The organism is Shouchella oshimensis, from assembly GCF_002019765.1.
Taxonomy (GTDB): domain Bacteria; phylum Bacillota; class Bacilli; order Bacillales; family Bacillaceae_D; genus Shouchella; species Shouchella oshimensis.
This window is the reverse complement of sequence record NZ_KV917380.1, coordinates 3,934,193-3,991,863: the sequence shown is the minus strand read 5'-3', so window position 1 is coordinate 3,991,863 and position 57,671 is coordinate 3,934,193. Positions and strand designations below refer to the sequence as shown.

Below are 57,671 nucleotides of genomic sequence, written 5' to 3'. Positions count from 1 at the left end.
TTATTATCCCGACGGCTCTTTTTCTTTATGCAGTTATCATTGCAACAATTAAAGCAAGAGAAACGAATAAAGGAGCGTTTGTACCTGCGCTATTCTTTATGTTTGTCATTACAACGATTGAATGGATACCGGCTATCGTTGCAGATGATCCCAATTGGCTTATTTTATACCTTACACCTCTATTGGTAGGGAACACGTATCAACTGCTTCTCTTGCATCGGCTACATAAAAAAACCTGATCTTTTTACAGATCAGGTTTTATAATTTCTATTCTACTTCGGTGTTATCAGCATCTGTGTTCGACATTAACTCTTCGATGCTTGAAAATTTGAAGCCTTCCCGTTTTAACTCTTTCAACACGTTTGGCAAAGCGGCAGCTGTTTGTTTTACCGTATCAGACGCATGGAACAATAACACATCTCCTGAACCGGTTTGATCGGTACTGTTTTTAATAATCGCTTCTGTACCTGGATTTTCATAGTCGTAAGAATTAATGCTCCAATGAATAATATCAAGATTTTGTTCTTCTGCAAGTTGCAACGTTTGTTTTGAAAATGCCCCATTCGGTGGTCGTAATAAGGTTGGAACTTCTCCTGTTATTTCTTCCAGTACTTGTTTACTTCTTCTCATATCTTGAACCACTTGATCCTCGTTTAACGACGTATAATTCTTATATTGATAGCCATGGCTACCGATGGTGTAACCTGCATCGGCAATTTCTTTCACTAAATTTGGATACGTCTCTGCCCAAGACGCTAACAGAAAGAAGGTTGCATGCTCAACATTCTCCTGCTCAAGAATGTCTACGATTGGTGAAACATTATGCTCCCCCCAACTGATATTGAAAGTAAGAGCGACCTTTTGGTCACTATCCTCCGCTTTATAAAATGCTTGAGGGCCATCTGGTGTTGAAAACACAGGAACATAATCCCGCTGTATAACTAGCCAACTTGCTACAAATAAAGCCGCTACGCAAATAAACAAAACCGGCTTCCACTTCGTTAAGTTAATGACCCAAATACCTTTCACTGCATTCGCTCCTTTAAACTCGTCCTCTTATAGAAAAGATATGTCTGTCAAAAAAAAATTATGAATAAAATTGCTACGGTTTGAAAAGACTATTTTATTAGGTATTAGAGTGATAGGAGGAACGCCATGAGAGGATTACTGATTTCAGAGAAAGAAACAAAGGAACTTGAGTACATATTAAAAAGAGAACTAGAAGAATTGCTTCTTGATTTAACGGATGATCGAATTGATCGGGTTGTTAAACAGTTAATGGTTGAGAAATATGAAATTGTCCTGAATTTATATAAACGCGTTGCTTTACCGTGTGATCAAAAAGAATACGTTATTCAGTTGAATCATGTCATGAAAAAAAATAACCAAATGTAGTTGATTTTGTAGATTATTGATGATATAGTAGTCAATACCGCGTTAGAGAAACCAATATCTTCTAGAAAAAACAAAAAAACTTTTTCAAAAAAAGATTTGACTTTTCGCTTGCGGTCGTGTAAAGTACTAAGAGTCGCCAAGAGAGATTGAGGCGCAAACGAGTTCTTTGAAAACTGAACAAAAGCCAAGCGTAAAAAGAGATACAAGGTATCTCGTCAATGAAGTTAGACACAGCTTTAAATTGTGCAAATGAGCAAGTCAAACACTTTTAACGGAGAGTTTGATCCTGGCTCAGGACGAACGCTGGCGGCGTGCCTAATACATGCAAGTCGAGCGGACAGAAGGGAGCTTGCTCCCGGACGTTAGCGGCGGACGGGTGAGTAACACGTAGGTAACCTGCCCCTTAGACTGGGATAACTCCGGGAAACCGGAGCTAATACGGGATAATAAAGAGAATCACCTGATTCTCTTTTGAAAGACGGCGTCTAGCTGTCACTAAGGGATGGGCCTGCGGCGCATTAGCTAGTTGGTAAGGTAACGGCTTACCAAGGCGACGATGCGTAGCCGACCTGAGAGGGTGATCGGCCACACTGGGACTGAGACACGGCCCAGACTCCTACGGGAGGCAGCAGTAGGGAATCTTCCGCAATGGACGAAAGTCTGACGGAGCAACGCCGCGTGAGTGAGGAAGGCCTTCGGGTCGTAAAGCTCTGTTGTGAGGGAAGAACAAGTACCGGGGTAACTACCGGTACCTTGACGGTACCTCACCAGAAAGCCACGGCTAACTACGTGCCAGCAGCCGCGGTAATACGTAGGTGGCAAGCGTTGTCCGGAATTATTGGGCGTAAAGCGCGCGCAGGCGGCTTCTTAAGTCTGATGTGAAATCTCGGGGCTCAACCCCGAGCGGCCATTGGAAACTGGGAAGCTTGAGTGCAGAAGAGGAGAGTGGAATTCCACGTGTAGCGGTGAAATGCGTAGATATGTGGAGGAACACCAGTGGCGAAGGCGACTCTCTGGTCTGTAACTGACGCTGAGGCGCGAAAGCGTGGGGAGCAAACAGGATTAGATACCCTGGTAGTCCACGCCGTAAACGATGAGTGCTAGGTGTTAGGGGTTTCGATGCCCGTAGTGCCGAAGTAAACACATTAAGCACTCCGCCTGGGGAGTACGGCCGCAAGGCTGAAACTCAAAGGAATTGACGGGGACCCGCACAAGCAGTGGAGCATGTGGTTTAATTCGAAGCAACGCGAAGAACCTTACCAGGTCTTGACATCCTTTGACCACTCTGGAGACAGAGCTTCCCCTTCGGGGGCAAAGTGACAGGTGGTGCATGGTTGTCGTCAGCTCGTGTCGTGAGATGTTGGGTTAAGTCCCGCAACGAGCGCAACCCTTGATCTTAGTTGCCAGCATTTAGTTGGGCACTCTAAGGTGACTGCCGGTGACAAACCGGAGGAAGGTGGGGACGACGTCAAATCATCATGCCCCTTATGACCTGGGCTACACACGTGCTACAATGGATGGTACAAAGGGCAGCGAAACCGCGAGGTGGAGCCAATCCCATAAAGCCATTCTCAGTTCGGATTGTAGGCTGCAACTCGCCTACATGAAGCCGGAATTGCTAGTAATCGCGGATCAGCATGCCGCGGTGAATACGTTCCCGGGTCTTGTACACACCGCCCGTCACACCACGAGAGTTTGTAACACCCGAAGTCGGTGAGGTAACCTTTTGGAGCCAGCCGCCTAAGGTGGGACAAATGATTGGGGTGAAGTCGTAACAAGGTAGCCGTATCGGAAGGTGCGGCTGGATCACCTCCTTTCTATGGAGTTTTTACTCTAGTCGATGTATGACCTCGGGTCATATAGCGCTTTGGATCTTTTGTTCAGTTTTGGAAGAATTCTTCTTCCAATTGAAAATGCGAAGGTAATGGATACCACGCTAAGAACGCCACGTCCTGTGGCAACGCCTGGTACCTACATCCTGTAGGCATGGTTCTTTGAAAACTAAATCATAATCAATCAACTCAAATTAGTTTTGTTCATCGGTGTTACAACTGTTTGAACGAGACGTCAAGAATTCATAACCTTTTAGGTTAACCAATTGCTTCGTTGAAGCAACAATGGATAAGTTAGAAAGGGCGCACGGTGAATGCCTTGGCACTAGGAGCCGATGAAGGACGCGACGAACAGCGATATGCTTCGGGGAGCTGTAAGTAAGCTTTGATCCGGAGATTTCCGAATGGGGGAACCCACCATCCGTAATGGGATGGTACTCCTGCCTGAACACATAGGGCAGGGTGAGGCAGACCCGGGGAACTGAAACATCTAAGTACCCGGAGGAAGAGAAAGCAAATGCGATTTCCTGAGTAGCGGCGAGCGAAACGGAATCAGCCCAAACCAAGAGGCTTGCCTCTTGGGGTTGTAGGACACTCTATACGGAGTTACAAAGAAACGGAGTAGGTGAATTGTCTGGAAAGACAAGCCGAAGAAGGTAACAGCCCTGTAGCTGAAACTTCGTTTCCTCCAGAGTGGATCCTGAGTACGGCGGGACACGTGAAACCCCGTCGGAATCCGGGAGGACCATCTCCCAAGGCTAAATACTCCCTAGTGACCGATAGTGAACCAGTACCGTGAGGGAAAGGTGAAAAGCACCCCGGAAGGGGAGTGAAAGAGATCCTGAAACCGTGTGCCTACAACTAGTCAGAGCCCGTTAACGGGTGATGGCGTGCCTTTTGTAGAATGAACCGGCGAGTTACGATAACGTGCAAGGTTAAGCTGATGAGGCGGAGCCGTAGCGAAAGCGAGTCTGAATAGGGCGAGTAAGTACGTTGTCGTAGACCCGAAACCGGGTGATCTACCCATGTCCAGGGTGAAGGTCGGGTAACACCGACTGGAGGCCCGAACCCACGCATGTTGAAAAATGCGGGGATGAGGTGTGGGTAGGGGTGAAATGCCAATCGAACTCGGAAATAGCTGGTTCTCCCCGAAATAGCTTTAGGGCTAGCCTCGAGTGATGAGTTTTGGAGGTAGAGCACTGATTGGACGAGGGGTCCCCACAGGATTACCGAATTCAGTCAAACTCCGAATGCCAAAAACTTTAACTCGGGAGTCAGACTGCGAGTGCTAAGATCCGTAGTCAAGAGGGAAACAGCCCAGACCATCAGCTAAGGTCCCCAAGTATACGTTAAGTGGAAAAGGATGTGGAGTTGCTTAGACAACCAGGATGTTGGCTTAGAAGCAGCCATCATTGAAAGAGTGCGTAATAGCTCACTGGTCGAGTGACTCTGCGCCGAAAATGTACCGGGGCTAAACGTATCACCGAAGCTATGGCAATCCCAGTAGGGATTGGGTAGGGGAGCGTTCCAAGGACTGTGAAGCTAGATCGTGAGGACTAGTGGAGTGCTTGGAAGTGAGAATGCCGGTATGAGTAGCGAAAAGAGGGGTGAGAATCCCCTCCGTCGAAAGCCCAAGGTTTCCTGAGGAAGGCTCGTCCGCTCAGGGTTAGTCGGGACCTAAGCCGAGGCCGAAAGGCGTAGGCGATGGACAACAGGTTGATATTCCTGTACCACCTCGTATTTGTTTGAACGATGGGGGGACGCAGAAAGGTAGGGTGAGCGCGCCGCTGGCTGTGCGCGTCGAAGCATGCAAGGCTGGAACATAGGCAAATCCGTGTTCCGTGAAGGCTGAGCTGTGACCGTGAAGGACCCAAGGGTCCGAAATCCCTGATCCTCCGCTGCCGAGAAAAGCCTCTAGTTAGAATACAGGTGCCCGTACCGCAAACCGACACAGGTAGGCGAGAAGAGAATTCTAAGACGCTCGGGAGAACTCTCGTTAAGGAACTCGGCAAAATGACCCCGTAACTTCGGGAGAAGGGGTGCTCTATTAGGGTGTTAAAGCCCGAGAGAGCCGCAGTGAATAGATCCAAGCGACTGTTTAGCAAAAACACAGGTCTCTGCGAAGCCGTAAGGCGAAGTATAGGGGCTGACACCTGCCCGGTGCTGGAAGGTTAAGAGGAGGGGTTATCCCGTAAGGGAGAAGCTCTGAATTGAAGCCCCAGTAAACGGCGGCCGTAACTATAACGGTCCTAAGGTAGCGAAATTCCTTGTCGGGTAAGTTCCGACCCGCACGAATGGTGCAACGACTTGGATACTGTCTCAACGAGAGACCCGGTGAAATTATAGTACCTGTGAAGATGCAGGTTACCCGCGACAGGACGGAAAGACCCCATGGAGCTTTACTGTAGCTTGATAGTGAGTGTTGGTACCATTTGTACAGGATAGGTAGGAGCCTTGGAAGCCGGAGCGCTAGCTTCGGTGGAGGCGTCGGTGGGATACTACCCTGATGGTGCTGACATTCTAACCTCGACCCGTGATCCGGGTCAGGGACATTGTCAGGTGGGCAGTTTGACTGGGGCGGTCGCCTCCTAAACAGTAACGGAGGCGCCCAAAGGTTCCCTCAGAATGGTTGGAAATCATTCGTAGAGTGCAAAGGCATAAGGGAGCTTGACTGCGAGACCTACAAGTCGAGCAGGGACGAAAGTCGGGCTTAGTGATCCGGCGGTGCCGTATGGAAGGGCCGTCGCTCAACGGATAAAAGCTACCCTGGGGATAACAGGCTTATCTCCCCCAAGAGTCCACATCGACGGGGAGGTTTGGCACCTCGATGTCGGCTCGTCGCATCCTGGGGCTGAAGTAGGTCCCAAGGGTTGGGCTGTTCGCCCATTAAAGCGGCACGCGAGCTGGGTTCAGAACGTCGTGAGACAGTTCGGTCCCTATCCGTCGCGGGCGTAGGAAATTTGAGAGGAGCTGTCCTTAGTACGAGAGGACCGGGATGGACATACCGCTGGTGTACCAGTTGTTCCGCCAGGAGCATCGCTGGGTAGCTACGTATGGACGGGATAAGTGCTGAAAGCATCTAAGCATGAAGCCCCCCTCAAGATGAGATTTCCCATGGCGTAAGCCAGTAAGACCCCTTAGAGATGATGAGGTTGATAGGTCAGAAGTGGAAGTGTGGCGACACATGGAGCGGACTGATACTAATCGGTCGAGGGCTTATCCTAAATTTCTTGAGTTTGAGTATGATGATATGATTTAGTTTTGAAAGAATCACCGATTCTTTTTAACAAGAAGGATTTCATTCCTTTGACAAAGAGCAACAAGAAGATCGAGGACTAGAAGTGCTTGAAGGAAGGAGCGTACTTGCGTACGTGACTGACAGAAAGACACAAATAGGACGAAGAGATTCACCGTTGATCTGACGTCAAAATAAGTCTGGTGGCAATAGCAAAGAGGTCACACCCGTTCCCATGCCGAACACGGTCGTTAAGCTCTTTTGCGCCGATGGTAGTTGGGGGCTTCCCCCTGTGAGAGTAGGACGTTGCCAGGCTTACATATTTTTTTGCGTTCCACAGTAGCTCAGTGGTAGAGCTATCGGCTGTTAACCGATCGGTCGCAGGTTCGAATCCTGCCTGTGGAGCCATTTTTTTGCTTCCATAGCTCAGCCGGTAGAGCACCACCATGGTAAGGTGGGGGTCAGCGGTTCAAGTCCGCTTGGAAGCTTTCGTATAAGTACTGGTACATTAAGGTTTCTCCGATGATGGAGAGGCTTATTTTTTTGTTTAAAAAGAGGTTTGCAAACAAATCGCAAACCTTTATCTTGTTAAAGCGTTAAAAGGGAAATGTAGTCTACTTTACTATTGGTAATTTATTTCTTCTTTTAGTTCATTAATTATTCGTCTTATTAATCGAATATTGCCACTATAAAACTGTTTATGGGATTTATATTAATACTATTTTGCATACATTGAGATCTCTCGGTGAGGAGAAGCCCTTGGTTATTTCTTCTCGGGTTAGGTTTTTTGTTTTTCTATTTGTTCAATTATCTTAATTTTATAGTGATGAGGTAAATAACGTTGACAATTCTATTTATAAAAGATAATATATCCTATATACCATTCATCCTACAAATTAAAAGGGGATTTAATTATGATTAAGAAAACAAACCGAATAAATCTTGTAGAACAGGTTGCTAACCAGATTGAACAATTAATTAAATCTGAGCATTGGAAAGTAGGAGACAGACTTCCACCGGAAATGGAACTTATGGAACAATTTGGTGTGAGTCGTAATACTCTACGAGAAGCCATTCGTGCTCTAGTTCACGCGGGTTTACTTGAAACAAAACAAGGGAGTGGAACAGTTGTACATTCTACTAATGCTCTTGAAGCTGCTTTAAAACGCTATGTGAAAAAATCTGAATTAATGGAGATACTTGATGTTCGTTTAGCTTTAGAAAAACAGGCTGCTCAATTGGCTTCAGACAATAGAACAGAAGCAGATTTATTAAAATTAGAAGGTTATATTCAAGAATCTCAACAAGCTGTTAAAAATAACGATTATGAATCGCTTATTGAATTAGATATTCGCTTTCACCAAGCTGTTGTATCATCTTCTAATAACCAACTTTTAATAGACTTATATGAGCCACTAGTAGAAATAATTTATAGTTTTGTTCAAGATTTAATGAAAATGAATGTCCCATACAAATACGAGGAAGAACTGCACATTGAATTATTTAAAGCGATACGTAATCAGGATAAAGTGGCTGCTGCCGCATATGTAGAAAATTATATGGAAATATTAAGACAAGAGATCGTTGAAATGATAGAGGAGAAACAACAACATGAGTGATGGAACACTTTCAGCAACTATAAATAATAATAAAAAATACGGTCTATTATTGCTGGTCGGCATAGTCTTAGTAGGGTCTAACTTAAGAGTACCATTAACTTCTGCTGGTGCTTTAATTCCCTTAATACGTGATGATTTAGGTATTAGTAATGCTTTGATAGGTACGATTACAACATTGCCATTACTTGCATTTGCTTTACTCTCACCATTTGCTCCTAAAATAGCCAATTGGATCGGTATGGAATTAACAATTGCATTATCCTTAATATTACTTATTATTGGGATTGTGATTCGCTCATTTTCAGGCAGTCTTTTTTTATTTGCTGGTACAATTTTAATTGGATTGGCAATTGCTTTCGGTAATGTCCTGATTCCTGGAATTGTAAAAATGAACTTCCCCTTAAAAATTGGTTTAATGACTGGTATATATGCGATATTCATGAATTTATTCGGTGCTCTCGGATCAGGAATTAGTGTTCATATTTCATCTATTGGTAATTTTGGATGGCAAGGTGCATTAGGTATATGGGGAATACTAACCTTCGTTTCTTTAATTATTTGGCTACCACAACTTCGTAAGAATAATAAAAATGAAAAAATAAATGTGAAAATAGAGAAGAAAAACAGTTTATGGCGTTCTCCACTCGCATGGAAGATTACAATATTTATGGGAGGACAATCATTAATGTTTTATACATTAATAACATGGTTACCAGATATTTTAAACTCGAATGGTTATAATTCAAATACTGCTGGATGGATAGTATTTTTAATGCAGTTTGCAGTCATTCCAGTTACTTTTATTGTACCGGTTATTGCAGGAAAAATGAAAAACCAAGTCGTTTTAAGTATTGTAACAGCTTCTCTATTCTTAATTGGATTTGCAGGGTTATTACAAGGAAGCTCCACATTGTTTCCATTTTGGGCAATCCTTTTGGGTATTGCCAGCGGAAGTGCGTTCAGTCTTTCTATGATGTTTTTTACACTGAGATCAAAAAATGGAAAGGAAGCAGCAGAGTTATCTGGCATGGCTCAATCTTTCGGTTATTTATTAGCAGCAGTCGGTCCAGTACTAGTTGGAGCTTTACATGACATGACTGATGGTTGGACGGCTCCGCTCCTTTTACTTATTCTTATATCTATTGTTTTGTTTATTGTTGGGATTGGTTCAGGCAAAGAAGGTTATGTTACAGAATCCCATGCTGCTGAAGTAACAAGTTAACCCATAACTTGTTAAGTGAGTGAATATCAAAATTCTAACCCCTTGCGTGATAAGGATAACAAGAGTTAAACAAGAAGTCCCCTCCCAAAAAATCTTATATAGTGATAATTGACGAAAAACCATAAAATACTGGAGGGGTACTCCCTTTTTTATAGACCTGTTGCTCCGTAACCTTATTGGCTATAAAGGAGAGTACATCTTATGGCAAGCTCCTTATTAGATCATGAATACTAATGGCATGAAATTGAAGAGAAACAAATTGATATAAATAATCTTGCGGTGAAATGGTAAGGTATAAAGTGAAATATAGAAAAGGAGCATGTAAACCATGCTCACCTAAATAATAAATTGCTTTATTATTACTAAGACATTCCACCAAAAAAAATATTTATCTCTTCAGGCACTAAGGAAAAAAAGTTAAGCCAATATTGGTTTAACCACTACCAAGCCTTTCATTTTTATCAACGTCACGTTAGTCATTTAAAAAACCAATATATTTTTTTGTGTCTCAATTAAGAGATGGATATAAAGAGAATCTAAAGACCAGTTCTCACTTATAAAAGATTTAAAAAGATCAGTGTTTGCAAAAGCTATATTGACTGCATTCCCAAATGCAATAGTATATTTCTAATTACTCTCCCCAATTAATAATTTAGTATAATTCCTTGTATAAATTCTTACTAAACATCGCAATTGCTTCCCTCTGAATTGAAGGTAACAAATGATTGTAAGTATCTAAAGTCGTCGTAATACTTGAATGTCCTAATCTCTCAGCTACTACTTTAACTGGTATTCCTTGCAAGAGCATTAGGGTAGCATGCGTGTGCCTTAGATCGTGAAAGCGAATAGAGGGTACATTCGCATCTTCTTTCAATTGATACCATTTACGGTTCAAATTACGAGGCGTTACATGTGTGCCTAGGCTAGTGCAAACAACTAAATCATTATTTTTATATCCTCTTCCAGCTCGTTTTTTCTCATAATCTACCCGTTCTTTCCGCTTTTTTAATTCATTAATAGTTACTTCATCTAAATCAATTGTACGATTAAAACTAGCTTTTGTTTTTCCATCTGAAGCCCCATAAGGTGTATGTGTGACAACTGTGCGTAATAGACTATTTTCAAAGTCGACGTCCTTCCAACGAAGTCCAAGAACCTCACTACGACGCATACCTGTCATAGCTGCTAAATGAAAAGCAATATAAAGAGGATCGTTTTTACTAGAATTGAGAAACTGTAAAAGCTGTTTTTCATCCCATACATGAATTTCTTTTCGTTCGATACGTGCAGTTTTTAAACCAGCTGCTACGTTCTTCCCAACAATTCCATCTTCTACAGCCTCTGACAAAGCAGAGCTAATAACGGTATGAACTTTTTTAATAGTAGCGGGAGCTAATCCAAGATCATTCTCTAAATAAGAAAAGAATGTTTTAAGATGGAGTCTATTAAGCTTTTCTAACTTGTAATTCCCAAGCTTAGGTATGATATGGATACGAAGGTGGGTTTTATAAACTTGGAAGGTAGAAGCTTTCAATCTACTTCGTTTATTTAGAATCCACTTTTCTAAATAAGCAGCAAAAGACTCTTTAGAGGGTTCAATGAAATTTCCCGTGTTGATTTCATTAAGTATGCGGGGCATGTCTTTTTGTGCTGCTTTCTTCGTATCATAGCCTGAGAACCATTTTTGACGTCTTTCGTTGTTATGATCTCTTTCTAAATCTACAACGATAACATATTTATTTCCTCGTTTACGTATGTGTCCTTTCATCTTAAGACCTCCGTTATGTGTTATTTACAGAGTGAATTGCAGCATATCTTCTAAATCTGCAACTTGAATGACGAAATTATCAACCTCTGTTCGATCAACGCCGTGTAAATTCAAGCGATGTTCAACGTTAGTTAAGTTAATTCCAAACACATTCTCAGAGGTTGTTAAAAGTAAATCATCTATTAATATAGTTACATTCATGGCGTCTTGATCAAATTCTTCTGCTGGATGCATATCAAAAGGAGCTTGTACAGCTATTGTAAGTGTTTTATGATCCCAGTCGATTATTTGATTACGTACATTTAAAACGATCCATATAGGCGCTTTAGTGCCCTCGTGATAGTCATAATATACTTTGTAAGAAATCATAGTCCAGTCATCTCCTTTTTCTGTTTTTGAAGAAGTGCTTTTTCTACTAGAGACTGTGCGTGAATCGGAATATCTTTTTTGGGAACAGATTTATAAGAATTAGGTGTCGGCTGTTCTCTTATAACATCATTAAATCTTTGTAATGACTCAGCACTACGTATTCTTGCTTCAATTTGCTGTAATCGACTTTCAGCTAATTCCTTAGAGACATGAAATTCACTAGCTAAAGTAGACGATAGGTGGTCGCAGTAATTACAGCATTTCTCGACCATAAAGAATGGCATTGAAGCATATAGCTGAAATTGGTCTGCTTGTACTTCCTGCATCATGGTGAATTCTTTACTATACATATTTTCTTGAGAGCCACAGTGACGAAGAGGGTGACAAAGCTCATGAAAGAAAATTTCTCTTTTTTCAATAGCTGAATGATCTTTATGTAAAAAATAATGGCAACGTTATGTTCATCATCCCATATAGCTCTGTCAGGTCCCGGACTTTCCTTAATACAAATATTAAGGGTGTCGGCTATCTTATTAATATTAAGATCCTCTGGAGAAAGAATATGATGTTCTTTATAAAATAGTTCTAACCACTGTTCTATAGGAGTTCTTGAATATAAGCGTAGCAAAGAATCACCTCTATAAGAATATATGTTCGGTGTTATGGTAAATAAAAACGTCCAGCAAAAATGTTGGACGTTATTTTTTGTTTTCTCTATTAATCTTATTCTGCCGTATTCTTCTAAATACTTCAAGTTGTTCATTTAAGAATTCTACTTCTTCATTATCAAGGTCTTTGTAATTATAGAATGCAGAGTTTGTATTTGTGTTAGAGGATGTGTTGCTATTTTTATCATTCGTTTCTCCTGTAAGGTAGCTCATGGAGACGTTGTATTTTTTTGCTAACAATTTAAGTCTTTGAACAGATGGTTCATTTCTACCTTGTTCATAAAAACCATATGCACTTTCAGTAATATCGAGAAACTTGGCAACTTCTTGTTGGGTAAAATTGTTCTCTTTTCTTAGTTCGCGCAAACGATCCTTAAGTTCTGCCATATCAAGATCCTTTCAGTACTCTATATTTATTAATTGTACAACTTTTAGTTGGGTAAATAAAGTTTTCAATAAAAAACCCATCAAAAAATCTGGTAAAAGTGTTGACACCCAATTAAATGTTGGGTAAGATAACACTACAAAACGTTGGGTGGTGAAAAATGATTCGAAAAAGAGATGAACTTATTCTTTTACGTAATAACAAAAATTGGTCTCAAAGGGATGTGATTGAGCTCTTAAATATTAGATACAGTGTTAGTATCAGTGAAAGTTATTATGGAATGATTGAACAGGGTTCGAGATTTCCGAGCTTGAACGTGGCAATAGCAATAGCTAAGTTGTTTAAAGTTAGTCCAGAGTCAATATTTAAAAAGAGAACTGAAATGAAAATCTAAGTAAGGAGTGACTAAGAATGTCCTTTGAAGAGACTATAAGGCAAATTGTTCGAGAAGAAAACGAAGAATTCCTGCAAAAGGTTAAAGACGCATTAAATTATTCTCAGTCTGATTCAATGCCAGATGTTTTAACAGTGCAAGAGGCAGCTGAATATTTAAGAATGGGAAAATCTAAAATGTACGAATTATCTCAGCATCATGATTTTCCATCCTGGCGAGAAGGGCGCAGAGTTCTTATATCTAAAAAAGGCTTAGATCAATACCAACGTGAAAAGCTAAGTGAAAAAGAAGTGGTCATGTAATGGGGAATCAATCATGACTTTCCAAATAATGAGCGATTTGATGAAAGAAGCTGTACCACTAGCTAAGAAGATGGAAGGTGATTGGCAAGCAAGAATGAAGCTGGCAATGAGGTCTGTAAAGATCAATTACTTTATGAGCCAACCAATTTCAAAAGGAACTATCAATGAATTGCTTAAACACGGAGTATCGTATCGTCGCATTTCTCGAAATTATAAAGTTGGACGAAGCGATATTACTGCAATAGAGAGGCAATAAATAGTGTGAGTATAGACCACTATTAACGATCTTATAAGCGAATGAAATGAGTGAGTACATTGATAATTACATATAGAAAGAAAGCGCACCTGACAGAAGTCAGATACGCCAGTAAAACCTAGGAAATTTTATTGTAGCGTACTTTCTTCGTTATGTCACTAGGCGTGAGTATTAAGTGGACACAGCTAACACTTGTTTAAATGCTGTAGCAGGTAAGAAGATACGTGCGCCATAGCTGTATACAGCTTGATGGTTATACAATAACCTACTAACGTTGCCAAGAAAGACAGAAAGTTCTGGAGCGACTGACAAGCGCCATGATGGATACAGAACCTGAGCGGTTTCTATAAATTGTTGCGATGAAAATTGATGAGAAGTCTTTGGAAAATAAAACTACTAAAACGAAAAGAGGAATTTATAATGAATTTAAAAAATGGAATTAAGCCAGAACCACAAGAGACATTTGGAAACATGATTTTTATGGGATTAAACAGAGAGAAAATGTACTTTGACCGTGAAAAGGGAGAGCGTACAGATAAGTTGGAAGCACGCATTTATAACGTAGCATCAAGTGTTCAGCAAGGACAAATAGAAGTAACATTGCCTGATTATGTCGACTTAAAAGAAATTGATTTTAATAAACCAGTTGAGCTAGTGAATCCAAGAATTACAGCAAGAGCCCAAGCGAATGGGAACTTTGCCAATATCATTTATACGTTACTCGCAGAAGATATCGTGGAAACTGGACATAAATCTAATTCTAACTTTGAACCGAAAGCCAAAGAGCAAAAAGAACCTGTAACAGCTGGTTCAGATAAAAAATAAGTATTTTTATGCGTGCTAGTTAAGACTGGTGCGCTCTAATTTTTTCTCAAAGGAGTGTTAAAGATTATAGAAGCAATTAAACGCCGCCTTTGGAAATACCGCGGTCATCGAATCACCCCTCACATGAGAAATGCAGTTTGGACAGCAGGATTGGGCGTATTTGTACCCGTTTTCCTAGCTGTCCTTTTTTATAGCTTTAAAGATTCGTTTCCAATTTTCCAATGGAATGATTGGGAACAATACAAGGTATTTATTGAGTATGAGAGCTGGAATTGGTCGTTCTTGTTATCAAGATTCGCTGTATCTTTTCTTATCGCAGCAGCAGTTGTAGGTATTGTCTATCTTGTTGCATTTGATCAGTTCAAACAGTTGCTTCACAAGCAAAAAATTGCACGCATGTTTTTTTCAAATCGCTTTTACGAACAAGAAAACTTCCAAACAGAGTCGGGATGGACAAATAAGACCGTTACAAAAAGAAAGATTACCTATTTTCCTCGTGCCTATTATCAAGTGAAGAATGGTCATATCTATGTCCGTGTTGCTCTTGATTTAAGCAGATTTCAAGCGCGTTATTTAGAACTAGGTACAGACTTAGAGAATGGCTTATTTTGTGATTTAGTTGATCGTGAAGTCGAAGAAGGATTTGTGGTTTTTAAGCTTCTGTACGATGTAAAAAAGAATCGTATTCCGATTCAAGAAGTACAAGTAAAAAACGGTTCGATGAGCTTAATGAAGAACGTGTATTGGGAATTTGATAAGCTGCCACATATGTTAATTGCTGGTGGAACAGGTGGAGGAAAAACATACTTCATCTTAACGATTATTCAAGCCGTGCTTAAATCGAATGCCGAAATTAGTATACTTGATCCAAAAAACGCGGACTTGGCAGATTTAGAAGCGGTTCTTCCAAAAGGAGTGGTGTATTCAAAGAAAAACGGCATTATGATGTGTTTGCGTAAATCGGTGGAGGGCATGATGAATCGTTCAGATGAAATGAAACAGATGCCAAATTACAAGACAGGTGAGAACTACGCCTACCTTGGATTGCCTCCCATGTTTATCTTTTTTGATGAGTATGTAGCGTTTATGGATTTGTTGGAACCACAAGAACGAATGGAAGCGTTAGGCTATATGAAACAGCTCGTCATGCTCGGAAGGCAGATGGGTTATTTTTTGGTTCTCGGAGCGCAACGACCAGATGCCAAGTACTTAGCTGATGGTATCCGTGACCAATTTAATTTTCGAGTGGCGCTAGGGAAGATGTCGGAATCTGGTTACGGCATGATGTTTGGTGATGTCGATAAAACTTTTTTAAATAAAAGCATAAAGGGTCGTGGCTATGCCGACACAGGCACATCAACCATATCAGAATTTTATAGCCCACTCGTCACGAAAGGATATGACTTTATGGAAGAAATCAAGCGAGCACAAGTGGGAGTGAATGGAGCGTCGGCGACGGCAGTCGCCAGCGGCAGCGTAGCGACAGAAACGGGAACGAGCGGGAGGAGTGAGCGAAGCGAATGACGACCACAAAACACCAACCCCCCCTAGCTAACAGGGGGGTAGTAATCGTAGAAAAAGAACCGGAAGCAGTCCAAAACCCTTTAACAGCAATGGTTGACTACTTGCGAGTATCTTTTAAAACACATGATGTTAATTTCATCCTAGAACATATCGTCCATTTGAAGAAAGCATACATGCAGGAAAAGGAGTCAGGCTTTTATGGTTACATCGGTACCTATCAGCTTGATCATATTAAAGTCTTTTATTCGAAAGAAGGTGACAATCGAGGCGTATTGGTGGAGATGTCTGGTCAAGGATGCCGACAGTTTGAAAGCTTCTTGGATGCTCGCAAGAAAACGTGGTTTGATTTCTTCAAAGACTGCATTAACCATGGTGGCAAGTTCAGTCGCTTTGACTTAGCGATTGATGATCAAGAAACATACTTTGAAATCCCCATGCTGTTAGAAAAAGTGAAGAAGGGCGAAGCCATTTCACGGTTTCGTAAGTCAGATTTTAATGGCTCGCTTGATATTGCAGACGGATCGAATGGGGGAACGACACTATACTTTGGGTCGAAAAAATCAGAAGCTTATCTTTGCTTCTATGAGAAGAACCACGAACAAGCTGACAAATATAATATTCCTCTTGAAGATCTTGGCGACTGGAATCGCTACGAGCTAAGGCTTAAAAATGATCGAGCGCAAGGAGCTGTTCAATCATTAATTCAGTCACAAGATTTACTTGATATCGCTATGCAGATTATTAACAACTACATTCGATTTGTTGATGCCGATGAAGATGCTTCAAGAGAAAAATGGAAAACAAGTGGATTTTGGAAAGTGTTCATAGGTGATGTCGGCAAGCTAAGCCTGTTTATGCAGCCAGAAGATGAGTTTTACGAGAAATCGAGGAGGTGGTTGCAGAATTCATGTGCACCAACGATGAAAATGGTGCTTGAAGCGGATCAGGTCTTAGGGCGACAAGATTTATCGGATATGGTCGTCAACGCCGAGCTATCAGATAAACAGGAAAAAATGCTTGATGTGCTACTAGCAAGTCCACAAGATATGGTCTGTTAAACAAGGAATGGCTCTTATAGTAGAAGATAAGCTCACTATGGCATCTGTCAACGGTAAATGGCTGACTGGAATGGAATGAAAGGAATTTAAGGAGTTGATAGATTCTCATAACCAAGACCCTCTTGGCATTGAAGAAAAACCTATTTTTCTTCTTGCCTACCGGCGAGGGAGCCCCCGAATGAAACCGGGGGTTGGGGGATTAAATAATCACGGTCAAGCTAGTTTAGCTTGCTGGTTTGGACAGCGTCCAAGGTTTATTAAAACAAGGAGGTGATTACTTGGAAGTTGTGCCTGAGGGCGTTCGGTCTTGTTTGCACACTGGTATAGGAAACAATATCGATTTCTTAATTGCACGAGCAACAGCGATCATTGAGTCACAGCAACGTTTCATGAAAAGTTACGACTTAAAAATGTATGAAGAAGTAAAGGAGGCTTTAGACTGGTACTCAAAACATTGTCTTGAATCTGACTTAGAAAAAGATCTTCAGGAGTTTGAACGGCTACATCAAAAAATAAAGGAGGAAGAATCATTATGAAACATGTTGAATTACTAAACCGAGGACAACTAGAAACAGAGCTAGAGAATCAAGGTATTTTAGATCTTGCTGATCAATTAATCGAACGCATGAAAGAACATGTTCGTTATATGAGCAAACATGTATTTGAACAAGTGGTTATCGATGCAAAGATGGTTGTAAACAATGCTGTGAAAACGATTATTGCTCGATTTGCTGTATACGACTATGAAGACGCATCAGAAGATGGTGGGACTGATCCAATTAAATATGTTGAATTCGAATCACTAAGCCCACTAAAAGAGGTTTAGTGATTTTTTATGTTAGCTCACTACAAGACGTTGGATGAACGATTTAAGTTGTTAGGGTTTACGGTAGGCATTGGTTCGCAAGTGTATGTAATGGATTTAAGTAAACGTTCTATGCTTGTTGTCGAAGGCGTTAGAAAAAAGGGCTATTCCACCTATCGATATACGTTCTATAAAATGACGTGCTTGCCCGGAGGTGGTCAAAGGCGTTTAAAAGTATACGAGAAAGATGTTTCAGCGAAAAAGGTGTTACGACGAGTAGCATCTTTTTTAGCTTATATCGAACTAGATCAAGGAGGGTTAAAGGATGGCTAAATCCGGTGGGCACTCGATAATCGAGCGCCTTAAACACCGCTTTAAACGAATCAAGAAACCAGCCAAGCAAAGAAGCATGATTCGTAAAGATCATTCAAAGAGAACAGCAACGGCTGTGTGGTCATTATTAGGGAGCATTGTTGTCCTCTCACTATTAACTATTTTGCTTTCAGTAAATACAAGGTCTGCTTTAAATGAAACCAATGCGCATCTCTCGAGTGAAGCAAATGAGGAAGAGTCGCCCTCTATTTCATTACCTGCTGCTGAACAGTATCTTTCAGGATTTATTGATGTGTTCATCAATGTTGAAAACACCCATGAAACACTAGAAGAAAGAAAACAAACGCTGAAAAATTACATGGCTCAATCAGCTACTTTACAGGATGACAAACATCCGCTTTATCAACTGTCAGATTTACAAGGTAATAGAATTTTAGAAAACCATTCCTTGTTTAACATGAGAGAGAAAGAAGAAGAAACCTTATTTCAATATAAAGTCACGTTCACAAATCAAGTTCCAAAAGAAAAAGAGGTAGAGATCGAGCCGGAAGATGATGACGATGAACCAGATACTGAAATTGTCATTGAAAATGAAGAGGCGAAACAAACGTTACTATTAAACATTCCAGTGATTGCAGAAGAAAGTACTTTCGCCATTGCAGGTACTCCGTATTTTTCAGAAGTGTATTCCTTAAATGGAACTATAAGAATAGAGGAAGAGAAATCACACATTGATCCTTATGTCGGGGAGGAACAATCAGCGGTTCAAGAGTTTTTACATTCTTTCTTTGAACGATATGCTGCTGAGCCAAAAGAAGAATTGGCTTACATGATGAAGGAGCCGGAAAGTTTAAACGGTGCTCTTTCATTTGAAGAGATTCAAGATGTAAAACTCATTGAAGTGGACAATGGATTTAAAGCAGAGGTAGCCGTGATGTTCAGAGGGAAAGGGACGAACATTCCACAGCCTGCTTTTATGGAATTAGAGATTAATCGACATGAAGGAAATTACTACATTGAATCAATGGACTATCAATAGAAGGAGGAAAAGAATATGAATCTATTAAATAAATTAACGGTAGGGTCAGTTCCTAGTGGATTACCGACACTAGATGGCGTAGAGAATTGGGGGCTTGTTGTTGTAGCTCAAGTAATAGGGTTGTTTGTTTTCTTCTTGATCGCAAAACACTTAGCTCGATTTAAGATAGGTGGAATTATTATGACATGCATTGTCGGTGGAATCGCCACATTTGTTGTGCAAAATTGGTCTCAAGTGAGCGGGTGGATTGAAGCATTCATTGATACATTCTAAGGAGGTGAGAGGTTGCGAACCGTTTTTAACTACCGAAAAGCATTAAGAGAACCTAAAAAAGTACAGCAGCTGACGGCTTCATATAGTCTACCAATCCCGTTTGAGTTGATCCCAGTTATCAACTTTTTTATTTTTATGACGATGACATTTCTGATAGGACAGATTATTCGTATGGGGTTTCCTCATACGTTTGAACGAACCTTTGTGATGTGGTTAATTGGTTTACCCCTAGCGTTAACCATACTCGTAACGAAAATTAAACCTGAAGGTAAGAACATTTATTTATATTTTTTGGATGTAGCCAAATACTACGTTCAAATAAAACTTCCAAAAAAGCGTTTCTGTAATGATCGAGAGGTCGAATGGATGAGTGCTTCAACAATCCAGTTTAAACGCTGTGTAAAGGTGGTGGCGAAAAAACGTGAGTACATTGAAAACACCAATGAAAACGATGAGGAACAATCTACTGTTAACGAGAACGGGCGACGTGTGGGCGTATTACCGAATCAAGAGTCAGTCCATTCCCATGCAAAATAAAAAAGTAGTAAACAGCTACAAACGGAACTGGAAAGCCTTCTTTGAAGAGCTAACCACGCATAAGGATTTTCATCTAATGATGTACCCACAAGAATATCGGCTAGAAGAACGATTTGCTGACTTGGAACAAGATCTCGCAGAAGACGCAAAGCAAATGGCAGAGTACTATACAGAAGAAACAGTACGATTGCTTAATCAACGCTTAGGAAAAGTCACAAAGAATGATTTTATATTAGGGGTGAAATTAAAGCAGAACTTAGTCAATAGTGATGCTGAACTTAAGGAAAACATGATGTCGATGTTTTCAACGGCAACAGATACAATTGTAAATCTATTAGGGTGGGAACAAAGCGTTTCCACCTCTTTCTTTCAACAGTACGAAGAGGCAGAGGAAACAACCGCCAGTCTATGTGCAATGGTGAATGGAATTCGTTTAAGAGAAGACGAATTAATCTATGTAAATCGCTATAACTTCTTACGAGGCTTAGACCATCAAGTAGGGGAAGAGATTGAAAATGCCTCTGTAGATGCGATAACAAACACGTTAATTGATCCAACCTCTTCTGGAGTGTTGAAACTAACGAGCGATGAATCGGAAGGCTATATGTCATTTGTGGTGATCGACGAGTTTCGACATAATATGGCGGAGAGTGAGCTGTTCTACGAGGCGCAAACGCTTCCTTTTTCAGTAGAGATTGAGATGAAAGTGCAAGTCGAAAGCAAATCAAAAACGAAGATGGATTTGAATTTAAAGAAGCAGCAGCTAAAAGAATCAACGCTGGAACAAAACCGTGTTGGCGATCAAGAAGATTCATCGGTAAGTGCGAGTGCTTATTTAGTGAGACACTTACAAAACGAAATAAAAAAAGATGATGTAGACATGTTGAACTGGTTAGCGGTCATTGTCGTACAAGGGGAGACCAAGAAGGAATGTAAAAATCGGGCAAAGCTTGTGACAAGACATATGAAGTCAGCAGGCATAACGTGTCGTATTCCAGTCGCGGATCAATTGCCTTTGTTCTATAAGTTTCTTCCCGGGGAACGATTAGATGTAACAAACCGAAATTGGCTGCAAAAGACTACTCAAGATGGTTTGGCAGAAGGGTTATTTGGCGTATCAGCTGATGTTGGTTCAAAGATTGGCTTTTTTATTGGTTGGATTGATCCGTTTGTGAAGCATGCTGATTTACAAGGCGCGATTTCAGCAAGTCGATTTCCTGTTTTGTACCATATGTTCTTAGCTAACCAACAGCTCAAAGGGTCAAAGACACGTTCGCCCCATGTTCTAATTACGGGGGATACAGGCACGGGTAAATCCTTTTTAGCAAAGCTGTTGTTTATCTATGTCAGTATGCTAAACGTGAAATCTTTGTACATTGATCCCAAGAAAGAATTACGGAAATGGATTGATAAGGTAAAGCAAAACCCAAGAGTGCAACAAGAGTATCCGCTATTCACACAGCATCTTGAGAAGTTCCATTTTACAACGCTCGATGCAGCGGATGAAGACAATTGGGGAGCACTTGATCCAGTTGTATTTCTTCCACCAATGCAAGCAAAGGAAATGGTGCAAGTCATCTTTGCTCAAGTTTACGATTTTAAGGGCAAAGACGATGTGCATACGGCTTTTCTACGTGCCATTACCAACGTATTGGAGCAAAAGCAAAACGGGGAGCAAGTTGGCTCTCTGACAATTATTGAACAGATGAGAAACCACGATGATTCCGCAGTCCAAAAGGCTGGGGATTTTTTATATGAAGTCGTAGCCGATTCGATTATGAAACTATGTGTTCATGATGGTTCAAATCAAGCACTTTCGTTAAACAAGCGTATTAGTATCGTTGAAATCGAAAACCTTGATCTACCAGAAGCGACCGATCCAATCGAAAGCTACACAAACTCACAACTAAAATCAAGTGCCGTTATGTTTGCGCTTGGAAAGTTTTGCGAGCTATTTGGTATGAACAAGGAAGAACGGACAATGGAATTTATGGACGAAGCATGGGTTATTACATCCAGCCAACAAGGAAGAAAAGTAGAAAAACAAATGCGTCGTGTAGGACGGAGTTATAATAATGCCCTCGTCTTTATTTCACAAAGCACGAAAGACGCATTGCGTGAAGAAGAATCGGGAAACTTCGGTGTAGCATTTGCGTTCGATGAACCAACAGAGCGAAAAGAAGTGCTTAAGTGGATGAATATGGAGCCGAGTGAAGAGAACGAAGACATGATGGAAAACATGTTCCAAGGACAATGCCTTTTTAAAGACTATTATGGTCGAACAGCAAAAATGAGCATTGAGTGCTTATTCGACGAATGGTATGGAGCGCTAGAAACCGTTGAGACGTCTTCAGTGGCAACGGCAGAAGAAAAGTATTTATAGAAGGGAGGTAGAGGATGAAGTTAGCGATATTAAATTCATTGGTTATTACCAATCAAGGCTTGTATAAGGCAGAAAAAATCACCTTAATGGAAGCACGAAAAATGATGTTCGCACATGAAACAAACTATCAAAGCTATGTCGGGCACGAGTCCTCATCACTTGTCTTAGAAGAACTACTTGGTTTTCCAGTCCCAGTTAACCGTATCCGATTTAGGCAAGAGAAATACCAGAAAGCCCTTTGTTTCAAGTTGTATGACCGCTACATCGAATACAAGAAGCTGACAGAAAAAGAACTACAAAGCGTCAACTATGATTTCTTTCTTCTAACAAGAATGGACTAGAAAGGAGGGAGAGGATGAACTGGAAACAAAAAGCGATTTGGATAAGTATTGGAGCAGCGCTCATTGCCCTGCTCTTTTTTGGTTCTCATACAATCGTTTTTGCGAATGACCAAGAGAATATGACCGAACCAAAGATAGAAGAAAAAGGGGGTGTTGAGCTTTCCATTAAACGCTTTCCCATATCAAGATACGTAGCCAACAATGAAGATGCTGACGGTCGAATTAAGGGGGCATTCGTAGGCTTTACGAATGTCATTTTTTCTCTAGCTGGGAACGTTGTTCTAGTCGTAGATACAGCAATGGATAAATTGTATTCATTAGAGCCGATTGATGAATTTGCGGATACATTAACAATAATTTCAACTACCGTATATGATACGTTGAAAGAACACTTCGGCGAGTTGCTTTTTGTATTTGCGGTAGGCTACATTGTCTATTTGTTTATTGCAAAGGGAAGCGTCCAAGAAGCTTTGAGAAGATCCGTTTTATTCTTTTTGGTGCTTGTTGTAGGTGGCTACTGGATGCTTAATGCTGGCTACTTTATGAAGTCATTAAATGCATTGTCTGTTGAAGCACAAGGTTACATGCTTGAAGCGGGGAATGGATTAATTAATGTGGCTGAAGGTGAAGGCGTTTATGCCGATACGAGTCAAATTGATCCTGAAAACAAAATGGATGGTACCATCTCAATCATGAGAAATGTCTACTTTGATTTGGCAATGAAAAAGCCTTATCTCATTGTAAATTACGGCACGACAAGTGAGAACGCAATTAATGAGAATGACCACGCTGATCCAGAAGATTTTCCGGGCGGAAGCCATTTCAACAGAGTAGATCGCATGTTGTCGTTTCAGTTAACGAGTGATGGCGAAAAGGATAGGCAAAGCTATGTAGATGGTGAAATAGACGAGTATAACAACGAAAACATGGGTGGAGGAAATGTCTTTCAACAAATGGGGCAATCCTTAATCGCTTTATTTGGTTCCATTCTGCTCGGTATACCGTTCTTGCTACTAGCATTGCTAAATTTCCTCTTGCAGCTTATCGCGTTGGCGCTTGCGTTTTTTATCCCATTTTCGTTCATCATGTCGTACATTCCTCAATTGGCATATTCAGGTTTTGTAAGCATCGGCAAGCTATTAAGTGTGTTCGTTTTAAAAGTAATGCTTGGTATCCTTGTTTTGTTTGTCTATGTGCTTTGCTTCATCGTCGATGCGGTCTTGCCTCCAGAAGGATTTGCGATGTATTTAGTCAATCTGACTGTGTTAATTGCCGTCTTGCTTTTAATGATCTGGAAACGAGATGCGTTAATTAAAATGGTGACAGCTGGGAAAGTTACGTCGGTTGATAACAACATGCTTAATCAAGTACGGAATGAAATGGTCAATCCGGCTGTTAACGCAATAAAACCACGCCCGGCAGGTTTACGGGAATCGCCTATTCAACAAACCGAGCATCAAGCACCACCTAAAAGTGATCGTACGAGTGTGAAAGAAGGTCGAAACACTGCTCAATTAGCAGAAGCACGAACACCACAAACTGATGGGAAACTAGAAAGCCCGTCTTCGGCTGTCGCACACAATGACCAAATAAAGCGTACTGAACGGACGCCCCAACAAAAACGTGAAGAAAAGAAAGCAGAGAAGCGGAAGAAGAAAGCGGAAAAACAAGCGTCTAAACAAGAGCAAAAAGAACAGAAGCAACCAACAGAAGATTTAAGCCCAGTTACGGCTTATCAAAAAGATGAACGGCATGCGCCAAGACAAGAAATCAATCAAAGAGAACACGAACGAACGAAACAACCACAGCCACGTGAACATCAGGAACCATCGTATCGTCCGTCTATCAAACAAGGTGATGTGACGTACTTAGACGATCATCGAGCGTTGCGTTCGGTAGATAAATCAGAGAGAGACAATCAATTACGTCACACAAAAGGTATAAATTCTGCTAATAATCGAATGGAACAAAAACCTTCACAAAACGAACCTCAATGGATTCAAAACAAAGAAAAACAAGGAGTTCAACCAACTAAAAGGGTCAATGAACGCCATGATCAACCGAATACAGAACTTACCAGAACCGCACAGTACAATGAAAAAAGAGATTTAGAAGCAATTGAAAAAGAAGAAGATCGGCATACACGTAGAGCAAAGGGAGCGTCTAAATAGACGTTCCTTTTTGTCGTGAAGGGAGGACGACATGAAAAAGCTAGGATGTGGTTTAGTTCTAGTGACCATTCCATTTATGTTTGTGGCATTGATTCTAATGGGCGTTGTCATGGTTATTACAGGAGAAAGCAACACAACAGGGAATGATGCCCATTCTGAAATCGAAAGTGATATTAATTCGGACTATACGTTTAATGGAGTAGGCCCAGAGATTGAGCGGTACCGCAGTTACTTTGAACGTTATGCGAAAGAAAATGGCATTGAAGATCATATTGAAATTTTAATGGCAATGACCATGCAAGAAAGTGGTGGTCGCCTAGCCGATGTCATGCAATCATCTGAATCACTTGGACTGCCTGTTAATACAATCACCGATCCAGAGCTATCTATTAAACAAGGTGTGAGCTATTTTGCAAATGTACTAGAAAGTGCTGGTGGTAATACAGAATTAGCCTTACAAAGCTACAACATGGGGCACGGTTTTATTGATTACGCAAATGAACATAACAATGGTAACTATAGCAAAGAACTGGCACAACAATTCTCCAATCATATGAGAGAGCGCTTAGGATGGAGTGTTTATGGAGACCCAAACTACGTTGATAATGTCATGCGTTATTTAGATAAAACTGAACCCGAATACGCAGCAGGAGATGCAGATTGGGCATTGCCATTAAGAGATATACGCATCACAAGCGAATTTGGATGGCGAACACATCCCGTTACTGGAGAAAGGAATACATTCCATGGGGGGCTCGACTTTGGCTGTACACCAGCAGATTCTATTTTAAGCGTGGCAGATGGCAGAGTTGTTGAGGCAAAACATAGCAATGTAGGCTATGGCAATTATGTAACTGTTCAGCATGGGGAAAACGAGTTTTCCCGTTATGCGCACTTATCTTCTATAGGTGTATCAAACGGTCAGGAAGTAAATCAGGGAGAAGCATTAGGTAAATGTGGCACAACAGGTTCAAGTACAGGCAACCACCTTCACTTGGAGCATATGACGGAACTTGGTCAAGCACATCAAGACAAAATCGATCCAAAAGAGACTTTGGGACTTTAATAAGAAAGGGCGGTATACATGCAAAAGAAAATGAAAGCGATAATTGTGTTGTTGCTTGGAACGATGCTATTTTTTATCTTTCAAAACAGCAGCTTAAAAAACGAGAATCTAACATTGGTGGAGCAAAACGAACAGCTTAAAAATGAAAACGTTATTGAAGTTGAGACAAACGAACAGGCGAAGGAAGTAGCTAATGATTTTATCAATGGCTATTTTAACTACCAAGACAAACCAGCAAAGCAAGATGTAGAAAGTTATGCCACAAACGAAGCCTTGGGACAGTTACAGTTTGACGGTGCAGAGGGTTTAGAGGAAATTTATGGCGATACCGATATAGAAAAGATTCATTCTAGCGTGGAAAACCTAAGTATCTATGAAGGGCAATCACTAGATGATCGTGTGGAGGTTGTTGCTTTGTTTGATAATCGAATTGAAGTGAATGATCTATCAAGTGTAGCAATGACCATACTAACGTTAGAAATGATAGTAGAGGAGGACCAATGGAAGGTTGCCAACTTCACTTTTACACAGCAATAGAAAATTGGTTGGGAAAATCTATGAACCTCTTAGAATTTAAGTGGATAGATGTTAGGATGAACCAAAATCAAAGGAGGATGAGGAAATTGAAAAAGAGCTTGTTAAGTGTTGTTTCTTTAGTAGGTTTGTTGTTAGCAGCTTGTGGTGGAAGTGAATATGACGCTGAGATTGAAGAGGTGATTGATTTATATAAGAATGACGACACTGCTATGATGTGGATGGATGAAGAGCAGGTCACTCGTGAGAATGCAGATATAAGTGTTTATGAAGGAGGTCGGTATATTAGAATTGGCTTCTTTGATTTAGAGGATGAGGAAAAGACCGTTCGTTATGAGTTTTATGAGAAAAACGGAGATAGTTATGAATGGTTGCCTAGAATGAATCAAACGGATGATCGATTGGGTTTGATAGATCGAGAGCCAGATTACCATGAAAGACAAAGCTTGGTACATTAAACTATAGAAATCCGACTCTCACTTTCGACTATCGCTGAATTTAGAAACGTTAAGAAGACTCCTGTACAAAATCAATTAGGGCGTGCAACAAATAAAATACAGGATCAAACTTCATGTAGCCTTTTTGCCTTTGCAATTAAAATTACATTTATACATGAAGAGGATGGTGGTAATATTGCTTTCATTAAATTACGCTCATTTTTGGTTAATTCAATTCACTAAAAAACCTACCTGTTAGGGTAGGTATGGATTAAATATACTTTTGACGTGCAAAAAAATGCTTAAAAAATACCAACATCAATTCGGCTTAATTCAACCTTAAGCGATATAAAGGACGCAATAACGATAAGGATTCCGCCTATTAAGGCTAATATTCTTGAGGAGATGGCTAAAGTATCAATTTCAGATAACATGAGTCTTATAAGCTCCTATCCTTTATCATTTCTACCGAAATGATCGAATACTTCTCCAAATTTCATATTATATATATCTTTAACAACAGTGTTTACTTTACCACTATCCGATAAATCGCCCTCTAGTATTATCTCAACTCGCTGATCATTATCTACTAACACTGCCTGCACGATCAGTGCATCTAATAAAATACCTGTCACTACAGCAATTTGCTGGGGGGATAAACTATATTTTTTAAATAGACCATCAAAATGATTGTATTCTCTTGTCAAAACATTCACCTACCTAATTATGTTGATAGAATTTGACCACTTCCGGCTGTACGTTCCGATTCTCTTGTTCTATTAGAACCTAGGCTAAATATTCCGAACAAAATAATCGCAACAATAAAAACTACATTTCTTTTTAAAGAAGAATTTTCGCTCATATTTTCCTCCTGGGCATTTTAATCCTAATCCACAATATGAAAATAATCTAAAAAGGTGAAGGAACCATAAAAATACACATCTTTATTTCTTTTGCATAGGCTAGAGTGTACTTTTAAGAACGGAGGAATATTAATGGAAAACAATCAAATAGAAAACGATCGTTACTCATATGGATATCCATATCAAGGGTATGCCCCTTATGGATATCCACAGCAGTATTATCAAGCACCGCAGTATACTCAATACCAATACCCTTATGGACAGCAGTACCCTTATCAATATCAACAAATGCAGCAAAATCAAGACGGCGTCTCAGAATTACTGCCATATATCTTTACTCATCATTTTACTCATCACAGAGAAATGGAACTAACGAGCCAACAGCTTAATGCAGCACTAACTAAAGCAATAAACGGTGAACACAATGCTATTGTTTGTTATGAGCAATTAGCACAAATTGCTCCGAACGACCAAATTAAAAACAAGATTCTTGAGATCCGCCAAGATGAAATTAGGCACTACAATGCGTTTCTAAATTTTTATCAAGATATTTTTGGTCAACAGCCTAATGTGTCTCAGGTCAACAACTGTCCTAATCAATATCGTGCTGGAGTAGAGAGCGCTTTTATGGATGAACAAGCGACTGTTGATGAATATTTAAGTGTTGCTGATCGTATAAGCCAATATCCAGATTTAAAAGCAACATTTGAAAGAGCGGCTAAAGATGAACAAAACCATGCTGTGTGGTTTCTATATTTTTTAAATCAGTAACGAACAGAGCTGCACAGCAGCTCTGTTTTAATTTTTTCCTTTATTCTTAGATATTTTTTCTACAACATCTAAGATATTATTGTTTAGTTTTTTTAAGTTCTCATTTATTTCATTCCCTCCCAAGTGATCGGGCAGTTGTAAATCAGGGATAATAGGCATATTCCATGTTATTGGGTCTGGTGATCCATCATTGAATGTAATTTCAATTGTTGAAGATTTTAAATCAATGTCTTCTTCTTTTACTTGCTTTTCCCAACTGTTTAAAGCATGCTTGAAATTTTCAGTATACAGTTTTTTTAATAAAAATATTTTCATTTCCAAACTTACCCCTCCTTTTTTCCCTAACTAATTAATACGAATCTAAAATAGAAGTTAGAACAAAAAATTTTCGCGGTAACATTCATGAGTCATTACAACAGTGGTTTAAATCTGAGATCCGTATTGATAAGGAGTTGGCTAAAGATATTTTGATTAAAGATACAGAGTTCTGGGTATTTTGTAACTTACCTTAGGAATTCTGATGAAAACAATTAATTACTCCAATATAATTTATTAAATTACGATGTTTATGAAGTATGTTCATGACTAAAATATGCTTTATAAAACCTTAGTACTTATATTATATGCTCTTTCTATTCTATATAAATTCTATTATTGGTTTTATTGTGAGGGGCTGGGCTGCTATGTATTAATGACAATGGCTTATTTGCAATCCAAATTGATAACAAACTTATAACAACTAGGTGGAATTAAAGAGATTGAACAGGGGAGAGAAGTATCAAAGTTCAGCAATTTGTTCATCTAAACTTAAATTAACTGAACACGAGGACTGATCAATTCGACTTATCATTTCTCTTAAAAAATATAAGTCTCTTTTGATAAGTCTCTTTTGATTAGAAAAGATTCAGTGGGAGTTAGCATATAATCACCCAGTCAATGACCCATAATACTCTCACTTTCCCGTCATAAATTAATAACAGTATTAGAAAAAATTCACTCTACATTAGCAGGTTGTTGCACTTGGTTATGATAAGTGTTGATGAATAGTTTATTTGTAGCTGAAATGACCGCGTAAAACACATCCGTTTGTTTAAGGTTTCTCTTATTTAGTTCTCTCAATAGCCATTTTTCTTGAATATGGTTGTCTGTTAAATTTTTGTCTAATATTTTTCCATCCATAATTAATTCTATGGGTAATCGATTTTTTATTAAAGGAGCCTTAATATCTTGCTTAGTTACACCTTGATATTCCGGTTTTTTTAATACATTCATCTTTCCATTGGTCTCTACAATCGCGTAGAGAACTTCTTCGATATTAAAAATTTCGCGCTCTCTTAAAAGCTGATTTAACTCATTTAGATTGTATCTTGCCTTTCGCATATTCTTTTCGAGTATCTTTCCGTTTTCAATGACCACAGTAGGGTTTCCTGTAATCCAATTTCTTGCACGATATGACTTTAAAGAAATGTATGAAGTTAATATACTAACTGTTACGAAAATACTAAAAGCTAATATGGAATGATGAATTTTTACTGATAAATTGAAAGATAAATTAGCCGTGATAGCCCCAATTGAAATGGCAATAATAAAATCAAGAACGTTCATTTGAGAGATTGTTTGCTTACCAAGTAAACGAGCTCCCACTAGTAGAATCGAAAATGCTAAAAAAGAGCGAATGATTATTTCGACGTGTTCAGACATGATCATTCTCCAATTCATTTTTTATTACTAGAATATCCACATAGTCAAAGAGTTATTCGGTCAAGGTAATTCCTGAAAAATGAACCGATCTATAGAGCACTTAGCATTGGTAACAAAATATAAAAAAGTTCCTTGATATGAATGTCTCTATTTCTTTTACGGTGCTAACTAATTTGCAAACCAAATTGCTAACAAACTAATTACAAATAGACGGATTGAATGAGTTCGAACAGGGGCGAGTGACACCAACAATCCTATACTCATGGGCTTTACGGAAAAGTAAAGCCTGTGCAAAACCTCTGATACAGAAATGGTAAGGTATTAGAATGGTGGTGCTCAGTAATTTGCTATTTTTAACAGGCTCGTAAGTGCTGTCACATTAGGCTTTTTTAAGAATGAGAGATTCTTTTTCTTTAATCAAAAAGAAAATGCAAACCTTTATTACGTTAAATCGGTGCAATATGGTGTTAACTATACAGAAACTGTAGCTTTACTGGCAAAAGCAAACATATAGAATGCTATAGAATAATCAAGTAGAACACCTCAGTTCAGTTTAGAATGCTTCCGAAGTAATTAACTTCGTAATTTGCTACCGATACACTTTTGATTTTCTTTTCTAAACTTCTAACTATTCATTCCTCACTTTTAATTACTTCGATTTGACATACACTATAATCGGTTCATATAATATAATAATCAAATGATCATAATATTGTAAGACTGAGGTGGTTCTGTTGTTAACTGAGAAAAAAGATACATGCGAAGTTTTTTGTTTTGATGAAACGAAGGTAAACCGTATATCCGCTCGCCTTGAAAAGCAAAAATTTACGAATGTGGCAGATATGTTTAAAGCTTTATCTGATGAAACACGATTAAAGGTTGCGTATACATTAACCCAAGAAAATGAGTTATGCGTCTGTGATATCGCGAATATTATTGGCGTTACAAAAGCTACTGCCTCTCACCATTTAAGACATTTGCGTAATCTACGTCTAGCGAAAAGTAGAAAAGAAGGAAAATTGGTTTTCTATTCATTGGATGATCCGCATGTAACAACGCTAATCACTATGGCAATGACTCACAGTCAGGAGTAAGGTATGGAAAAAAATGAGCAAGAAAACATTTACCGTGTGGAGGGCTTTTCGTGTGCAGGTTGTGCAGGAACGTTTGAAAAAAATGTAAAGCGTATTCCGGGTGTCACCAATGCTGAGGTTAATTTCCTAGCATCTAAAATTACTGTAAAAGGAACTGCATCAATAAATGAACTTGAAAAAGCAGGAGCGTTTGAGAATTTAAAAGTAAGATCACTAGAAGATGACGCTGAAGAAGGTAATGACCAGCCATCTTTTACTTTTATAAAAAAATATCAAAATGTCCTCATTGCTATGGTCTTTTTCATTGTCGGTTTAATAAATCAATGGCAATTTGGAGAAGAACATGTTTATTCGTTTGGAGCATACCTACTATCAATTGTTATTGGTGGTTATTCACTGTTTAAAACAGGATTTAACAACCTGTTACGTGCGCAGTTCGATATGAAGACACTTATGACAGTTGCTGTGATTGGTGCAGCAATTATTGGTGAGTGGTCAGAAGGTGCAATTGTCGTCATTTTATTTGCTATAAGTGAACAGCTTGAACGTTTCTCGATGGACAAAGCGCGACAAAGTATAAAAGCATTAATGAATATTGCACCACGCAAAGCCCGTATTCGTCGTGATGGAGAAGAATTCACTCTGTCAGTAAAAGATGTTGTGATCGGTGATTGCTTAATTGTGAAGCCAGGTGAAAAGCTTGCAATGGATGGAAAGGTAACGACTGGACATTCATCAATTAATCAAAGTGCTATTACTGGGGAATCAATTCCTGTCGAGAAGAACGCCGGAGACATTGTTTATGCGGGAACATTAAATACAGAGGGTTACCTAGAAATAGAGGTAACTAAATTAGTAAAAGATACAACACTACAAAAAATTATTCATTTAGTAGAAGAATCACAGGCAGAAAAAGCTCCCTCTCAAAGCTTTATTGATCGATTTGCAAGATATTATACTCCAGTAATTATGGTAATTGCTCTATTAGTAGCCATTATTCCTCCATTACTGTTTGGTGCAGGTTGGGAAGCTTGGATTTATCAAGGGTTAGCTGTTCTCGTCGTTGGGTGTCCATGTGCTTTAGTTATTTCAACCCCTGTAGCCATTGTCACGGCGATTGGTAATGCCGCAAAACAAGGTGTTCTTATTAAAGGCGGGGTTTATCTAGAAGAAATGGGAAGATTAAATGCTGTTGCTTTTGATAAAACAGGCACGCTAACTAAAGGAGAGCCTGTTGTCACCGAATTTATTAATTACTCTAACTTTACCGACGATCAAATGTTAACCATTGTCGCAGCCATTGAAGCTTATTCCCAGCATCCTCTTGCTGGTGCAATTCTTCAAAATGCCGATAACAAAAGTCTTGATTACAAGCAATTAGAGATTACTAATTTTTCTTCCATGATGGGGAAAGGAATTAAGGCGACAATTGATTATTCAACCTATTGGATTGGTAACCGTCATCTATTTGAAGAAGATTTACAGCTTGTCTTCTCTGAAGACTTTAAAACAGTCTTAAACAGTTTACAAAATAAAGGCAATACGATCATGCTTGTTGGTAATGAAAACAATATTCTTTCGTTGTTAGCTGTTGCAGACGAATTGAGAGAACAAAGTGTTCGTGTCTTACAATCTTTAAAGGAGATAGGTATTAAGCACACGGTGATGCTTACTGGTGACGATCAGCGGACAGGGGACGCAATCGGTGAAAAACTTGGCATAGATCTGGTGAAAGCAGAATTATTACCTGATGAAAAATTGTCTGCAATTAAAGAGGTAAATGCTCAATATGGTAGCGTAGCAATGGTTGGTGACGGAGTAAACGATGCACCAGCTCTCGCATCATCAAATGTAGGAATTGCTATGGGTAGTGCTGGAACGGATACTGCTTTGGAAACAGCAGACGTCGCTTTGATGGGAGATGAATTAGAGAAATTACCATATACCATTTCATTAAGTCGAAGAGCTCTAAACATCATTAAACAAAATATTGCTTTATCCTTAGGCTTAAAAGCAATTGCTTTGCTTCTAGTCATCCCTGGTTGGCTGACTTTATGGATCGCAATACTCTCAGACATGGGAGCTACATTATTAGTGACCTTGAATAGCCTTCGATTATTAAGAATTAAGAAATAAATAAGTAGAGCTTTATTTTTAATAGCGTTCATTACTTATGAGCGCTTTTTTCTAGGAGGGATATTATGAATGCTTATCAAACCATTGTGATTGGTGCTGGTCAAGCTGGTTTAGCTGTGGGGCGAGCGCTTCAGATTAAAAATTCGCCCTTTCTAATACTTGACGAAAACGAGGAAGCGGGTTGGTCGTGGAAAAAAAGATATGACTCTCTTAAACTCTTTACACCTAAAAATTATAGTCATCTATTTAACGATCTTTACCAAGGTGATGAAAAGGAATTTCCTTCTAGAGATGAAGTGGCTGATTATTTAAGTAAATTTCAAGACAAATACAACCTCCCTATTAAGGTTAATGAAAAAGTCATAAATCTTTCAAAAAATGATGATCAAATGTTTACTCTTTGCACTGAAAATAGGAAGTATACAGCAAAGAATGTCATTGTTGCCACGGGAGCTTTTTATACCCCTTTTATACCAGCTATTCATGATTCATCTATTCCATTTATGATTCACTCTGCTGACTATAAGAATCCTGATCAGATTCCGGAAGGTGATGTTTTAATTGTTGGGGGAGGCAATACAGGAATTCAAATAGCTGCCGAACTTAGTAAAAGCCTAAAGCATCATGCATATCTTTCTAGGAGTAAGAAGTTAAAGCGCTTACCAAAGACAATCCTAGGAAATAGTTTGTTTTGGTGGTTAGATCAATTCAAAATATTGAACGCCTCTCCAAATTCTTTTATAGGTAAAAGGTTAAAAGATAATGATCCTTTAATAGGAAATGACATTAGCGTAATTAAAAGAAAAGGAACACTGTTACCGAGGCTAACGAGAGTATCAAATAAAAACGCATACTTCCAAAACACATTTAGAAAACAGTTTAAAGCTCTAATTTGGGCAACAGGTTACCGTAATGATTATTCATGGATTAATATTAAGGAAGCAATAGATGAACAGGGTCAACCAGTCCATCAATTAGGTATTTCAACTGTAAAAGGTCTTTATTACGTGGGATTAAGTTGGCAATCAAAAAGAGGATCAGCTCTATTATATGGCGTCACAGAAGATGCAGAAAAGATTACGGAAGTTCTCATAAAAAACAATTGAATGATTTAAGGAGACTACACATGAAATACATAAAAAAAGGATCTGTCTTTATTTTATCAGCATTGTTGCTGCATCATGCTCATGGATTTACGAGATAGGTACTAAAGCTACTAGTGAATTCGATGCAACGGAAGCAAATATGTCTATAACTGAATTTGAATATGTAAATCAGAATAATGAAACTGTGTCACTGGTTGATTTAAAAGGGGAATATGGGCTTGCGGATATGGTCTTTACAAACTGCCCAACTGTATGTCCCGTTATGACACCAAATATGAAGGAGTTACAAGACACGGCAATTGAAGAAGGATTAAACATGAAATTTGTATCGTTCACGGTTGATCCTGAAAATGATACAGTAGAACGATTAAAACAATATACAACAAACATCGGCTCAAACGATGACTATTGGAGTTTTCTTACAGGGTATGATTTAGAGGAGATAACAGAGTTTGCTTTAGAATCATTTAGGTCTCCAGTTCAACAAGTGGAAAATGATTTTGTTCATAGTACAAGGTTCTTTTTAATAGATGAGAAAGGGAATGTTATACGTTTTTACGATGGAATGTCTACTAATTTAACAGAAATTAAAGAAGATATGATAAAAACAGTCCAATGATGAGGAGAGTTTATGAATCGTGCGAAATAAATTACTTGTTGTCCTTACGTTAGTAGTAGCAATCATTGTCGTTATTTGGGTTGTTATAAACAATTCTTCTAATGTTGACGAAGAAGTAGCTAGAGAGTTTGATGAAACACCAGCAATTGACGGTCAGCCATACTTAGAGAAAGCAGGAGCCCCAGTAGTTGTTATTGAATTTGGTGATTATAAATGTCCTTCTTGTAAGTCGTGGGATGAAACAGTCTTTCCGCAATTAAAAGAAGAGTATATAGATAATGGCGTAGTTAAATTTGTGCATATTAATACACCTTTTCATGGTGAAGAGTCGTTATTAGCGGCTCAAGCCAGCGAGTCAGTTTGGCAAAATAACCCTGATTCGTTTTGGGATTTTCATAAGGAGATTTATCAAAGTCAACCTGAGACTCAACAACATGATGACCTATGGGTAACAGAGGAAAGGCTTTTAGAAATAGCAAATTCCATAGAATCTACCATTAATCTGGAGCAGTTAGAAAGCCACTTGCAAGCTAGGGCATTCATGGATGAGATAGAAACGGATATTAATTTGATTGAGGCATTTGAAGTTTCTCAAACACCGACCATTATGATTAATAACTATAAAATGAATAACCCGTTTGATTACAATGCGCTTGTCGAATTAATTGAAATGGAGAATAACTAATGAGGAAGAAACAGAAGAGTGTTATATTGCTTTATTTTGCTTGGGTGGTTGCGTTAATAGCTACTCTAGGAAGTCTTTATTTTAGCGAGATTAGAGGGTTTGTACCGTGTAAAATGTGCTGGTATCAACGCATCCTAATGTATCCTATAGCTATCTTTTTAGGAATTGCAGCTTACAACCAAGATACAAAGATAAAAAAGTATGTCCTTCCGTTGTCTATAACAGGTATTTTTGTGTCAGCTTATCACTACGTCATACAAAAGGTACCTAACTTTGCACCTATTACTCCTTGTACAGAAGGCGCTCCGTGTAATGCGCAATATATAAATTGGTTTGGCTTTGTAACCATCCCGTTCTTAGCTTTAACAGCTTTTGTCTTAATTACAATGCTATTACTTATGCAGAGGAGAAAGTAAAATGAAAAGATATAGATGGACTCTAGGTGTTTTTGCCAGTATATTTATTATTCTCCTTGGTTTCGTTATTCCAATTAACCATGGTGCGTCTTCAGACGAACGTGTAGTTGTGGATTACACTTTAAATTTATATAGTACTCCAGATTGCTTTGATACGGCTGGTTTCACAAATAATATTGACGAGGCTACTTATGGAGACGTAGAAGACCACGTAAGATTTTTACCAGAGTCAAATTGCACAGCATTGGAATTGAAAACAACTAAAGGACCACTATGGTATGCTTGGTTTCTATAGGAAGTTTCAGCATGACTTGTATGAATTCATATAAGCCTTTTTTTATTGAGTATCTCTAAACATAGTAGGAGTTACGCCCGTATGTTCTTTAAATCGAACTGAGAATTGTGTGCTGTCATTATATCCAACTTCTAATGCAATTTCGATTATTGATAAGTAATTTTGTGACAATAACTGCTTTGCTTCATTTACTCGAAGCTTATGTAGGTAATTTAAAGGAGTTATGCCGTTAATTTCTTTAAAGCACCTCTGAATGTAGTGAGGATTTTTTTTTAACGTATCTGACATATTTTTTAAACTATACTTTTCTTTAAAGTGTGTTTCGATATATAATTTCGTTTGATTTGAAATTTCTTCCTTGTACCCTCTCCATTGCATTAAATTAGGTTTACATCTGTTGCATGGTCTAAACCCTACTTTGAGTGCATCACTTACCTCTTTAAAAATCCGTACATGCTTTGGATTTGGTGTTCTTGATGTACATGAAGGGCGACAGATGGTTTTTGTGGTAGTAAGTGCATAATAAAAATAACCGTCATAACATTTGTTATTATTTTTAATGGCTTGCCATTCCTCTTGAATCATTTTAGTTCCTTCTTTCTAAATTCAAAGTCAATATCCATAATGCACATATTGAAACAATCATGTACATTAAAGGAAACAGTACGTTATGCATAACTACTCCTAAATTAATTAAGGAGAGTTCTAAATGAAGGTCATTGAAAAAATGCAGTCTTTTATTATTCTAACCGCTGTAGGTTTAGGTTTGCTAGTGGGGCAGATTACAATTATTGAGCAATATGCGCACCTATTTATTTTGCCGTTCTTATTTGTCATGTTGTATGGTTTGTTTTTAACAATACCTTTAGATGGTTTAAAGAATGCATTCAAAAATATAAACTTTCTAAGCACAAATGTTATTCTGAATTTTATCTGGACACCGATATTAGCATGGGGTTTAGGGGCTATCTTTTTAACTGAACACCCTGCATTGTGGTTAGGGTTTATTTTGTTGCTAGTAACACCGTGTACAGATTGGTATCTAATTTTCACATCCATTGCAAAGGGAAATCTTTCACTCTCAACATCTGTACTACCTATAAATTTAATTTTACAAGTTATGTTCCTACCATTGTATTTACTCTTATTTGCAGGGGCTATGGAAACTGTTGGCGTATCTAGCATACTTGAGAGTGTTGTGTTAGTCTTATTGACCCCATTTTTCTTAGCAAACCTGACTCGATATTTATTTAATAAAAAACGTGACGAACTGGAAAAGAAGATTGTTCCTTTTTTTTCTTCGTCACAAATTATTTTTTTGTCTTTTGCTATTGTGGCTATGTTTGCTTCACAAGGTTCTTATCTCATAAATAACCTTGAAGTTATTATGTTGATGTTGTTGCCACTATTAACATTTTATGTGATAAATTTTATTTTTGCTCAATTGATTGGTAGATGGTTTAATTATAGTTACGAAGATACTGTTAGTTTGAACATGACAATTATCGCCAGAAATTCACCGGTTGCGTTAGCCATCGTATTAACTGCTTTCCCGGAACAACCACTAATAGCTTTGGCATTAATTATCGGACCACTAATAGAATTACCTGTTTTAGCTGTTTTGTCTCAAATCTTATTAAAGTTAAAAAAAGTCTAATTTAGCTAGGTATCTTGGTACGCTCGAACGTAAGAGGACGGATCTCTCTACAGTGGTAATGTGCTACCTTACTTGCAAACCAAATTGCTAACAAACTAATTACAAATAGACGGATTGAATGAGTTCGAACAGGGGCGAGTGACACCAACAATCCTATACTCATGGGCTTTACGGAAAAGTGAAATCCGCATAAAACCCCTGATACAGAAATGGTAAGGTAATAGATTGGTGGTGCACATTAACTTTTTTAAAAAAGGCTCGTAAGTGCTGTCACATTAGACTTTTTCAGTAATGGTAAGTCTTTGATTTTTATTCAAAAATGAACTGCAAACCTTTATTGAGAGGTCATTGCACCTTAATATTATTGAAAATTCTGGTTTTTTAATAGCTAAAGCAATCGTAAGCTGAAATAAGAAAATTAGTAAGGTGAAACCCGAGTATCCATAAACTGTAGGGAAGAAAACCCGGTAAAAATTAATCAACATAAAAAAGGCACCGCCTTAGACCGGTACCTGATGCTGTTCGAGGTTGTTATTTCAAAGTAAATCAAGTTCAGCAATTTGTTCATCTAACCTTAAATTAACTGAACGTGTGGAGTAATCAATTCAACTTTTCATTTCTTTTAAGAAATCTAAGTCTCTTTTGATCAGAAAAATTTCAGTGAGAGTTAGCATATAATCACCCAATCAATGACCTGTGATATTCCCGTTATAAATAAATTTAACCCTTTGAATTAGAGATGACGGAGATTTCACAAGCTTAAAGCTTTACCCTTTGTAATTAGGATTCATGGGTTTTGAGACTGGAAAGAGAAAGGATCGTACCTGAAATTCCTAAACCGATTATTGTAATTAGAAGAACATTGTTGTTTAATAAGGAAAAAGTTGAAGCTGAAAATAGAGTTATAACACTAAGAATGACTGTAAAAACACCTAGACCTAAAAGAAGGTTCTTTTTCATATTTATGCCACCTTCTTCAATTATTAACAATTGTGAGAGTTAAGTGCTAATTAAAAAGTTTATTTCCTTCTTTTTTCTTTACTCTTCTTCTGTTGAACTATTGCAGTGCTCATAAAGCATATGCCAGAAATAAGATAGATGAATTGGAGAAATGAACTGGAGCTGGATAAAAACATTATTCCTCCGAGTAACAAAAATAATGTACCTGCCAGGTAGTATAAGTTGGTTCTCATTTTTAATCACCTCATTAAGCTATACGCAGTTAATTAGAAGAAGTTTCATTAGATAAGAAAAACCCTAAAAAGGTAGGTTTTGTTCTTCTTTTACAGTCCAATGATAAAAAACATCAACTTCTCGTAAAAGCATAGCATTTAGCTTTTTTTGCAGACGCAATAGCTTCATCATATGTGTTAAATCACTTGGGCTGTATTTTAAGGGTTGCGAATACCATTTATATTACGGCAGAGAAAAAAATTAATCCCACCTATAATGGTTTTTTTTTAGTATATTACAGTGATAAAGAGTAAGAAGATTTATTTTGCAGTATGAACAAAATGTATACCCAACCTCTAAAAAAGATACAAGCTCAAGATGCTTGTATACGAATCGGTTGTTATTTCAAGGTAAGCTTTAATGCCTCTTGATCCAACTCTGTGTGAATATCATATTTTTGCTTATGGTAATCGGCAATGTTGTCTGTAAAAGTTGCTGAATGCAACAGGCTTGCTGTGTTTATACTTACATTTTTTACTTCACTTGCTGTTACTAAATCATTTAGACGCTCAAGCAAACTTTTAACAAATTCACCATCTTGGTCTGCAAGTATGGTTTCCGTATGTTTTAATCGAGCTGAAGTGGTATCCATCTTATCTCGAATACGGCTAAGTTTAGTATGGACGTTTTCTTCAAAACTGGATTCATCAAAAGAGAATGTATGTGTACCTACATTTGGATTTAGCCAGTCGAGCATCATGTATACCTCCTTATCGAATTCTTGCAGCTAATGCAACATCAGTATCAAATAACACATCTATTGTTGCTTTATAGGATTCTATTATGCTTTCAAGTTCTCTACTATCTTGTTGATATAGTTCAATCATATGATCTAAGTTTTCATCTACTTGATGACTTAAAGGGTCAAATTCACGCCTAAACGTCACGCCAGTTGGTTTATAAAGTGCATTTTTGCTATAACTATGCCCAGCTTCACTGAGGAAAGCTGCCCAATTGGCTTCTTTGTTGCTCATGAAGCCGTTCAATTTTTCACGGTATTCAAAAGCAAGTTCTGGTACTTCCCATTCACGATAAGAAAGAAGCTCCTGCACAGCTTCGCGCTTTTCCTCTAAAGCCGTTTCTAACGAAAGAAGGGCACTATACAAGATATCTTGGTTAACAAGAATATGTGTACTTGTTCCTGGTTCAAGATGATAAGTAGTTATTTCACCCGTCTTGTACTGTTCAATAAGAGTAGAAATGCTGTGCAAATCGAATTGCTCTCTAGCCGAATAAATGTCCCAAGCCTTGTTAACGAATGCACTATTGGAAAGTACTCCGAAGCCACCGACGACCATGGCCGCACCTGTACCGATACCTAACTGGATTCGTTGATTTGGAGGTAAGCCATTATAAATACCAACTGCTTGACTTTTTGATTCGACAAGCTTGTTATGAACGTCGCCTACCGAATTATTTTTGCCAACGTATCCAAGAAAATTCATTGCGGCGTTTAAAGATTGATTATAGACAAACTTGTCAAAGATGGGTTTGCCAGGCATGAACAGGTTGTGGAAAATCCCTCGATTTCCACTATCAGCCTCAAAAAGGTTTGGGAATTCTGGTGTATTCATATCTCCCACATATTGAATCTTGTTTCCTGCGTAAAATGTATTAGGAATTAGTTGAGGGTAGAGCGGTTCTCCTTTGACGCGAACATGTGTGATGTTCTGAGCCTCGTCGGCGTAAAACTCACGGGCGTGAAGTTCTAGTTGATCATCGGGTAATTTTTCGATATTAGATGTTTCAGCTTGTGAAATTAGAAATCTGTTAAAATCCGCATCAATATTTGCCATTTGTTTCAGGTTAACTGGTGCATCATTTAATCCTCTAACATTACTGAATTCTTTGTTGATTAGAGCCAGGCTTACAATGATATGTCCCCCCAGAGAGTGTCCATCTCCAAACCGTTCTAACGTAGATCTTTCTTCATTTGGAAGCTTTTCCGATAATTTTTTTTCGACATGTTCATAGAATCTCGTTGCATCTAAAATTTGGTCATTAGAGGCACCGGCAGTTACGCCAATTGCATTATAAATAATGTCTTCTGTCTGACTAAGCTCAGTTCCACGAGCTATGTAGTAGATTTCATTGATTTTATCATCTTTGTTATAAACATGAATAGCGGCGCCGTCAAAACCAGAAGGACTGCCTTGTTCACCAAAGAAATCTTTGCTATTACTATTATAAATGCTTATGTCCTCTGGATTGATGTCGGTAATCTCATGTTTAAAAAGCAATTCTTGTACGGTATCTTTAGAGAATATTTCTCCATTTTCATATTGTAACCTTGTCAAGTCATTTCGTAGTTCTAGTGTAAACTCCATCTTCTTCACCTTCTAACGGAATTTAATCTGATTAATAAGTGTCTCGAAGAAAGTTTTCTCTTTTTCAGTTACTATTTCACATGTCGTTTGACCGATGCAATTTAATCGGTAAGAGACGGTCACAGATTTTGTTTCTTCTTTATTTACGACTAACGCAAAATGTTGGTTTGCTTCATGTTCAGATGGGGAAGATGTAATAACTTTTGTACCATCCAATTCTTTATGAGATGAACCGTAATAGATTTTATTTGAGTCGTAATTTATTTCAGTATATTCGTCGTTGAAAGCAAATTCATCAAGAAGCAAATTTAAATCAGTATCTATTAATTGAGGATTTAGTTCCCCAGAATATCTCATTTGTATGTGGCGTTCAATGCCGTTCGAATCTGCGCCGTCTTCATAAAAGTTCAATAGCTCATAGTGGTCTTTTGTTATATACGAGGTGGGTTCACTTTCAAGATAAAAGTTTGCTGGAAACCACATAGAATAGTGCCCGTTTTGTGATTCAAAGAAATGAAATCCTTCATCTGTTTTGATATCTTCTTGTAAGAAGCTGCTTGTAAAGCGGTCACTTAAAGCGATATCATTTGGTTGATTCATTGCTCGTGTCATAAGTATTCCTCCTACTACAAGTAAAAGCGCTACGGCGGAAATAACGATGACTTTTTTCAAAATGACTCCCACCTTTATAATCTGTAATAATTCTAGAATAACGTACAGTCTAATTAAATGAGATGTGTTTAATAAATGTTTCAAAAAAACTTCTTTCTTCTGAATCATTTATTTCGCAACTTCCTCTAGATTCATCTATACAGTTAATGCGAAATATAACGGACAAGAACTGTGTGCTCTCTTTATTTTGTACAAGGGCAAAGTATCGATTAGCATGACTTTAATCTGGATTAGAGATAACAGCTTCTTTTCCATCCATTGTAATATTGGAAGGACCGAAAAATATATTTGTATTTTCTGTGATCAATTCTTCATAGTTTCTTTCAAAAGCAAAATCATCTAATAATCTTTTTAGTGTGATATCAGATGATTCTTGATCACTCATGCCTTGATACCTTATTTGGAAGGATCTTTCCAATCCACTATCAGTATAGCTGGATTCAAAAAAATTCATCAACTCATGGTTGTCCTTACTAATGTAAAGGGGGGGTTCTTTTTCTAGATAAAAGTTTTTTGGAAACCATAATGTATACTGTCCGTTTCCAGACCTAAAAAAATGAAAGCCTTCACTTGTATCGATGTCCTCTTGGATGAAGCTGCTTGTGAAATTGTCTTTTAATGCTATATCGCCTTGTTGCCCCATACCTCTAACCAAAAATATCCCTCCTAAAATGATGAGGAGTGCTAAAGCGGATATAATAAATGCCTTCTTCATTGCTTTATCAACCCTTGTGATTAATTCTTTGTTACGAAATTAGGTAAAGTGTTAGTATTCAATATACAAAACTCACTTTCGTGATACAAATAAACAAAAGTTGTTATCGGTATTAATTCGTTCAAAGCTTTTATCTCTCTCCAACTTAGAAAGAGAGTTAGTGTTAGTCTTCAATTATATAGGAAAATTTGGAATTAGACTATAATTAATGAGTGGAAAATGGAGTAGAATTGGGATTTTTATAATTATTGAGTCAATATAAGAGAATTTGATAGCACCGCATGTTTTAATGGCAAAAAGGATCTAAAACCTTCTTGGTTTCTCTACTTTAAATGAATCTACATGTCCGCAATTACCACAGAATGTGGCAATAAGGTTGGAACTAGCTAGAAACCGAGTGATTCTGGCGTAACCAGAGAGTTTTCCTGTTTTTTCTTTCGTACTACCGCATTCGGTACATTTGAAATCAGACATTCATACCACCTCACTTTTAACAGTATTTACGTTAAAAACGAGCAAAGGTTCCCAATCAAATAAGCGAATGACTACTTACAGCGCCTGCATAGCTACATCATCTTCGGTAAAAGCACGTTCATAAATAACTGATAACCTAAGATGCCAATGGATAAGCCTACTGCAAAAATGATGAGTGCTTTTCGTTTTGTTGACATTTTTAAATCACCTCCTGCACAAAGGTATGATCAAATCTACGACTGCTTATCCACCTGGTAAGAGTTAGAAGGTCAATGAGACCAAAAGAAAAAAGCCTTAAAAAAAAGCTTTATTTTTTCTCGAGTTCAGCTACTCTTTTTTGTAGATTTTCAATGTTTTGATCTCGCTTTGCAATGCTAGACATAGTAAAAGCAGACATTGCAACAGCACCTGCAGCTATGGCGAAAGCTATAATGCTTATAGTATCGATTTTAAATCACCTCAATTCGGAATGTTGAATGGTTTCATAGTAACATATTTTTTCTTAATTGAATGAAAATCTAGTGGAATTCTGTCGCTAGGAGCGAAATTGATAAATTACTAAGCGAACTATGCTTGAAAATGGGCTGTTCATATTCATATTAAGTAGAAGATTAATGTAAAACTCATATTATATGAAAGAAAGGGGGGTATGACAATGAAGAATGAAAAAGCATTACTAGATTATATATCGCTGGCTAGAACGTATAGCGATTCACAGGAAAGAGGTGATTTTACAAAAAGCAATAAAGCAGCTGATCGTTTAAGAAACATGATGAAAAAAATACAAAGTGATCCATTAATGGCTAAACAGATGATTGATAGTTTAATGACTCATACTGATCCCAATGTGCTTACATGGACGAGTATTCTGGCTTTTGATATGAACTATCGTAAAAAAGAATTCGCACACATTTTAAAATCTATTGCTAAAGACAAATCAATAGGCATGCAGCAGCTTGAGGCTGAAATGGTACTTAAAGAAATTTATCATATCCATTTTCTATCGAAACATTAGTTAATTCCTAAGGTAGTACAATCTTATTTAATAAAATAAATGATGATTTCCCAGTGTGACCAAAAAGTGAACATAAAAATTTCTCAAATAGGGTAAAGAACCATTGGTCCTAAAACATAATTTTAAAATTTTATCGCATGAAGGAGGAATTTATTTTGCAAAAAGCACTGAAAGTAGTAATAGTTGCATCAATGACTTTAACGCTTTTAATAGCTTGTAGCAATGATGAAAACGCTTCTTCTGATTCAACTGATTCAGAAGAACTGACAGAGGAACAAGTAGGAAGTACCGAAGGCTTACCAGAAAGAAGAGATTTTGATTCGGATGTTGAAGAAGATGGGGAAGATATTGACGAAGATGAAGAGTCTTTAAACCAGCCTACATCTTCAGAAGTTCTCGTGCATTTTGATGATGTTGAGCTAATTGATTTTGACGATATTGATGATAATTATGCAAAGACCATTTCTCAAGAAGGAGGCATTGATAATGTCGTTTACTATGGAGATAATGAATTGCTAACAAGTGAATTCGGTAAAGGTGCTTACCTTTATGACATAAATGAAGGTGATACCGTTTGGCAGGATACCTATTTTCACACTAATGGTTACCTCAAATATCGTAATAATTTGCTTTATACGAATAATATGGAAGGAGAGATTGCAGCAGTAGATATATGGACTGGAGAAACACAACGTACATATGCATACCGAACGGAAGAAGATGGGGCAGCCATCCCTACTAACATTTTTATCTTTGATTCATTGTTGGCTATTAACTTTGAACAGATGTTAAAGGTTTACGATCTTGAGACTACCGAGCAGTTATGGGAGATTGAATTTAGTACCCATTCCAATTTCTTAGAAGTTGATAACTTGTTGATGTTTGAAACGTTTGATTCAGATGTTGTCGCATTAAATAAAGACACTGGTGAGGAAGAATGGCGAATTAACGAGCCAAATTCTTATTCTTCAGGGGGCGGAGAACAACCGTTTGTAATGGACGATACACTTTACATCTTTAGCGAAAACTTTGCCGATACATTTAAGCTAGAGCTCTATGATTTAACGACTCAAAACAAGAAAGATTCAGTTGAGTTAGATGGACGTTTTTTTGCGCGTGAAGAACCGGTTGTAGCAGAAGAAACCATATTCTACAGTAGCAATACGGATTATACGAATGGAGACATTGTTGCATTAGAAAAAAGTTTAGATCAAGAACGTTGGCGCATTGGGAGTGAAGGGTATATAAAACAACAATTGCTTTATGACAATGGTTTTTTATATGTGATTGTTAAACCCGATGGAGAGTACGGTGAACTTTCTCATCTAGTTGTTATAGAAGAAGAAAGTGGAGACATCGTTCTAAGAACTGAGATAGGAAGATTTGAACGTTCTATGGCACAACATCCAGAAGAAAATGCTTATATAGATAATGGGAAGCTTCATATTTTTTTAAGTGAAGGTGGAAACAAAGGTAGCTTTCGTATTTACGAACCAACAGGAGAAATTAATCGGTCATTTGATTAATGGGGAAGAAGAAAAGTCGCCGTTCGGCTGCTTTTCTTTTTTCTATGGATTCATTATTTTCTGGTGTAAACTCCATCTTTTTCACCTTCTAACGGAATTCAATGTGATTAATAAATGTTTCAAAAAAACTTTCTTCTTTTTTTGTATCAATTTTACAAGTCGCTTGTTCAAGACAGTTTAAGCGATAAGTAATAGATATTAATCTAGTCTCATCATGATTAACAACCAATGCAAAGTAACGATTAGCTTCGTGTTCAGATGGAGATAAAGTGACAACGTCTGTTCCCTCCACTTTTTTATATGACGAACCATAGAAGATTTGGTTGGTATCGTTAGTTAGTTCAGTATGCTCTCCTTCATAAGAAGAATCATCAAGAAGGAGATGTAAATGGGTTTGTGCTGCGCCTGAGGTTCTTTCTCCTATATATCTGATTTGAAAGTGCCTCTCAATCCCATTTGTATCTGATTCGTTTTCAAAAAAATTAAGTTTTTCGTTATGCTCTTTACTTAAATAAGAAGAAGATTCATCTTGAAGATAAAAACCCTCTGGATACCACATAGAATAGTGCCCGTTTTGTGATTCAAAGAAATGAAATCCTTCATCTGTTTTGATATCTTCTTGTAAGAAGCTACTTGTAAACCGGTCACTTAAAGCGATATCATTTGGTTGACCTATACCTCTAACCAAAAATACCCCTCCTAGCAAGACGAGAAGTGCTAAAGCTGAACTAATAAGATATGTTTTCTTCATTACTTTATCACCCTTGCGGTATTGCTCAATTTTCACTTTATCCCTAAATGGAGGCTCAGAGTTAGTTTTAATTATATAGAATAATTTGGAACTAAACCATAATTAGTGAAGTGATGAATGGGTGAATTGAGCGAGAAAAATTTGGTACTACATTCATTGATTTTCAAACTGTAACATCTTATTACTTTGATTTTAAGTGGTTGCTGCATAAAAAAGAGCTCACCTTATTTCGGTAAAGCTCTAGTTATTTGAGCAAGAAATTTTTTTACATCCACTCTTTTCCATGTTCACGAATAAATGTAATGTCCTTTTCATAATGTTCAAGGTGTCCTTCATCGATCATTTGCTGAAATGCTGTATCACCTTCAGCGGCTTTTCTTTTTAAGGTTTTGCATAATCCTTCTAATCGGAGCAACACCATTTTTATGATTTCTTTTCCTATACCCTCAATACCATAGGATTGAAAAAATAGTGCAACCCGTTGTTTTATACGGTCGGCATCTTTTAAGGGATCATAGTAAACTACCTCACCTGTTTCAGTAGGGTAAAGTCTACTTAAAGGAACGCAAGTGTACAGAGTATAGGCTATATCCCAAAGTCTTGGACCAGGAGCAGCCATATCAAAATCAATAATACCTATGGGCTTTCCGTGGTTGAAAATAATGTTATAGATAGCAAAATCATTGTGACATATGACTTCAAATGGCTGAGGGGTGTTATCAATTGGTTGCCAACTTTCTTCGATTGGAAAATTAGTCACGGCATGATGATAGCGACTAAGCATTTTCGCTATCGCTTTTAAAGCATTATTAGACCACATGTACTTTTTGGGAGGATAATTCCCGGTTGTTCCTTCAATAAATGATAAAATCTCTCTATCTTTTTCATCAATACCTAGAAATTTCGGTGCATACTCAAACCCTTGATTTTCCAAATGCTGAAGTAACGTATGGATTTTAACACTATCGGGCTTTAATCCTCTTCGAACCGTATCTCCTAAACGATATACATTTGAGACATTTCCGCCTGTTAATAACTCTTCGTTTTCGTTCAATTCAATCTCCCTCCAAAACTTAGGAACGATGTATTTTTTACTCATTACTAAAAGCACATATACTAATGAGTGGAACGTGCTTTAAACCCCTGATAAATAATAAGTTGATCCCTGTTCAATGTTTCACGATAAATTGATAGGAGTCTTCAAAGAATTTTAATGATAGGACAATATATTATCAATGAACTTGTTCTCACAAGCAGCTGTTGCTGATGATCCTTCGCTATGGTGAGTAGCCACTTCTTTTCCATCGTATAAAATTTTACAGGATATCCAATCGCCATCTTCTCCAGCGGTAGCTTTAACGGTGGTTGAACTGATTGGAAATGCTGTGTCAGTGGAGATGACAAACGTTTTTGAATAAGGAATCTCGATAGATGCTTCGGTAACGGTTTGAGGGTCATTTCGACTAGTAATGTCTACCTCCAATTCAGAGGCATACGAAGCGTCACTTTCAATGATCACTTCTATGATTAATCCCTCATTTTCAATCGGTTGGCTACTATCCTCCTCCTGCTCAGCTACTTTACATGAAGTAAGAGTAATACTTACACTTATTAGTAAAAAGGAAAGAAGCTTAGACTTCATTCATTATGTCTCCTTTCGTTCTTTATTTTTGAGTCTTGTCTTTTCATAGTAGTGAAACATTTTATCCATATAAGCGGTTACTTCTGTATTCATCCCAAGTACCAGTTCATTATCGCTAGAAGGGTCTAATAGTTCCCAATAAAAATTCATAAGTTCCTCATCGCCTTCAAACAATTCTAGTGATTGTGTATAAAGAGAGTGAGCTATTTGTTGGACCTCATTCGATCTCGGGTCTTTGTGCAAAATGGCTCGAACATCGTTGAAACTAGATAGTAGGTCCTCTAGTCTAGGATCGTCACTACCGATAACAGGTAGTCTATCAAGGATCCCCTTTTGTTCTTCTGTAATAGCTAATGCTTCATCAAATTGAGCTGGTATAACCCCATTAACCAAAGTTCTTCTATTTAAATCTTCTATAATGTCAAGCATTTCTTGTGGTTCCAGATGTCCTTTTAATTTAATAACGTGTATCGTTGCATTTAAATAGTATTGTAATCGGCTTAATCTCTCTTTTTCGGCTTCAATGAATGTAACTTGCTCCGATAAAGAATGAATCCATGTTTGATTTTCTGTAGCCCGACTGTCAGAGTCGAGAAGTCTCTTTATTTGCTCTAACGTATACCCAATTGATTTTAATAACAAAATTCTTTGTAATTGCGAAATGGCTTTTTCATCATAATACCTATACCCATTATCTTTTATTAAAGAAGGCTTTAAGATACCTACATCTTCGTAATGATAGAGTGCTTTCTTACTGACACCCATTCTTTTAGCTAATTGTCCAATTTTTATCATGTTGCCATCCTCCATACTGTGATTATAAACAATGACGTTAAGGGAATAGTCAATCGTTGTTTTATTTATTCAAGTTTTAAGGTGCAAAATCAATCGTTCCAGTGAACAATAAAATGATCCAAAGTGCAATGAAAATGGGAAAGAATGAGGGAAACGATTGGGATGAGTTTTTTATCAGACTTAATAAGGGAAATGGGTGAAAGCGTAACACCAATGGCAGTAAGGGCAAAGACAATGTAGTCACCGTACGTGCCAATCATGACGATTCTGTAGGCGCTACAAAAGTGAAACACATACAAGCTATACCAATGATGAATGCGCTATACGTTAGGTTTTCTAGAGTAAAAATAGTTTTTGATTTCATACAATAGAACCTCCCTCAGGATCGTATGTTTAGAATAGCATTAATTGAATGACAATAAACGGTTTTTTCCAGCTAAAATGATCTCAAATAAATACTTGCTATTGACGTAACGTCAGGTGTTAGAGTCTAAATAGAAAGGGAGTGAAGGTAGTGACAATGGAAAGAAAATACTCGATTGGGGAATTTGCAAAACTGACGGGAATGACTGAGCGAACGCTGCGACACTATGATCAAACAGGGATATTGAAACCTGCTGAATTGACGGAATATGGGCATCGCGTTTATAACAACCGTTCCATTATCCAGCTGCAGAAAATACTGGTGTTAAAGTTTTTGGATTTATCACTAGGAGATATTTTAGCGTATGTGGAAAGCCCAGAACAAGATTTAGCACAGACAATGGTCGAACAGAAAGAAATGCTGTTGGAAAAACAAAAGCAGATTGATACGGTTATACAAACCATGACTCGTGTGCAAGAAACCGTTTCTGGGGCAGATTCTGTCGATCAAGAATTATTGCTTGTCCTTATTCATGCCTTGAAAAATGAAGAGGTACGACAACGCTGGTTAAGTGAACATGAGTCTGATTCAGTGTATAATAGGCTCCACTCTCATACAGCGGAACTTGAGTTGGGTAAAGAAATGACGATCTGGGCTAGCAAAATGAAACAATTTATTCACGCAGGTAAAGAGCCTAGTGATCCTGACGTTTTAGCACATACTAAAGCCTTGTTATCAACTTTAAAGCCAGAAGTTGAGCCCCTTTTAGACAAAGAAACAAGTGAGGAACTTAAGAAGGGAGAAGGTTCTTTATTTAAGTCTAATCCTTATTTATTTCCAAGTGCGTTTAACAAGGAGGAGGAACTATTTATAGAAAAGGTTATTCATGAACTGATCCTCAGTAACGTGCCCGGTAATCAGAAAGGTGATAAGAACGGATTTCTTTAGTTGAATGAGAAGCATACCTTTTTTTATCGGGTATGTTTTTTCATTTGGGTTAGTTCATCTAGTTCTCATCGATAGCCCAAAAGTGAAGGGGGTTTGAATCAATAGATCATTTGGTATTGGGGAATGAGCAACCAGAAAAACTTAAAGATGCCAGTCGGTTACCCATGTTTCTGGTAACTTAATTCCGTTTGCCTTAAGTGCGATTGAAAATTGTCCTTGATGTATTCCCTCATGTTGTACAGCTGTACTATAGACCTCATCCAGAGTTATTTCACTTCCATTAAATGTTATGTGTTTGTAGTAGCACGTTTTGAAATTCTCTAGTAGGGCTGCGCAACTGTTTTTTAATTCTAATTGTACATTAAGTTTTGTGGATGGAAGACTACCCGGAAATGAAATGTTGCCATACTTTAATCCTTCACAATAGACGTTGCGTACTCTAATCATATGGATAAATAATTTTCGCAAGCTACCTAATTCTTCTAGTAAGGATACATCCCAATGTTTTTTATCAATTGAATAAGCTAATTCATTCGTCATTTTCATAGCGTATTCTAGGCCATCTGTCTTCATTTTAGCACTCCTTCGTTCTTACTTTTTTTGCATACAGTGGTCTATCATAAGGCATTGATGCATACGACTAACTATTGTTTTCTATTCGCATATAAAGATACCTTTTAATTCTAAATTATTTTTTGAAAAATAATCAGTGCATTTACTGAAAAGGCGCTTTTACAGAAGTAGTATTTAGATAACAAATAGGGAGATAAAGAACGTTAGGATTAAGTGACGACAGTTTATAATAGAGAGAAACGATTTGTGCTTAAGGAGTAATGAGACATCGATTGACTTGGCTCAATCATTAAATTTAGTAAACACTAGAAGTTAAAATCGATAGTGAAGAAAGAGGTTTTTAAAATTGCGAGTAGCTGTTCTAAATAAGCATGATTTTGTGGAAATGAGAATGCTTTTCCTAGATGTATTTACGAATGAACCATGGTTTGACAAATGGAGTAGCGAAGAACAGTTAAATGCATATATGAGAGATTTAACAGAGAATACGAATTCCCTATCTCTGGCACTTTACGACGAAAATGACGTTCTCATTGGTTGCTCCTTAGGTTATGTGTTTAATTGGTGGGAAGGGCGAGAGTACTTTATTAAAGAATTCTTTGTGTCAAGAAAGGAACAAAATCAGGGCGTCGGTAGTGCATTTCTAGAGTTAATGGATTCGAAATTAAAGGCTAACGGAATGAAATATATCACGTTAAACACAGAAAAAAATGTCCCAGCTTATCGTTTTTATCAAAAAAACAGATTTTCTGTTTCAAGCGACTCTGTTTTTATGGTTAAAAGACTCTCTGAATAACGGATATGTATAGGATACGTTTTGTTGAGTAAAGTGAATTATAAAAAAGTACCTTTACATGACCGATGTAACATGTTATGTTTCGTACTACTGAATAGTCGTGAAATGGAGGTGAAAGCAATGTTAACTGTTTTTAGGATTTTATATGGAATTAATGTAAAAATTGGAAAAGGTGTAGCAGGAAACGGGAGAAGTCTGCCTTTTTTTACATCATATTTCTTACAAAAACAGTTATCGGCGCTTCATTTCTAAACCAACTACATTTTCCTTTCACGACTCAATTTTTGCTCACGCAGGTTGGGTCAATCAAAGGTAAATGTAGTTGTAAGGTAAGACACCGATGATTGGATCGGTGTCTTTTTATGTGGGAAATAAATGATAAGGTTTGGCTATCTCCTTTTTAACGCATGCGCACTTTGAGTGTCGGAAGTAAAAAATGTAAGTAAAAGGGATGATAAATATGTCAGTTATACACGTACAAAATGTAACGTTTTCTTATCCAAGTCATTTTGATCCGATCTTTGACGATGTAAGCTTTCAAATTAATACAGATTGGAAGCTTGGATTTATCGGGAGAAACGGTAGGGGGAAAACAACATTCTTCCACTTACTGCAGGGTAAGTTTGAATACAGTGGGAGAATTGATGCGTCCGTTGAATTTAACTATTTTCCTTATGAAGTACAAGATAAAAGAAAATGGACACACGTCGTTTTAGAGGAAATCTGTCCCAAAGCAGAGGATTGGGAATTCCTTCGCGAAATAGCGTATTTAGGTGTTGATGCAGAGGTGATGTATCGACCATTTGAAACGTTATCGAATGGGGAACAAACAAAGGTATTACTTGCGGCACTTTTCTTGAATGAGGGTCAATTTTTACTAATTGACGAACCGACAAATCATTTAGATACGGAAGCCCGTAAACTTGTTTCGACTTACTTGAAGAAGAAAAAAGGGTTTATATTGATCTCTCATGATCGGCATTTTTTAGATGGTTGCGTGGACCATATCTTATCTATAAATCGATCTGATATTGAGGTGCAAAGTGGGAACTATTCTTCTTGGAAATTAAACTTCGATCGACAACAGGAACATGAACTGGCCACTAACGACAGATTGCAAAAAGATATAGGAAGATTAAAGCATTCCTCCAAACGTTCTGCTGGATGGTCTAACCAAGTAGAGGCTTCAAAAAATGGAACGACGAACGCTGGCTCTAAATTAGATAAAGGGTTTGTTGGACACAAGGCAGCTAAGATGATGAAACGAGCAAAGAATATAGAGGCGAGACAGCAAAAAGCCATTAACGAAAAGTCGAAGCTCTTAAAAAACATTGAAACAGTGGATTCTTTAAAGTTAGAGCCATTAGCATACAAGAATAAAGACATCATTCAAGTAACAGATGTGTCGGTTCTATATGACCACCAAGTTGTAAATGAACCGATTAGTTTTACGATTCAACAAGGGGATCGTATTTTACTGGATGGCAAGAATGGAAGTGGAAAAAGTAGTGTGTTAAAGCTGATTTTAGGTGAAGCCATACAGTATAAAGGAACTGTAACAAAAGGGTCTAACTTACGGATTTCTTACGTTCAGCAAGACACTTCTGGTTTAAAGGGAATGCTTTCTGACTTTATTGAAAAGCATCGTCTTGATGAAACCTTATTCAAATCGATTTTACGGAAAATGGATTTTGAACGGGGTCAGTTTGAGAAGGAGATCAGTAACTATTCAGGTGGACAAAAAAAGAAACTGTTAATCGCTAAAAGTTTATGTGAAAAAGCACATCTATACATTTGGGATGAACCATTGAACTTTATTGACATCTATTCACGAATGCAAATCGAAGCGTTACTAGAGGAATTTTGTCCTACCATGTTGTTTGTTGAACATGATAAGTCTTTTCAGCAGTCCATTGCGACAAAAGTTATCTCCATGTAAGTGAAAGAATCAGCACAGGAGGGGAAGAAAAGAACCCCTCCTTTCTTACTTCTCTGTTAGTCGTTTATAGGTTAACTGCTTTTATTTTATTCCCTGTTGAACCATCTGTATTTTTAGTGAAATCAGGATGATCACCCTTTTTTATGTATTCATAAAGGTAGACTCATTGAAACCGTTCGTATGGTAAATCCCATTTTCTCATAAAGCTTTATAGCATCATTTCCTAAAAAGGCACTTAAATAAGAGAGCTTCCCTTGTTTAGTAAGGTAAGCTCTTTAATCTTAAGAAGTGTGGCGTTTTTCGTACCATAGCTTATAGGCTTGAAGTAATGAAAGGAGTGTAGAGGAATCGACTGTTTTCATTTTATATACATAGTGAAGTTCTTGAATGACGAAATCATTGGGAAAATAGGCTTCCAAAATTCTTAGTTGATTTTGTATGGTGGTTGCCCAACTTTGATCCTCCACATTTATTGTTAAATAGGCACCGCGTATCATTTTCTTAATCATGCTTTGCTTAACTAATGCTGAAGTTACAGTCCCGCTTTTTAATGTATCCATAAACTGATTGACTTGCGGTATAAGATCTTTATTTAACGAGTTGCTGATTTGCTTAGTAGGTTTCATCATAGGGAATTGAAGGGAGAGGTCTTCTCCATGTATACAACAACAGACGTGTTTTAGCCAAAATCCCCACTCATGGTAGTGATCGGAGTGCAGGGCTTCTTTTACCAATCCCATATCGTAATCAACTTTTGTTAGTTGCTTATATTTTTTTACTAGTTGGTGTGTTTCTGCATAAAGTCTATTTTTGGTGTTTGAACTAATAGGAGAATACAAGATAACGGTTAAGTCTAAATCTGATTTAAAAAGGATGGCTTCCCCTCGTGCAACACTTCCATACACATAAATGCTATGTACGTTTTCCCCTAAACAACTTTGTAGTAATTGCAGTACGGTGTGTAGTAGAGGCTTGATATGGTGTTGTAATTTATTTATATGAGTCGGGTTCAGGATATACCCGTTTTGGTCAGTACCTATTCTAGTTGGCCATTTCATACGCTTACCCCTTTGCAATTAGCAGTACATTCTCTACTTACTATTACAACGTTTTACTTTATTATAAGCCATATGTAAACCGTAATATCCGAAAAGTGGCGATGGTGTTTCAGCTAACATGACATTTTTCTCTCGTTAGCTGGTGGAAAAGATTAATTATTTTGTGATAGGGTGTACTTTGAAGACTGCACGATAATGAAGTTTCAATAATTAAAAAAAAGGCTATGTTCTAATGGATAATTACTTTTTGAAAGGTTTGGTATTTATGAAGAAAACAACAACGTTAATGGCTACCTCTATTTTTATGGGCTCACTTTTATTTACGGCTTGCAGTGATTCAGATATGAACGAAGAACCTACTGAAGAAGGTACTACTAGTCAAGAGAGCACAAATGAAAATGCTCAAACCAATGATCAAGAGGAAGAAACGATTGGTGAAAACGCTGGAGAAGACCAAATGGATTTAAAGGTTGGAGATACTGCAATTATGCACAGTAACATCTCATCATTTGAATTTACGTTGAACAGTGTTGAAATGGTTGATGAGGTAGACGGTGAAATGTCTGATTTAGACGCGTTTGTTGCGGCCTCCATTACGATCAAAAATATAGGTGACGAACCTATTGATGCAAAAGAAAATGCTGGTTTATTTGAATATACGGCAAACCTTGACGGGTCCGGATTCGGTGATCAAGCTGAATATACTGAAGAATATCAGGGTGATGCCATTGAAGGGGAATTAGCTCCTGGAGAAGTGGTTACAGGCACTGCTTTGTATACGAGCTACATAGAAGATGAGAATTACATTCGTGTAAAAGCTGGCACGGCTGGGACTGGATTAATTAATAACGCTGTCTTTACTTTTAGTGAAGGTGAGTTAATCAAGTAAAATATTCCGATTAAGCCCTTGAATGTAAGGGCTTTTTTTGCGTGATTTTCCGTTATATGAAAAATAGGGAGAAGAGTTAAGAACTTTAGGTTTGTGGTCTTTTTTCGATGAAACATTCTATTCTGAAGGGTTACTTCAAAAAGGCGCTCACATGTTAGTGTTAATAATTTATCCCTTTCCAATGGATTGCCATCAACAGAGGTCGCGTTCTTAATTGGATAAAAGGATATAAAGTTAATAGGTCTAAAGGTTCTATTAATTTACTTATATTATTTCAGTTTGCAAATAATAAACAATTTCCAATAAATAAGTCTTTTTATCGAAATCATATAATGACTGAGTTGAATGTGTAATCAATAACAAAATGATTGATCTGTTGTAAAGTCTTGCGTACTAGTAAATTATTCTTATTCTTCTAGAAATGAAACTTTAGATCTATTTAAAATCCTTGTTATTACAATCGTTTTAGTATAATACATTGATTTATCATTCTATAATTTGACAGAATGTTTAACGATGCTATGATTTGTGTAAATATATGGACTAAAAATGCACCTTTTGACGTTTAATCGTATTTATTGTCCTATATATTACTAATTTAATTTTGGGGAGGGTTATATGAGAAGACAGAAAGGGGCCAAAAAAAGTTTTATTGTTATTCTTATTTTTCTCATTCTTTTTTCGCCTTATGGACAAATTGGTTTAACACAGGCTTCAGAAAGAGAATTTAATGAAGAAGTTGATATCTCTGTTAAGGGGGTACCAACAGAAGAACAGGTTATTCTTAACGTCGAAACAACCTATTCTAATTTGGTTAATTTGGAGTTTATTCTTCCAGATGGTATCAAATACGATGAAGAGAGTACAAAAGCGTTAAAGTCTGATAGTACGATGATCTATAATAACGAGGGGAATAGTTTAAATATTCTTAAAGAAGAACTGTCTCCTCTATCTGCGACTATCATTCTAACTGGCTTTCATGTAGGTGAGAATAGTCTAGAAGTTAGAGGCCATCTTAATGACGGCAGTACGAAGAGCCTTGACTACTTTGTCACAGTGGAATCAGATCGTTCCGATGCAGATGAAGGCTTAAATGAATCTGGTACAGAAGAGAATGAGGAAAACCATTCTGGTCAATCAGACGCAAATCGTTCTGGTGACGATGAAGGTGTAGAAGAAGCTAACCCTGAAAGTGACAAGTCCGAAGAATCAAGCGATGTGACTTCAGAGGACTCCTCTTCAGAAGAAGAGGAAGAAGATTCTAAGCAACAAGAAGAAACAAATCAAGGTGAAGATGGGAATGATGATCAGGACGAGCCTATTTTTAAACCAATGGTGGGAGATTTAAACGTAGATATTGATATCTCGCCGTTAAATGCTAATGTTCTTGCAGGAAACGATGCAGCATATAAGCTGGTTTTTAAAACAACAGGTTCTGTCACAGAATACACAAACGCCATCATAACAGTTGATCTACCACTTTCAAGTGAAGTGAATTTTAATCAATCATTGTCAGAATTAAGAATAGCTGGTGTAGAGCCAACTTTTAATTCAGAATCAAGCCAATTAATCTATCAATTTGATACGTTACAAGCCGGGCAAACCTATGAAAATGTTATTAAATTGCAAACAACGAATGGATTGATAGCAAGTGGTACAGAGTTAGATGTGCAAGCATCTTTTGTAGCAGATCAATTTGAACCAGTACAAGATTTAGCAATTGTCGTTATTGATGCATCAACGACAATCTCTGCGTCTAAGCGATATACGGAAGCTAGGGGAAATGATCGGAATATACCAATTCCTAATTCGCAAACAGTCTGGGAAATGAACGTAGACA

58 protein-coding genes, 2 tRNA genes, 3 rRNA genes and 2 pseudogenes (2 of these 65 running past the window's edge) are annotated in these 57,671 nt (G+C 37.8%); 44 read left to right on the top strand and 21 right to left on the bottom strand.

Annotation, left to right across the window (positions count from 1 at the left end; translation table 11 throughout):
- Positions 1-239, top strand: partial view of a KinB-signaling pathway activation protein gene (locus BK583_RS19960; RefSeq protein WP_055736652.1) — the end only. 346 nt of this gene lie to the left of the window's left edge; the window shows 239 of its 585 coding nt (coding positions 347-585); its start codon lies beyond the left edge, outside the window; it ends in the stop codon at positions 237-239.
- A gap of 28 nt (positions 240-267) precedes the next feature.
- Here the strand turns inward: BK583_RS19960 and pdaB are convergent, their stop codons facing one another.
- The gene (gene pdaB, locus BK583_RS19955; protein WP_055736653.1) at positions 268-1,029 is read right to left on the bottom strand and encodes a polysaccharide deacetylase family sporulation protein PdaB; all 762 of its coding nucleotides are present in this window, start codon (positions 1,027-1,029) and stop codon (positions 268-270) included.
- A gap of 126 nt (positions 1,030-1,155) precedes the next feature.
- Here pdaB and BK583_RS19950 point away from each other — a divergent pair, with 126 nt between their 5' ends.
- From BK583_RS19950 to BK583_RS19915, 8 genes are all read left to right on the top strand, one after another.
- Complete coding sequence (locus tag BK583_RS19950) at positions 1,156-1,395, top strand: hypothetical protein (RefSeq protein ID WP_055736654.1); 240 nt, start codon at positions 1,156-1,158, stop codon at positions 1,393-1,395.
- Between the two features lie 268 nt (positions 1,396-1,663).
- A 16S ribosomal RNA gene (locus BK583_RS19945) occupies positions 1,664-3,212 on the top strand.
- 302 nt (positions 3,213-3,514) lie between these two features.
- Positions 3,515-6,451 (top strand): 23S ribosomal RNA (locus tag BK583_RS19940).
- 210 nt (positions 6,452-6,661) lie between these two features.
- Positions 6,662-6,777, top strand: a 5S ribosomal RNA gene (rrf, locus tag BK583_RS19935).
- The 16S, 23S and 5S rRNA genes sit together here with 2 tRNA genes alongside, the layout of an rRNA operon.
- Positions 6,778-6,795: 18 nt before the next feature.
- Positions 6,796-6,870, top strand: a tRNA-Asn gene (locus tag BK583_RS19930).
- Between the two features lie 7 nt (positions 6,871-6,877).
- Positions 6,878-6,950: transfer RNA gene (locus BK583_RS19925), tRNA-Thr, on the top strand.
- Between the two features lie 426 nt (positions 6,951-7,376).
- The gene (locus BK583_RS19920) at positions 7,377-8,081 is read left to right on the top strand and encodes a FadR/GntR family transcriptional regulator (protein ID WP_055736550.1); all 705 of its coding nucleotides are present in this window, start codon (positions 7,377-7,379) and stop codon (positions 8,079-8,081) included.
- The gene (locus BK583_RS19915; protein ID WP_055736551.1) at positions 8,074-9,303 is read left to right on the top strand and encodes a CynX/NimT family MFS transporter; all 1,230 of its coding nucleotides are present in this window, start codon (positions 8,074-8,076) and stop codon (positions 9,301-9,303) included. The genes BK583_RS19920 and BK583_RS19915 overlap by 8 nt, the downstream gene beginning before the upstream one ends.
- A 652-nt stretch (positions 9,304-9,955) precedes the next feature.
- Here BK583_RS19915 and BK583_RS19910 read toward each other — a convergent pair.
- The 4 genes and pseudogenes from BK583_RS19910 to BK583_RS19890 form a co-directional block, all read right to left on the bottom strand.
- Entirely contained in the window at positions 9,956-11,071 is a 1,116-nt protein-coding gene (locus BK583_RS19910) for a site-specific integrase (RefSeq protein WP_055736552.1), read from the bottom strand.
- Positions 11,072-11,095: 24 nt separating this feature from the next.
- Complete coding sequence (locus tag BK583_RS19905) at positions 11,096-11,440, bottom strand: hypothetical protein (RefSeq protein ID WP_055736553.1); 345 nt, start codon at positions 11,438-11,440, stop codon at positions 11,096-11,098.
- Positions 11,437-11,871 (bottom strand): annotated as a pseudogene (locus tag BK583_RS19900) (ImmA/IrrE family metallo-endopeptidase); the annotation flags it as partial. The pseudogene BK583_RS19900 and the gene BK583_RS19905, both read right to left, overlap by 4 nt.
- Before the next feature lie 267 nt (positions 11,872-12,138).
- The gene (locus BK583_RS19890; protein WP_055736556.1) at positions 12,139-12,495 is read right to left on the bottom strand and encodes a helix-turn-helix domain-containing protein; all 357 of its coding nucleotides are present in this window, start codon (positions 12,493-12,495) and stop codon (positions 12,139-12,141) included.
- 158 nt (positions 12,496-12,653) lie between these two features.
- Between BK583_RS19890 and BK583_RS21425 the strand changes: the two genes are divergently transcribed.
- The 18 genes from BK583_RS21425 to BK583_RS19800 all read left to right on the top strand — a co-directional run bounded on the left by BK583_RS21425 (position 12,654) and on the right by BK583_RS19800 (position 26,792).
- Positions 12,654-12,887: a helix-turn-helix transcriptional regulator gene (locus BK583_RS21425; RefSeq protein ID WP_055736557.1), complete on the top strand. Its 234-nt coding sequence runs from the start codon at positions 12,654-12,656 to the stop codon at positions 12,885-12,887.
- A gap of 17 nt (positions 12,888-12,904) precedes the next feature.
- A complete protein-coding gene (locus tag BK583_RS19880) occupies positions 12,905-13,189 on the top strand; it encodes a helix-turn-helix domain-containing protein (protein ID WP_055736558.1) in 285 nt (94 codons plus the stop codon).
- A gap of 13 nt (positions 13,190-13,202) precedes the next feature.
- Positions 13,203-13,445, top strand: a complete 243-nt coding sequence (locus tag BK583_RS19875) for a hypothetical protein (protein WP_055736559.1) — start codon at positions 13,203-13,205, stop codon at positions 13,443-13,445.
- 420 nt (positions 13,446-13,865) lie between these two features.
- Positions 13,866-14,270 carry a DUF961 family protein gene (locus BK583_RS19870; RefSeq protein ID WP_055736560.1) on the top strand — a complete coding sequence of 135 codons (405 nt, stop codon included), beginning with the start codon at positions 13,866-13,868 and terminating at the stop codon, positions 14,268-14,270.
- A 123-nt stretch (positions 14,271-14,393) separates the two neighbouring features.
- Entirely contained in the window at positions 14,394-15,794 is a 1,401-nt protein-coding gene (locus BK583_RS19865) for an FtsK/SpoIIIE domain-containing protein (RefSeq protein WP_055736561.1), read from the top strand.
- A complete protein-coding gene (gene nicK, locus BK583_RS19860; RefSeq protein WP_055736562.1) occupies positions 15,791-16,852 on the top strand; it encodes a DNA relaxase NicK in 1,062 nt (353 codons plus the stop codon). The genes BK583_RS19865 and nicK overlap by 4 nt, the downstream gene beginning before the upstream one ends.
- 278 nt (positions 16,853-17,130) lie before the next feature.
- Entirely contained in the window at positions 17,131-17,388 is a 258-nt protein-coding gene (locus tag BK583_RS19855) for a hypothetical protein (RefSeq protein ID WP_055736563.1), read from the top strand.
- Complete coding sequence (locus BK583_RS19850; protein WP_055736564.1) at positions 17,385-17,678, top strand: hypothetical protein; 294 nt, start codon at positions 17,385-17,387, stop codon at positions 17,676-17,678. Before BK583_RS19855 ends, BK583_RS19850 begins: the two co-directional genes overlap by 4 nt.
- Before the next feature lie 9 nt (positions 17,679-17,687).
- Positions 17,688-17,990, top strand: a complete 303-nt coding sequence (locus BK583_RS19845) for a hypothetical protein (protein ID WP_055736565.1) — start codon at positions 17,688-17,690, stop codon at positions 17,988-17,990.
- Positions 17,983-19,029, top strand: coding sequence for a conjugal transfer protein (locus tag BK583_RS19840; protein ID WP_055736566.1), 1,047 nt, complete (start codon positions 17,983-17,985; stop codon positions 19,027-19,029). The genes BK583_RS19845 and BK583_RS19840 overlap by 8 nt, the downstream gene beginning before the upstream one ends.
- A gap of 15 nt (positions 19,030-19,044) precedes the next feature.
- The gene (locus BK583_RS19835; protein ID WP_055736567.1) at positions 19,045-19,302 is read left to right on the top strand and encodes a hypothetical protein; all 258 of its coding nucleotides are present in this window, start codon (positions 19,045-19,047) and stop codon (positions 19,300-19,302) included.
- A gap of 12 nt (positions 19,303-19,314) precedes the next feature.
- A complete protein-coding gene (locus tag BK583_RS19830) occupies positions 19,315-19,839 on the top strand; it encodes a conjugal transfer protein (RefSeq protein ID WP_055736568.1) in 525 nt (174 codons plus the stop codon).
- The gene (locus BK583_RS19825) at positions 19,724-22,222 is read left to right on the top strand and encodes an ATP-binding protein (RefSeq protein ID WP_496196932.1); all 2,499 of its coding nucleotides are present in this window, start codon (positions 19,724-19,726) and stop codon (positions 22,220-22,222) included. Before BK583_RS19830 ends, BK583_RS19825 begins: the two co-directional genes overlap by 116 nt.
- Positions 22,223-22,236: 14 nt before the next feature.
- Positions 22,237-22,563: an STIV orfB116 family protein gene (locus tag BK583_RS19820; RefSeq protein WP_055736570.1), complete on the top strand. Its 327-nt coding sequence runs from the start codon at positions 22,237-22,239 to the stop codon at positions 22,561-22,563.
- 14 nt (positions 22,564-22,577) lie between these two features.
- Complete coding sequence (locus BK583_RS19815; protein ID WP_055736571.1) at positions 22,578-24,734, top strand: CD3337/EF1877 family mobilome membrane protein; 2,157 nt, start codon at positions 22,578-22,580, stop codon at positions 24,732-24,734.
- 31 nt (positions 24,735-24,765) lie between these two features.
- On the top strand, positions 24,766-25,800 hold the full coding sequence (locus BK583_RS19810; RefSeq protein ID WP_055736572.1) for a lysozyme family protein: 1,035 nt from the start codon (positions 24,766-24,768) through the stop codon (positions 25,798-25,800).
- Positions 25,801-25,818: 18 nt separating this feature from the next.
- On the top strand, positions 25,819-26,337 hold the full coding sequence (locus BK583_RS19805) for a YddI family membrane protein (protein WP_055736573.1): 519 nt from the start codon (positions 25,819-25,821) through the stop codon (positions 26,335-26,337).
- 86 nt (positions 26,338-26,423) lie between these two features.
- Entirely contained in the window at positions 26,424-26,792 is a 369-nt protein-coding gene (locus tag BK583_RS19800; protein ID WP_055736574.1) for a cystatin-like fold lipoprotein, read from the top strand.
- Between the two features lie 428 nt (positions 26,793-27,220).
- On the opposite strand, the gene BK583_RS19795 is transcribed toward BK583_RS19800, so the two are convergent.
- The gene (locus tag BK583_RS19795; RefSeq protein WP_437182836.1) at positions 27,221-27,487 is read right to left on the bottom strand and encodes a hypothetical protein; all 267 of its coding nucleotides are present in this window, start codon (positions 27,485-27,487) and stop codon (positions 27,221-27,223) included.
- Between the two features lie 8 nt (positions 27,488-27,495).
- The gene (locus BK583_RS20985; RefSeq protein ID WP_160319295.1) at positions 27,496-27,633 is read right to left on the bottom strand and encodes a hypothetical protein; all 138 of its coding nucleotides are present in this window, start codon (positions 27,631-27,633) and stop codon (positions 27,496-27,498) included.
- A gap of 133 nt (positions 27,634-27,766) precedes the next feature.
- On the opposite strand from BK583_RS20985, the gene BK583_RS21240 reads away from it, so the two are divergent.
- Positions 27,767-28,405: a ferritin-like domain-containing protein gene (locus BK583_RS21240; protein ID WP_236702411.1), complete on the top strand. Its 639-nt coding sequence runs from the start codon at positions 27,767-27,769 to the stop codon at positions 28,403-28,405.
- 27 nt (positions 28,406-28,432) lie between these two features.
- On the opposite strand, the gene BK583_RS19785 is transcribed toward BK583_RS21240, so the two are convergent.
- Both BK583_RS19785 and BK583_RS19780 read right to left on the bottom strand, forming a co-directional pair.
- The gene (locus BK583_RS19785; RefSeq protein WP_055736576.1) at positions 28,433-28,726 is read right to left on the bottom strand and encodes a hypothetical protein; all 294 of its coding nucleotides are present in this window, start codon (positions 28,724-28,726) and stop codon (positions 28,433-28,435) included.
- A gap of 672 nt (positions 28,727-29,398) precedes the next feature.
- Positions 29,399-30,106, bottom strand: a complete 708-nt coding sequence (locus BK583_RS19780; RefSeq protein ID WP_055736577.1) for a DUF421 domain-containing protein — start codon at positions 30,104-30,106, stop codon at positions 29,399-29,401.
- A 734-nt stretch (positions 30,107-30,840) separates the two neighbouring features.
- On the opposite strand from BK583_RS19780, the gene BK583_RS19775 reads away from it, so the two are divergent.
- The 7 genes from BK583_RS19775 to BK583_RS19745 all read left to right on the top strand — a co-directional run bounded on the left by BK583_RS19775 (position 30,841) and on the right by BK583_RS19745 (position 36,457).
- Positions 30,841-31,200, top strand: coding sequence for an ArsR/SmtB family transcription factor (locus tag BK583_RS19775; protein ID WP_055736578.1), 360 nt, complete (start codon positions 30,841-30,843; stop codon positions 31,198-31,200).
- Positions 31,201-31,203: 3 nt separating this feature from the next.
- The gene (locus BK583_RS19770) at positions 31,204-33,336 is read left to right on the top strand and encodes a heavy metal translocating P-type ATPase (protein ID WP_055736579.1); all 2,133 of its coding nucleotides are present in this window, start codon (positions 31,204-31,206) and stop codon (positions 33,334-33,336) included.
- A 65-nt stretch (positions 33,337-33,401) separates the two neighbouring features.
- Positions 33,402-34,442, top strand: coding sequence for a flavin-containing monooxygenase (locus tag BK583_RS19765; protein ID WP_055736580.1), 1,041 nt, complete (start codon positions 33,402-33,404; stop codon positions 34,440-34,442).
- A 139-nt stretch (positions 34,443-34,581) separates the two neighbouring features.
- Positions 34,582-35,061 (top strand): SCO family protein, encoded by a 480-nt coding sequence (locus tag BK583_RS19760; RefSeq protein WP_078440275.1) that lies wholly within the window; start codon positions 34,582-34,584, stop codon positions 35,059-35,061.
- A 19-nt stretch (positions 35,062-35,080) separates the two neighbouring features.
- The gene (locus BK583_RS19755) at positions 35,081-35,746 is read left to right on the top strand and encodes a DsbA family protein (protein ID WP_160319296.1); all 666 of its coding nucleotides are present in this window, start codon (positions 35,081-35,083) and stop codon (positions 35,744-35,746) included.
- Positions 35,746-36,162, top strand: coding sequence for a disulfide oxidoreductase (locus BK583_RS19750; RefSeq protein WP_055736583.1), 417 nt, complete (start codon positions 35,746-35,748; stop codon positions 36,160-36,162). Before BK583_RS19755 ends, BK583_RS19750 begins: the two co-directional genes overlap by 1 nt.
- Position 36,163: 1 nt before the next feature.
- Positions 36,164-36,457: a hypothetical protein gene (locus tag BK583_RS19745; RefSeq protein ID WP_055736584.1), complete on the top strand. Its 294-nt coding sequence runs from the start codon at positions 36,164-36,166 to the stop codon at positions 36,455-36,457.
- Between the two features lie 42 nt (positions 36,458-36,499).
- Here BK583_RS19745 and BK583_RS19740 read toward each other — a convergent pair whose 3' ends face one another.
- Positions 36,500-37,042, bottom strand: coding sequence for an Ada metal-binding domain-containing protein (locus tag BK583_RS19740; RefSeq protein WP_055736585.1), 543 nt, complete (start codon positions 37,040-37,042; stop codon positions 36,500-36,502).
- A 124-nt stretch (positions 37,043-37,166) separates the two neighbouring features.
- Here BK583_RS19740 and BK583_RS19735 point away from each other — a divergent pair, with 124 nt between their 5' ends.
- Positions 37,167-38,114: an arsenic resistance protein gene (locus BK583_RS19735; RefSeq protein ID WP_055736586.1), complete on the top strand. Its 948-nt coding sequence runs from the start codon at positions 37,167-37,169 to the stop codon at positions 38,112-38,114.
- Positions 38,115-38,894: 780 nt separating this feature from the next.
- On the opposite strand, the gene BK583_RS19730 is transcribed toward BK583_RS19735, so the two are convergent.
- From BK583_RS19730 to BK583_RS19710, 5 genes and pseudogenes are all read right to left on the bottom strand, one after another.
- Complete coding sequence (locus BK583_RS19730) at positions 38,895-39,074, bottom strand: hypothetical protein (RefSeq protein WP_055736587.1); 180 nt, start codon at positions 39,072-39,074, stop codon at positions 38,895-38,897.
- A gap of 613 nt (positions 39,075-39,687) precedes the next feature.
- Positions 39,688-40,044 carry a hypothetical protein gene (locus BK583_RS19725; protein WP_055736588.1) on the bottom strand — a complete coding sequence of 119 codons (357 nt, stop codon included), beginning with the start codon at positions 40,042-40,044 and terminating at the stop codon, positions 39,688-39,690.
- 13 nt (positions 40,045-40,057) lie between these two features.
- Positions 40,058-41,674 (bottom strand): DUF6792 domain-containing protein, encoded by a 1,617-nt coding sequence (locus BK583_RS19720; RefSeq protein WP_055736589.1) that lies wholly within the window; start codon positions 41,672-41,674, stop codon positions 40,058-40,060.
- A 12-nt stretch (positions 41,675-41,686) separates the two neighbouring features.
- Positions 41,687-42,286 carry a YvcA-related protein gene (locus tag BK583_RS19715; RefSeq protein ID WP_124741091.1) on the bottom strand — a complete coding sequence of 200 codons (600 nt, stop codon included), beginning with the start codon at positions 42,284-42,286 and terminating at the stop codon, positions 41,687-41,689.
- A 109-nt stretch (positions 42,287-42,395) separates the two neighbouring features.
- Positions 42,396-42,989: pseudogene (locus BK583_RS19710) on the bottom strand (YvcA-related protein).
- 1,201 nt (positions 42,990-44,190) lie between these two features.
- Here BK583_RS19710 and BK583_RS19705 point away from each other — a divergent pair.
- Positions 44,191-44,550, top strand: coding sequence for a hypothetical protein (locus BK583_RS19705; RefSeq protein WP_038475902.1), 360 nt, complete (start codon positions 44,191-44,193; stop codon positions 44,548-44,550).
- Between the two features lie 155 nt (positions 44,551-44,705).
- Positions 44,706-46,076: an outer membrane protein assembly factor BamB family protein gene (locus BK583_RS19700; protein WP_055736592.1), complete on the top strand. Its 1,371-nt coding sequence runs from the start codon at positions 44,706-44,708 to the stop codon at positions 46,074-46,076.
- Between the two features lie 88 nt (positions 46,077-46,164).
- Here the strand turns inward: BK583_RS19700 and BK583_RS19695 are convergent, their stop codons facing one another.
- The 4 genes from BK583_RS19695 to BK583_RS19680 all read right to left on the bottom strand — a co-directional run bounded on the left by BK583_RS19695 (position 46,165) and on the right by BK583_RS19680 (position 49,264).
- Positions 46,165-46,827 (bottom strand): YvcA-related protein, encoded by a 663-nt coding sequence (locus BK583_RS19695; RefSeq protein ID WP_139366218.1) that lies wholly within the window; start codon positions 46,825-46,827, stop codon positions 46,165-46,167.
- A 265-nt stretch (positions 46,828-47,092) separates the two neighbouring features.
- Positions 47,093-47,881, bottom strand: a complete 789-nt coding sequence (locus BK583_RS19690; protein WP_371836653.1) for an aminoglycoside phosphotransferase family protein — start codon at positions 47,879-47,881, stop codon at positions 47,093-47,095.
- 156 nt (positions 47,882-48,037) lie between these two features.
- On the bottom strand, positions 48,038-48,469 hold the full coding sequence (locus tag BK583_RS19685) for a hypothetical protein (RefSeq protein ID WP_055736594.1): 432 nt from the start codon (positions 48,467-48,469) through the stop codon (positions 48,038-48,040).
- A 3-nt stretch (positions 48,470-48,472) separates the two neighbouring features.
- A complete protein-coding gene (locus tag BK583_RS19680; protein WP_055736595.1) occupies positions 48,473-49,264 on the bottom strand; it encodes a MerR family transcriptional regulator in 792 nt (263 codons plus the stop codon).
- Positions 49,265-49,784: 520 nt separating this feature from the next.
- Between BK583_RS19680 and BK583_RS19670 the strand changes: the two genes are divergently transcribed.
- Positions 49,785-50,576, top strand: a complete 792-nt coding sequence (locus BK583_RS19670; protein ID WP_236702416.1) for a MerR family transcriptional regulator — start codon at positions 49,785-49,787, stop codon at positions 50,574-50,576.
- 141 nt (positions 50,577-50,717) lie between these two features.
- On the opposite strand, the gene BK583_RS19665 is transcribed toward BK583_RS19670, so the two are convergent.
- A complete protein-coding gene (locus tag BK583_RS19665) occupies positions 50,718-51,149 on the bottom strand; it encodes a DinB family protein (protein ID WP_055736597.1) in 432 nt (143 codons plus the stop codon).
- Between the two features lie 346 nt (positions 51,150-51,495).
- Between BK583_RS19665 and BK583_RS19660 the strand changes: the two genes are divergently transcribed.
- The 3 genes from BK583_RS19660 (at position 51,496) to BK583_RS19655 (ending at position 53,884) form a co-directional block, all read left to right on the top strand.
- Positions 51,496-51,945 carry a GNAT family N-acetyltransferase gene (locus tag BK583_RS19660; protein ID WP_051667218.1) on the top strand — a complete coding sequence of 150 codons (450 nt, stop codon included), beginning with the start codon at positions 51,496-51,498 and terminating at the stop codon, positions 51,943-51,945.
- 120 nt (positions 51,946-52,065) lie between these two features.
- Positions 52,066-52,197 (top strand): hypothetical protein, encoded by a 132-nt coding sequence (locus tag BK583_RS21345; RefSeq protein WP_269083171.1) that lies wholly within the window; start codon positions 52,066-52,068, stop codon positions 52,195-52,197.
- A 208-nt stretch (positions 52,198-52,405) separates the two neighbouring features.
- Entirely contained in the window at positions 52,406-53,884 is a 1,479-nt protein-coding gene (locus BK583_RS19655; RefSeq protein ID WP_055736598.1) for an Lsa family ABC-F type ribosomal protection protein, read from the top strand.
- Between the two features lie 281 nt (positions 53,885-54,165).
- Here the strand turns inward: BK583_RS19655 and BK583_RS19645 are convergent, their stop codons facing one another.
- The gene (locus BK583_RS19645) at positions 54,166-54,942 is read right to left on the bottom strand and encodes a nucleotidyltransferase domain-containing protein (RefSeq protein ID WP_055736599.1); all 777 of its coding nucleotides are present in this window, start codon (positions 54,940-54,942) and stop codon (positions 54,166-54,168) included.
- 265 nt (positions 54,943-55,207) lie between these two features.
- Here BK583_RS19645 and BK583_RS19640 point away from each other — a divergent pair, with 265 nt between their 5' ends.
- On the top strand, positions 55,208-55,831 hold the full coding sequence (locus BK583_RS19640) for a DUF4352 domain-containing protein (protein WP_160319297.1): 624 nt from the start codon (positions 55,208-55,210) through the stop codon (positions 55,829-55,831).
- 618 nt (positions 55,832-56,449) lie between these two features.
- Positions 56,450-57,671, top strand: the beginning of a protein-coding gene (locus BK583_RS19635) for a SpaA isopeptide-forming pilin-related protein (RefSeq protein WP_055736601.1). The gene runs 6,833 nt beyond the window's last position; only the first 1,222 of its 8,055 coding nucleotides appear in the window; it begins with the start codon at positions 56,450-56,452; the stop codon falls past the right edge of the window.

Bases quoted from the DNA above. Each gene is read 5' to 3' on its own strand.
- BK583_RS19950 (WP_055736654.1), top strand. From the start codon at position 1,156: ATGAGAGGATTACTGATTTCAGAGAAAGAAACAAAGGAACTTGAGTAC.
- BK583_RS19920 (WP_055736550.1), top strand. From the start codon at position 7,377: ATGATTAAGAAAACAAACCGAATAAATCTTGTAGAACAGGTTGCTAAC.
- BK583_RS19915 (WP_055736551.1), top strand. From the start codon at position 8,074: ATGAGTGATGGAACACTTTCAGCAACTATAAATAATAATAAAAAATAC.
- BK583_RS19910 (WP_055736552.1), bottom strand. From the start codon at position 11,071: ATGAAAGGACACATACGTAAACGAGGAAATAAATATGTTATCGTTGTA.
- BK583_RS19905 (WP_055736553.1), bottom strand. From the start codon at position 11,440: ATGATTTCTTACAAAGTATATTATGACTATCACGAGGGCACTAAAGCG.
- BK583_RS19890 (WP_055736556.1), bottom strand. From the start codon at position 12,495: ATGGCAGAACTTAAGGATCGTTTGCGCGAACTAAGAAAAGAGAACAAT.
- BK583_RS21425 (WP_055736557.1), top strand. From the start codon at position 12,654: ATGATTCGAAAAAGAGATGAACTTATTCTTTTACGTAATAACAAAAAT.
- BK583_RS19880 (WP_055736558.1), top strand. From the start codon at position 12,905: ATGTCCTTTGAAGAGACTATAAGGCAAATTGTTCGAGAAGAAAACGAA.
- BK583_RS19875 (WP_055736559.1), top strand. From the start codon at position 13,203: ATGACTTTCCAAATAATGAGCGATTTGATGAAAGAAGCTGTACCACTA.
- BK583_RS19870 (WP_055736560.1), top strand. From the start codon at position 13,866: ATGAATTTAAAAAATGGAATTAAGCCAGAACCACAAGAGACATTTGGA.
- BK583_RS19865 (WP_055736561.1), top strand. From the start codon at position 14,394: ATGAGAAATGCAGTTTGGACAGCAGGATTGGGCGTATTTGTACCCGTT.
- nicK (WP_055736562.1), top strand. From the start codon at position 15,791: ATGACGACCACAAAACACCAACCCCCCCTAGCTAACAGGGGGGTAGTA.
- BK583_RS19850 (WP_055736564.1), top strand. From the start codon at position 17,385: ATGAAACATGTTGAATTACTAAACCGAGGACAACTAGAAACAGAGCTA.
- BK583_RS19845 (WP_055736565.1), top strand. From the start codon at position 17,688: ATGTTAGCTCACTACAAGACGTTGGATGAACGATTTAAGTTGTTAGGG.
- BK583_RS19840 (WP_055736566.1), top strand. From the start codon at position 17,983: ATGGCTAAATCCGGTGGGCACTCGATAATCGAGCGCCTTAAACACCGC.
- BK583_RS19835 (WP_055736567.1), top strand. From the start codon at position 19,045: ATGAATCTATTAAATAAATTAACGGTAGGGTCAGTTCCTAGTGGATTA.
- BK583_RS19820 (WP_055736570.1), top strand. From the start codon at position 22,237: ATGAAGTTAGCGATATTAAATTCATTGGTTATTACCAATCAAGGCTTG.
- BK583_RS19815 (WP_055736571.1), top strand. From the start codon at position 22,578: ATGAACTGGAAACAAAAAGCGATTTGGATAAGTATTGGAGCAGCGCTC.
- BK583_RS19810 (WP_055736572.1), top strand. From the start codon at position 24,766: ATGAAAAAGCTAGGATGTGGTTTAGTTCTAGTGACCATTCCATTTATG.
- BK583_RS19805 (WP_055736573.1), top strand. From the start codon at position 25,819: ATGCAAAAGAAAATGAAAGCGATAATTGTGTTGTTGCTTGGAACGATG.
- BK583_RS20985 (WP_160319295.1), bottom strand. From the start codon at position 27,633: ATGAGCGAAAATTCTTCTTTAAAAAGAAATGTAGTTTTTATTGTTGCG.
- BK583_RS21240 (WP_236702411.1), top strand. From the start codon at position 27,767: ATGGAAAACAATCAAATAGAAAACGATCGTTACTCATATGGATATCCA.
- BK583_RS19780 (WP_055736577.1), bottom strand. From the start codon at position 30,106: ATGTCTGAACACGTCGAAATAATCATTCGCTCTTTTTTAGCATTTTCG.
- BK583_RS19770 (WP_055736579.1), top strand. From the start codon at position 31,204: ATGGAAAAAAATGAGCAAGAAAACATTTACCGTGTGGAGGGCTTTTCG.
- BK583_RS19765 (WP_055736580.1), top strand. From the start codon at position 33,402: ATGAATGCTTATCAAACCATTGTGATTGGTGCTGGTCAAGCTGGTTTA.
- BK583_RS19760 (WP_078440275.1), top strand. From the start codon at position 34,582: ATGTCTATAACTGAATTTGAATATGTAAATCAGAATAATGAAACTGTG.
- BK583_RS19750 (WP_055736583.1), top strand. From the start codon at position 35,746: ATGAGGAAGAAACAGAAGAGTGTTATATTGCTTTATTTTGCTTGGGTG.
- BK583_RS19745 (WP_055736584.1), top strand. From the start codon at position 36,164: ATGAAAAGATATAGATGGACTCTAGGTGTTTTTGCCAGTATATTTATT.
- BK583_RS19740 (WP_055736585.1), bottom strand. From the start codon at position 37,042: ATGATTCAAGAGGAATGGCAAGCCATTAAAAATAATAACAAATGTTAT.
- BK583_RS19735 (WP_055736586.1), top strand. From the start codon at position 37,167: ATGAAGGTCATTGAAAAAATGCAGTCTTTTATTATTCTAACCGCTGTA.
- BK583_RS19730 (WP_055736587.1), bottom strand. From the start codon at position 39,074: ATGAAAAAGAACCTTCTTTTAGGTCTAGGTGTTTTTACAGTCATTCTT.
- BK583_RS19725 (WP_055736588.1), bottom strand. From the start codon at position 40,044: ATGCTCGACTGGCTAAATCCAAATGTAGGTACACATACATTCTCTTTT.
- BK583_RS19720 (WP_055736589.1), bottom strand. From the start codon at position 41,674: ATGGAGTTTACACTAGAACTACGAAATGACTTGACAAGGTTACAATAT.
- BK583_RS19715 (WP_124741091.1), bottom strand. From the start codon at position 42,286: ATGACACGAGCAATGAATCAACCAAATGATATCGCTTTAAGTGACCGC.
- BK583_RS19705 (WP_038475902.1), top strand. From the start codon at position 44,191: ATGAAGAATGAAAAAGCATTACTAGATTATATATCGCTGGCTAGAACG.
- BK583_RS19695 (WP_139366218.1), bottom strand. From the start codon at position 46,827: ATGAAGAAAACATATCTTATTAGTTCAGCTTTAGCACTTCTCGTCTTG.
- BK583_RS19685 (WP_055736594.1), bottom strand. From the start codon at position 48,469: ATGAAGTCTAAGCTTCTTTCCTTTTTACTAATAAGTGTAAGTATTACT.
- BK583_RS19680 (WP_055736595.1), bottom strand. From the start codon at position 49,264: ATGATAAAAATTGGACAATTAGCTAAAAGAATGGGTGTCAGTAAGAAA.
- BK583_RS19670 (WP_236702416.1), top strand. From the start codon at position 49,785: ATGGAAAGAAAATACTCGATTGGGGAATTTGCAAAACTGACGGGAATG.
- BK583_RS19665 (WP_055736597.1), bottom strand. From the start codon at position 51,149: ATGAAGACAGATGGCCTAGAATACGCTATGAAAATGACGAATGAATTA.
- BK583_RS21345 (WP_269083171.1), top strand. From the start codon at position 52,066: ATGTTAACTGTTTTTAGGATTTTATATGGAATTAATGTAAAAATTGGA.
- BK583_RS19655 (WP_055736598.1), top strand. From the start codon at position 52,406: ATGTCAGTTATACACGTACAAAATGTAACGTTTTCTTATCCAAGTCAT.
- BK583_RS19645 (WP_055736599.1), bottom strand. From the start codon at position 54,942: ATGAAATGGCCAACTAGAATAGGTACTGACCAAAACGGGTATATCCTG.
- BK583_RS19640 (WP_160319297.1), top strand. From the start codon at position 55,208: ATGAAGAAAACAACAACGTTAATGGCTACCTCTATTTTTATGGGCTCA.